The organism is Seinonella peptonophila (genome assembly GCF_900129355.1).
GTDB classification, from domain to species: domain Bacteria; phylum Bacillota; class Bacilli; order Thermoactinomycetales; family Thermoactinomycetaceae; genus Seinonella; species Seinonella peptonophila.
This window is the reverse complement of record NZ_FQVL01000009.1, coordinates 1-57671: the sequence shown is the minus strand read 5'-3', so window position 1 is coordinate 57671 and position 57671 is coordinate 1. Positions and strand designations below refer to the sequence as shown.

The following is a 57671-nucleotide window of genomic DNA, read 5'->3' as shown; positions in this document are numbered from 1 at the left end:
AGACAGGCTCTTGATAGCCTGTCGGTAAAGCAAATAAGCCTCCAAATCCGCCCAACTCACCCAGAACCCCTGGTCGTCTGGTACGTGCTACATGTGCTTTCATACGCTCTACGGCTTCATTACCAGCATCAATATCAACACCTGCCGCTCTGTATGCATCGCTCATTTTTGTTCCTCCACAACTAATTGATCCTCCAACAAGGTTGGATATTCACCCGTAAAACAGGCTAGACAATGTCCTTGTTTTCCATCATCACTTTGCTGACCAATCGACGAAACGAGTCCTTCTGTACTGATAAATGTAAGCGTGTCCGCACCAATCTCTTTGCGAATCTCTTCCACTGACATATAGGCGCCGATTAGATGATCACGCGTTGGCGTATCAATGCCATAGAAACAGGGATTTTTTACTGGTGGCGAACTAATCCTAACATGAACTTCTGTTGCACCCGCTTCACGTAATAGCGTAACGATCCGACGACTCGTAGTTCCTCTAACAATAGAATCATCTACCATCACAACACGCTTTCCTTCTACCACTTTCCGCACTGCACTTAGCTTCATCTTCACACCTTGTTCACGCAATGCTTGGCTTGGTTGAATAAAAGTACGCCCTACATAACGATTTTTAATTAAACCAAGCTCATATGGAATACCTGTCGCTTCGGCAAATCCAATTGCCGCTGAAATGCTGGAATCAGGCACTCCTGTTACAACATCCGCCTCAATTGGAGCCTCTTTAGCTAAGCGTCGTCCCATCCGCTTGCGAGCCGCATGTATATTTACACCACCTAGATTGCTATCAGGTCGTGCAAAATAAACATACTCAAACGAACAGACTGCTTTTTCAGCAGGTGCAGCAAAGCGAGTCTGTTTAAAACCTTTTGTATCAAGGACAAGCAGCTCACCAGGATCAATTTCTCGTAAAAACTCAGCACCCACTACGTCAAAAGCACACGTTTCAGAGGAGAAAATATATGCATCTCCTAAAAGCGCCATCGAAAGAGGACGTAGCCCATGCGGATCTTGAGCAACAATCAACTGATCATTGGTCATGATCAATAGTGCATAAGCACCCACTAGCTGTGGTAGCACTTCTTTTACTGCCTCTTCTAAGGAATCAGTCTCTGAACGAGCGATCAGATGGGCGATTACTTCTGTATCCGTAGTAGTCTGAAAGATGGAACCTTTCTTCTCTAATTTTTCTCGAATCAACCCTGCATTGACTAAATTGCCATTTGTCGCAATGGCAAGCTCGCCGCCAGCATAGTTAAAAACAAGGGGTTGTGCATTATGCAGACCTGTTCCACCTGTGGTTGAGTAGCGAACATGACCAATTGCAAATGGACCTGTTAATTCCGTTAAAGATTTCACGTTGAAGACATCGGTAACAAGCCCTTCACCCTTATGAACATGAAAGTTTCCATCGGAAACAACAATTCCTGCACTCTCTTGCCCACGATGCTGCAAGGCATGTAGACCATAGTAAGTTAAGAGGGCGGCCTCTGGATGACCAAAAACCCCAAACACACCACATTCCTCTTTTAATTCGTCAAAGATGCTTTCATCTTGCATGGAATGGCACCCTCCCATAGTTGTTTGATATCAGGAATCGAACGACCTATTACTTCTTCCCCATTCACTTCAATTAATAACTTTTCTTGCTCAATCACTTCACCGATTCGAGTACATGGAATCTGATATTTCGCAGCTAGTTGCTCTAATTTTTCCATATCTGATTTTTTGACTGACACAAGTACACGCGATTGACTTTCACTAAAGAGAGCAGTCACATGTGAATGAGGTGACGACAAGGTAATCTCGGCACCTAGACCGCTGTCCATACACGATTCAGCCAAAGCGAGTGCTATCCCACCTTCAGCTAAATCATGTGCGGCAGTCACAATTCCTTGGCGAATCATCGCCAACAATCCTGTCTGTAAACTTTTTTCTTTTTCTAAGTCTAAAACAGGAGGTTGACCGCTCACTTGACCTGTCACCACATACTGTAATTCACTACCACCTAGCTCAGCTAGGGTTTCACCTAGCAGATAAATCTGCTCCCCTGCTCCCTTCCATGTTTGCGTTGTAATATGTGCACGCTGTTCAATTAGACCAACCATGCCAACAACAGGAGTCGGATAGATCGCTTGATCGCCACTCTCGTTATATAAACTTACATTTCCACCTACAATTGGTGTTTTCAGCGTGTGACAAGCAGCACTCATACCATCAATCGCTTTTGATAATTGCCAGTAAATATCAGGATTTTCAGGACTTCCAAAGTTTAGACAGTCTGTTACACCCAACGGCTCTGCACCAGCGCAAACCACATTGCGGGCAGCCTCAGCTACTGCAATCCTCCCCCCTTGTTCAGGGTTAAGATAGACATATCGACTATTGCCATCCGTACTCATTGCCAACGCTTTATCTGTGCCACGAACCACTACCACCGCTGCATCTGATCCAGGTAAAACAGCTGTACTGGTTCCTACCATATGATCATACTGTTGATAAACCCAGCGCTTACTTGCTAGATTAGGAGATTGGATTAATTGTTCAAAAAGCGACTCTGGATTATGCCCTTCCAGTTGATCAGTATCATTGATCTCTTTCATTTCTGTATAATAAGCAGGGATCTTCTCTTCACGATGATAGATTGGTGCATCATCAACTAAGGTCATCACAGGGATATCTGCAACACATTCCCCTTTTTGATAGACTTGGTACCGATCACCTTTGGTTACTTGTCCGATCACTGCTGATTGTAAGCCCCATTTTTTACAAATTGCTTCAATACGTGCGAGATTTTGCTCTTCGATCACTAATAACATCCGTTCCTGGGACTCAGATAACATTATCTCATAAGGGGACATGTTTGTTTCTCGCTGTGGAACACGGTCTAGATTTAATTCCATACCACAAGTCCCTTTAGCTGCCATCTCTGCGCTTGAACAGGTTAACCCAGCAGCTCCCATATCCTGAATTCCAACTAGTAACTCCTGCTCAACCATTTCCATACATGCTTCTAATAATAGCTTTTCCATAAATGGGTCGCCAACTTGAACAGCAGAGCGTTTCTCTTCAGATTCCTCACTCAATTCAACGGAAGCAAATGTAGCTCCATGTATTCCATCGCGACCAGTGCTTGCTCCCACATATACCACTAAATTGCCCACACCACTTGCGATCCCTTTTTGCAATTGGTCATGTGACAGAAGTCCCACACACATAGCGTTAACTAAAGGATTTCCTTCGTAAGACTGATCAAAAACAACTTCTCCACCTACTGTTGGAATGCCGATACAATTGCCATAATGAGCGATTCCAGCAACGACATGCTCAAATAAATATTTCACACGATTATTGTCCAAACTTCCAAAACGCAATGAATTAAGTAGTGCAACTGGACGCGCACCCATCGAAAAGACATCGCGAATAATTCCACCAACTCCTGTCGCAGCACCTTGAAACGGTTCGACAGCAGAAGGATGATTATGACTTTCTATCTTAAATACAACTGCTTGTCCATCCCCAATATCGATCACGCCTGCACCTTCGCCAGGACCTTGCAAGACACGAGGTCCTTCTGTAGGAAACTTACGAAGAAGCGGCTTGGAATTCTTATAACTACAATGTTCAGACCACATGACACTATAAACGCCGACTTCAGTCCAATTCGGCAAGCGCCCTAGATGACCGATGATCTGCTCATACTCATCGTCCGCCAATCCCATCTCCCGGTATAGAGATTGTTCACGAACTTGCTCTGGACTTGGTTCTGTTGGCAACGAATAGACCATTTATCTTTCCTCCCAATTTCGAAGCATCGATGTAAAAATCTTGGCACCATCAGCTGAACCCATCCAATCGACAATCGCTCGCTCTGGGTGAGGCATCATCCCTAATACATTGCCTGCTCGATTAATGATTCCAGCAATCCCTGCTGTTGAACCGTTCGGATTTTCACTGTTATATCGAAAGAGAATTTGCCTATTCTCTTCTAATTCTTGCAAAGTTTGTTCATCACAATAATAGTTTCCTTCACCATGAGCAATTGGAATTTGAATCTGTTCTCCTGACTGATAATCCTGTGTAAAAGGCGTATCTGCATTTTCAACAACGAGCTCTGGTGTTGCGCAACGGAATTGCAGATGGTCGTTCGCCATTAACGCACCAGGTAATAGTCCAACCTCACAAAGAATCTGAAAACCATTACAAATCCCTATCACCAGCTTACCCTGCTTGGCAGCCGCCACTACACTCTCCATAACTGGAGAAAATCGGGCCAATGCCCCTGTTCGTAGATAATCCCCATAGGAAAAACCGCCAGGCAATATAATCGCATCAAATTCATCCAAGTCTGTCTGTTGATGCCAAACAGTCGAAACGGGGGCGCCTAATACATCTTCAACTGCATGAACACAATCCAGATCACAGTTGGAACCAGGAAATGTAGCAACAGCAAAACGCATTAGTTCATCTCCTCCAATTGATAACGGTAATTTTCGATGACAGGATTTGCTAATAATTTTTGACAAAATTCTTCTGTCTGTTGCTGTGCTTGCTCCCGTTCTGCCGTATCAATGGTAACCTCAAGTTGTTTCCCAATTCGTACATCCTGAACAGTTGTAAAACCAAGTGAATGAAGGGAGCCTTTTACCGCTACTCCTTGTGGATCTAGCACACTCTCTTTTAAAGTTACTGTAATGATCGCTTTATACATCCGCTCTTCCTCCCAAACGTGTCAATATTTCTTCATATGCCTCAATCACTCGCCCTAAATCCCGTCGAAAACGATCTTTATCCATCTTTTCTCCACTTGCTTTATCCCAGAATCGACAAGTATCTGGTGATATCTCATCGGCTAGTAACAACTTTTGATCTGCATCTATTCCAAACTCCAACTTAAAATCTACCAATGTAATCCCACGCTCATCCATCCATTGAATTAATAGCTGATTGACACGTAGGCTGATTTGTCTCATTTCGATCAACTGCTCTGGAGTCGCAATATCTAGCAACTGTATATGATCTTCGGTTACGAGGGGATCACCTAACTCATCATCTTTGTAATAAAACTCTACAATCGGTTGGCTAAATGGAGTCCCTTCTGTAAGACCTAATCGATTTGCTAATGAACCGGCTGCCCAATTGCGAACAACGACTTCTAATGGAATAATTTCTACACGCTTTACAAGTTGTTCAGTTGCTGATAGCCGTTTTACAAAATGATTCTCTACCCCGTGTTCGCGTAAGTACTCAAAGAAGAGCGAAGTAATGCGATTATTTAGTTCACCTTTGCCAGACAATGTCGCTTTTTTTTCTCCATTAAAAGCAGTCGCTGAATCCTTATATTGTACACGAAGGAGCTGTGGGTCATCTGTGGCAAAAAGCTGTTTCGCTTTTCCTTCGTAAAGTGGTTTCATCAGTTATCCTCCAATCCCAATCGAGCAAAGATCGTATCTACTTGTGATAAATGGTAACGATAATCAAAACAATCAGCGATTTCTTCCATAGTGAGGTATTGTTGAATTTGTGGGTTTTTTTCCACTAATGAACGAAATGGTACTTGTTCTTCCCATGCTTGCATCGCCAAGGGTTGCACAGTATCATATGCTGTTTCCCTGGTCAGTCCTTTATCAATCAAACTGAGTAACACACGTTGGGAATAGATCAGACCAAATGTACGATCCATATTTCGCAGCATGTTTTCTTTAAAGACTGTTAACTCTTTGACAATGCCAGCAAAACGTCGCAGTAAGTAATTTAATAGAATGGTTGCATCAGGTAAAATGACGCGCTCGACTGATGAATGAGAAATATCCCGTTCGTGCCAGAGCGGAACATTTTCATATGCTGAAACCATGTGACCGCGCAAGACACGGGCCAAGCCACTAATATTTTCGCAGCCAATTGGATTTCGTTTATGGGGCATTGCAGATGAACCCTTTTGTCCTTTCTTAAATGCTTCCTCCACTTCACGCGTTTCACTCTTCTGCAATCCACGAATCTCCGTTGCAAACTTATCAAGTGATGTAGCAATTAAGGCTAGTGTCGCCATATATTCAGCATGACGATCCCTTTGCAGAGTTTGCGTCGAAATCGGCGCCGCTGCTAATCCTAACTTTTCACATACATATTGCTCTACAAATGGATCAATATTGGCATATGTTCCGACCGCACCAGATAACTTGCCAACACGCACCTCATCCATTGCACGAACGAAGCGATCACGATTGCGCTTCATCTCCATATACCAAAGCGCCATCTTCATGCCAAATGTAGTCGGTTCAGCATGAACACCATGCGTTCGACCCATCATTACTGTATATTTATGCTCCATTGCCTTCTCACGAATGACCTCGATTAAATGGTCAATATCTTTTAATAATATTTCATTTGCTTGCCGCAATAGATAGGAGAGTGCAGTATCAACAACATCTGTGGATGTTAGACCATAATGCACCCACTTAGACTCTGCACCAAGAGACTCAGAAACAGCTCTCGTAAAAGCAACAACATCATGACGTGTCTCTTGCTCAATCTCATCGATGCGTTTGATATCAAAACGAGCTTTTTTACGAATTTCTATGACATCTTCGCGCGGAATGACACCCAATTCAGACCATGCTTCACAAGCCAAAATCTCTACCTCTAGCCAAGCCTGAAAACGATTTTCATCAGTCCATATTTGCTTCATTTCTGGTCTTGAATAACGTTCAATCATAACTTAAATCCCTCTTCCTCAAGATATGGCTGTTTCAGTAAACAAAATCGATCTCTCTTCTTCAGTTAGATTAGACCAAATTCCTAGCTCCTCAACACGTTGCATCACCTGCTGCGTTGAATCACCTAATATTGTGAGATGTCCCATCTTCCGCCCCACTTTTGCTGTGGTTTTTCCATACCAGTGAATCTGCACGTCCGTTGGGAATTGATAAAATTTCTGTTCAAATGCAGCATGATGTTCACCTAAGAGATTCACCATTGCAACAGGCTGTCTTAATTTCGCCTCATGAAGCGGTAAACCTAAAACTGCACGTAAAAATTGGGCAAATTGTGATGTGCTGCAAGCATCAAATGTATAATGTCCAGAATTATGCGGTCGTGGTGCTAACTCATTTACAAGCAAATCTCCATTAGGTAGAAGAAACATCTCAACAGCTAATAGCCCCACCATTTGTAAGTGTTCTGCCGTTTGTTTCGCTAGCTGTTGAGCTCGGCTCAATAGTTCCGGCGATAATGGTGCGGGTGCAAGCGAGAGATGTAAGATGTGATTGCGATGGAGATTCACTGTTGGGGGAAATGCCTTGATATCCCCTTGCTTATTTCTTGCTACAACGACTGAAATCTCTTTGCAAAAAGGCACAAGCTGTTCTAAAACAAATTCTTGTCCATTCTCAAAAAGATCATCTGGTAAGGTATGCAAATCTTTTTCTGTTCGAATCATCCATTGACCTTTTCCGTCATATCCACCTGTAGCCGTTTTTAGGACCACAGGTAAACCTAGCTCTTGCCATGCGCGGCTAAACTGCGTTCGTGTCTCTACAGATCGATATTCAGCCACCGGTACGCCTGCTGCTGAAACCATCTGTTTCTCATGCAAACGATGACCAGTCACTCTTAATAACTCGCTTCCCTGTGGCACAGTTGTTAAGGTTTCAATGCGCTTGACAACCGATGGATCAATATTTTCAAATTCATAGATTACCATGTCACTTCGCTTCGCTAATTCTTCCGCAGCCCGTAAGTCATCATATGCAGCGACAATATGGTCATCCGCCACTTGCGAACCAGGGCAATCTTCAGCAGGATCAAGGGTGATAAAGCGAAAACCCAGCTTTCGTCCTTCTAACATCACCATTCTCCCAAGCTGACCGCCACCTAATACTCCTATTGTCATACCTGGTAACAACGATACTTCCTTACTCATCGAAATCATACCCTCCTGCTACTTCTTGCCGTGTTGTTTCTCTACGTGCTTCCAATCGACTACGTAATGTACGATCAGAAATTGCTAAAATTTGAGCTGCTAACAAACCTGCATTTGTAGCTCCGGCAGCGCCAATCGCAACTGTTGCAACGGGAACACCACCAGGCATTTGGACGATTGATAACAATGAATCGAGTCCGTTTAAAGTAGAACTTTTAATCGGAACTCCTATTACTGGCAAGACAGTTTTTGCAGCTACCATACCAGGTAAATGAGCTGCTCCGCCTGCACCAGCAATGATTACTTCGATTCCTTTATTTGCCGCCTGTTCAGCAAAGCGAAACATTTCATCTGGTGTACGATGAGCTGAAACAACCTGTTTTAGATACGCTACTTCAAGTAGTTCTAACTGTTTACATGCTAGCTTCATCGTCTCCCAGTCAGAGATACTTCCCATAATCACGGCGACTTTAGGCTGTTCTTTCATCCGATATCATGCAACCTTTCACCTTGATTCATATTCATGAAAAAAAGCCTAAGCAGCAGACTCCAGCTGTCAGCAGGAAAATCCGCCGATTAGGCAATCGACTTACGGACCCAAAAGGCGACTTTTCTCATAGACAGGAAATTTAAGTTTCCCATTCCTGAGTATATATGAGAAAGATCACTCGCTTTTTAGTGTAACAAGTGGCACAGTTGAAGTCAATAAAAAACGAACATTTACCATATAACAATTGATGTTCGTTCGCTTTTCACTTGACTTATCCATCAATTGATGTTTGCTAACACTCATTTGTAGACAAAGTCAGCTCTTTTAACTGGTCATCGTATTTGATGAGTTCCTATTCTTCTGGTCTTTACATAATCAAAAGCCAAGCAGCTACTCGGTCAACGAGTAGCTGCTTTGGCATAATATAATGGCTATGCTCCATATGTTTTAAATTTTTCAACGAGCCGATCCATCTCATTATCGGGAATGATGACTGGATCACCGATTGATCTCGCCCGAACAAAAATCTCTGCACAATATTCGATCTCCTCAGCAATATGAAAGGCACGGTGTATATTGCCTGCACCTGCTAGTAGCCCATGATTGGCTAGTAAAACTGCATAGCGATTTTTCATACCTGCGTATGCCTTTTCAGCCAGCTCCTTTGTCCCAAACGTAGCATATTCGGAGCAACGCACATTCTTCCCTGCATAGGCAGTCAAATAAGAAGCAGCTGGCAAGTCTATTTGCAAAGCAGAGATTGTAGAGGCAAAAGGAGAGTGGGTATGAACAATTGCATGAATATCTGTACGCTTTAGATAAAAGATACGATGCATTTCAAATTCACTGGAGGGTTGATGGTTACCTTCAACTACGTGCCCGTCCAAACTCAAAATCACCACGTCTTCTAGGCGAGTCTCTAAATAATCAATTCCACTTGGACTGATCGCCATCAATTGTTGTTCCCGGTTATAGATACTTAGATTTCCGCCTGTCCCTTTGGTCAAGCCATTTTGAATCATTTTTTGTCCATATAATACAATTTGTTCACGCTCGTCTTTCAATAGCATTTTCTAAACTCCTATCTCATCGATATGAAGATATCTAATCATCGCTACTGATCATGACCTCGATTCCATCAGTTCGAAAGTTTTCAATGAGTTGCTGTTGCTCCTGGGTGAATGGGACAAGCTGATCTGTAATGATCACATCTATCTTCTCACGGTCAATAACATGGAAAAATGAGAGATTATCCAGCTTTGTATGGTCAACAAGGACATAGACTCGATTCGATTTCTCAACCATTGCCTTCTTAGCCTCTCCCTCTTCAACCGTGATATCAGTTAAACCTTCTGTATAATGAAGTGCCCGACTTGAAATAAATGTTTTATCAATATAGAATGCGCCTAATGATTGCTCAACCATAGCACCTACCAAAGAAAGCGAACTTCCACGAACAAAACCACCCAACAAAACAGTCTGAATATCGACAGCAGTTGAAAGCTCAATCGCTATGCTAATATTATTTGTAATCACCGTCAGATTTTTACGATCTTTGATCAATTTACTTACTTCAAGCGCTGTCGTACTCCCGTCTAAAGCAATCACATCACCATCGAAAATCTGCGCCGCAGCTTGCTTGGCGATTACTTGCTTCTCTTTATGATTTGTTTTTAATCTTTCTTGTATCGATGCCTCATACCCACGATCATTTCGTAATTTTGCTCCACCATAAACGCGTACTACCTCTCCTGCTCTCTCCAAGTATTCAATATCTCGACGGATCGTCATCTCAGAAACATTAAAGTACTGACCGAAATAGGTGAAATCCACAAAATCATGCTGTTCCAAGATATCTATGATTTTATTTCTCCTTTGGTCAGGTGTTAGGTTCATTTCACATCACGATCCTTGACTATGGTCTCTTCATCACCTTTACCAGATTCTCTTGGTAATTTGGTTTCACAATCCCTCTTTCTGTCACGATTGCCGTAATATTTTCATGTGGTGTTACATCAAAGGAAGGATTATAGACCTGTACATTTTCTGGAGCTGTAGCGATACCAAATCGATGAGTAACTTCTGATGTTTCCCGTTCTTCAATCGGGATTTCAGCACCTGTTGGTGTCTCTAGATCAATCGTTGGTGTGGGAGCAGCCACATAAAAAGGAATTCCGTAGTGTTTTGCTAAGATAGAAACACCTAATGTTCCAATTTTATTTGCAGTATCACCATTTGCCGCCACACGATCACAGCCCACGATTACAGCGTTAATCTTACCTTGAGACATGACAACTGCTGCCATATTATCAGTGATCACTGTCACATCAAGGCCTGCTTGTTGTAATTCAAAAGCTGTTAACATCGATCCCTGAAGTCGTGGACGAGTCTCATCGGAAAAAATTTTCAAATTCCAACCGCGCTCATGAGCAAGATACATTGGCGCAGTCGCAGTACCATACTTGGTGGTCGCTAAAGCACCAGCATTACAATGTGTCAAAATTCCCATTCCATCTTGGAGAAGCGTTAGTAGGTTTTCTCCAATATTGCGATTGATCTCCTCATCTTCATGATGAATAGTAATCGCTTCTTCTAAAAGTAACTGCTTGATCTCAGAAATAGGTAAATGTTTGTTCTGCTCTGCTGTTTGTTTCAGCCTGTTAATTGCCCAAAAAAGATTGACAGCAGTAGGACGAGATGATGCCAAATAAGCTGCTTTGATTGTTAATTCTTCATAGAAAGAAGGAAAATCTCTCTCAGTTGCATTGCGAATTCCAAGGTACAAACCATATGCCGCCGATACACCTATAGCTGGAGCACCACGCACTTTCATCACCTGTATGGCATCCCAAACCCCTTCGATTGTTTCAAACTCTTCATAAACTACTTCATTAGGCAGAAGAGTTTGATCTAATAAAATAAGTATATCATTTTTCCATTGAATAGGTAGAATGGTCTTCACTGTGACACCCTTCCTTTAAATACAGATAGAAAATCAATTCCTGAGCGAATTGTTGCACGTTCTTTTATCAATCGTTTGGCCGCTATTAAACAGATACGTTCCGCATTGATTCGCTGCTCTACATCCTCAATTGAGGTAATATCTTTTACTTTCGCTAACCCAACAATCCGTCTAATCATTTCAAGTCCAGTTACTGCCGCTGTATCTTCTATTACTTGCGAAAGATACCAAGTGGCAAAACCTGATTCCTTAGCCATTACGTCTGTTGCGTTTTCTTGCCATGATTTTAGAAATTTCTCTTTAAATTGATCAATCACCTCAACCACAGTCTGCTCAATCCACGCGAGAAAGCCTGGTTGTTGACGTGATTCATCAATTGCATTTGCATGTGCCCAAGCGAACAAAAGATTGGCTATCACATTTCCGATGTCATAACCCATCGGACCGTAAAAGGCAAACTCAGGATCGATCACTTTTGTATCATCAAGTCGAATAAAAACAGAACCTGTATGCAAATCTCCATGAATCAACGCTTGTGCATGATTCATAAATTGAAACTTACACTTTGCTGCTTCTAGATGTAATTCTGTGTCTCCATAAATCTCGCGCTCGATCCATTCACGATTAGGTGAGAACAATTCATTTCGTCCGCGAACATCTTGATAAGGCTCTGTGTAAACAAGGTCTTCCGTAATCTCACAGAGCTCTGGGTTGATATATTTCTTAACCATTTGTTTCTTTTGTTTATGTTCAAGAACAACATCCGAAGTTAACAGCAAAGTATTCACTAAAAACGTCGTAATATGATCTGCAAATAACGGAAATTGCTGCTGTTCGATTAATGCTTGCCGGAGGATCACATAATCTGATAAATCTTCCATCGCACAGCAATTCATAACGCCATCGTAGAAATATACATCAGGAACTCTTCCTGGTGCTAATTTCCCTTCAAGTTGTAACACTTCTGATTCGATCTTAATTCGTTCGGTCGAGAGTTTGAAATCATCGGAAATCCGTGCTGTATCTCCTGCTTGCTTGATAATCACAGACGTATCTGTCTTGGGATCACGAACGCGGAAAACATAATTTAAGTTGCCATCACCAATTTCAGCACATTCGAGCTTTGCATCTGTCGCAAATAAGTCTAATTTCTCCTTGGCATATTCGACTACATCGGCTGAACTCATTAAGAAATAGGTTTCGAATTTCGACATCCTATAACATCTCCCTCTAAAACATTGCATCACACAACAGCTTGTTTATGATTTTTTGTAATAAGTAGAGGCTAGAGCAATCGCTAATACTGCGCCCTTAATAATGTTAAGCGAGTAGTAGGGTACGGACAACATAACAAGACCATTCTCTAAAACACCTACCAATATCGCTCCCACAAAAGTTCCAATGGCATTTGGTTTACCAAGTCCTCGGAAAGATGAGCCAATAAAAGCAGCAGCCACAGCGGGCATAAGATAACCTGCGCCAGAATTAATTTGTGCAGAACCAACTTTTGCTGCTAATAGCAAGCCACCAATTGCAGCAAGTAGTGTTGAGAGAAAGTAAGCGATTGTCCGATATTTATTGACCGGAATGCCTGAGTAACGTGCCGCTTCCTGATTTCCACCAATCGCATAGAAATAACGACCATACTTTGTATAAGTGAGGATCACATGCGCCAAAATCACCACAACTACCATAATGATGATAATGGTAGGAGCTTGTCCCATACTTGTAAAAGTCTCACTCAATTTACCGTTGGTTGGGGTTCCATCTAATCTCGGCATTCCTTCACTAATTGAGCCACCACCGGTATAGGTCATGGCAACCCCTTCAAAAATAAACATCGTTGAAAGCGTAGCAAATAGATCTGGTATCTTTACTTTTACAATTAAAAAAGCGTTGATCGCTGCGATCAGCAAAGTAATCACTAAGGCAGCAACAATAGAAACAGCCGTTGGCATGCTATACCATACAAACATCGATACAACTAAAGAGCTAGCAAGCGTGGCTGTTGAACCAACGGAAAGATCAAAGCCATCTGTTGATAGTGAAAAAGTTAACCCAATTGCAATTACCGTTACAATTGAGATACTCTGTAGGATACTAACGAGATTAGAAGTAGAAAGAAATTGTGGCATTAAAGCAGTAAATACCCCGATCAATAAGATGATGGCAATCACAATGCCCCATCGATTGACATAATCAACAGAAGTGGCAAAAAGGTTCGAACGCTGTTTGATCTCCTCCTGCATTGATTAATTCCCCCCTGTTGAATAATAAAGAATTTCTTCTTCATTTGTTTCCTTTGTAACCAGTTCTTTTACAATCATTCCATCATACATCACATAGATTCTGTCAGATACTGCAAGAATTTCTGCAAGTTCGCTTGTTGCATAGATAATCCCTTTGCCCATTTTTGCTAATCGTGAAATCAAATGAAAAATATCGCTTTTCGCCCCAACATCGACACCTTTAGTCGGTTCATCAAAGAGAAAGAGTTCAGCATCTGTCATCAACCATTTTCCAATCGCCACTTTTTGTTGATTACCGCCGGATAGGAGCCCAACTTTTTGATTTTCACTCGGTGTCTTAATGTCAAGATCTGTGATCATTTTTCTAGCAGCTTCTCGTTCATTTCCTTGTTTTAAAAAGCCAAATCGACAAAACTTGGATAAATTTGCTGCCGAGAGGTTGCTATAAACTTCTTCATCAATCAATATTCCTTCTTTTCGGCGTTCTTCTGGAACGAGCGCAAGACCTTCTGCTACGCCATCAGCCGGTGAATGGATATCTAATGTGTTTCCATGTAATAACATCTGCCCGGATTGAATGGGCAAAACGCCAAAGATTGTTTTACACAGTTCCGTTTTCCCAGCACCTACTAATCCAGCAATCCCTACAATCTCTCCGCTATGAACTGTCATATTGATCTGTTTGACCAAGTGATCCTTTTGTGTAAGTTGCTTTGTCTCAAATATCTGTTTGCCAATTGAAGCGGGCTGTTTCCACTCTGCTTCCTCCATTGAACGTCCTAGCATCTGTTCCACGACTTGTTTAGGCGTGATCTGGTCAATTTTCTCCCGCGAAACGACTTCTCCGTTTCGCATAACTGTGATCTCATCACAAATCTCAAATAACTCTGGAAGTCGATGTGAAATAAAGATAATGCCTACGAGATGTTTGGCAGCTAATTCTTTTACAATTCGGAAGAGTTCACTTGTCTCTTTTTGACTGAGCGGAGCAGTCGGTTCATCCAAAATTAAAAAGCGCGGTTCATCTACTAAAGCACGAGCGATCAATACCATTTGTTTTTGCGCTAACGTGAGTTCAGAAACTTTCTTTTTGGTATCAATCTTGGTTCCCAATCTCTCCAATATCTTACGAGCATCCTCATGAAGACGAGACCAATTTACCCATGCTTTTCCTTTTGAATTATTGACAACGGAATCTAACATGATGTTTTCAGCGACATCAAAATAAGGAATTAAAGCAGAGTCTACCTCTTGCTGAACTATATCAATTCCTAATTTTTTTGCATCACGCGGTGTACGAATTTCTACCACTTCATGATTCATATAAATCTGTCCCGTATAATGGTCATGAGCACCAGATAATACTTTCATCAAGGTTGATTTGCCTGCACCATTTGCACCGATTAAGGCATGAATTTGACCTGTCTCTAATTCAAATGTTGCATTAGACAATGCTTTAACACCTGGGAACTCGATTGAAATGTCTTCCATCTTTAACTTGATCTGTTGTTGAGCCACCTTTTTCACCTCATATGATCACGATGAAGGAAGAGAGGAGAATCACTTCTCCTCACAGCTTGTAGACAACTTAATGGTTCCGTCAATATTTCACGCTTCGCCTCCAGTTCAGGCTACGGAGATGTCTTCAAGTCGCCACGGCTGCTCGCTCAGGGCGGTATCATCGGCTATCGCCTCAGACGTACTACTGCCTATTCTTCGCTACACTGTCGTGGCTGGTAACGCCTGAAAGTCCCTACGCACGCGAAATATTGACTCCATAATTTCTACTTCTTCTACCAAATTGTATTAACCGCTTCTTTTCATCAATAGTTTTTTATCAGTCAGAGAGGAGAATCACTTTTCCTCATTGTCTACTTATTTCTTTCCATATTGGTCACGTAGTTTTTGCATCCAAGCCTCATCAAACTCTTTTGACTCGCCCCAACCCTGTATCACTTTATTTAGATTCACCATGTTACTCTCTGGCGTAAGTTGATCTTTTTTAATTAAATTAGCTTTAATTTCAAAGCTAGCGGGTACTTGTTCACCTGCTAGTTTTTTCGCCAACAATCTCATATCTAAAGTACCAATTAATTTTGGATCAACAGCAGCCGTAGAAAGCCATGTACTTCCTTTTTCGCGCATTAGATTAATATCTTGATTTGAAATATCAATCGAAATCATCTTCATGTCATTTCGTTTGTTCTCTTTCATTGCTTTATAGGCACCTTTAGCCAATTCATCCCAGGAGGCCCAAACAGCATCAACAGTTCCTGCTGGATATTTGGAAAGAATAGAGCTTACTTTCGCATTAATATCCCCTTGTACATCCTGCATGTTAGTCGGTCCAATGGTTTCTAGTGTTTTAATCTTATTTTCTTTTTCAAACTTTTGATATATGGTGTCGCGTTTGTCAAGTGGAGGCAATCCACCAAACCAAAGTTTGATTACGTTAACTGGCTTCCCATTTTTTGAAAGTGCTGCGATTTCTGTTAGCGACATCTCAGCCAATTTTTTATCATCTTGGAAAGTGGTCGTCACATCTTTCAGGGTTTTTCCATTAGAATCAATGATCGTATCAAAGGTAACGACTTTAATCCCTTTATCAACTGCAGGCTTGATCATTTGATAAGAGTATGGTTTTTTACCATGCGAAATAATAAGACCATCGTAATTCCCTTGAATCGCTTGGTTGACGAGTTCTTGGAAACGAGCATCGTCACCATTGGATATAAAAGTATCCACTTTAAACCCAAAAGCTTGTCCTTCAGTGCGTGCTCCATCTAAAAACTGTTTGGTATGGTCATCTGAGGTTAAATTACGAATTACTGCAATTCGCTTTCCACCCTGGACACCATCAGGAACCCCGCTGATCTTCTTCTGAGCATTTGGGGAATTACCACAAGCTGCAAGTGCAAGTAGAGAAATAATAGCTAGAACAGATATCACAATTTTTTTCATCTTCATCCCCCTTGAGATGTGATTCTATGTTACTTCATGTAAATCTGTAACATTTCATATTCAAATAATACCATTCATGAAAACGCTGTCAACCATCCATTTAATAACAATTAACATCCTTTTTATGTTTATTTATAAAATCAAATCGACTGTAAAAATTAAAAAACAATTTTATTGACTTTACCGTAATGATTCATATAGACTGAAAAACAAAATAAATCGTAATCATAATGATTTAAGGTGGTTTTGCATGCGAACCCAACTACGAAAATACTCGATTGAACTTTCCATTATTGTTGTTTTTGGCTTATTTATTCTCCTATTAAATTCCGGCATTAATTGGTTGCTTCAATTTAATGCTTGGTTTACAGAAATTCGCCCTGAAGTAGCGCCAAAATTCCAAAATGGTATCACTATTTTTCTCAGTATTTTTATCGAAGGCGTTCCTTTTATTTTGATAGGTGTTTTGGTTTCAAGTCTCATACATATCTTCGTACAAGAAGAACATATCTGGCGATACATTCCTCGACAGCCCATACTTTCGATTCCGATCGCTTCCGTACTTGGACTGGTTCTGCCAATCTGCGAATGTGGGATTGTCCCAATTGTTCGCCGTTTAATTCAAAAGGGGTTACCTCCTTATGTAGCCATTACTTTTTTATTAGCAGCTCCAATCGTTAATCCTGTCACCATCTTATCTACATATCTAGCCTTTGCTGATTTAGGTATGCACACGGCTCTTGCACGTACTCTGCTAGGTGCCATGATCGCAATCCTGATGGGTTTTATCTTTTGCTTTGTTTTTATGAACCGTTCCGTTTTACGTATTGATCAAAATCAATCATCCTGTGATGTCCATTGTGATCATGATCACCAACAAGCTGAAAACACGAATCATTTACATCACGATCCATCACACGATCATGGCGAAGTTTCACATCATGAACATACTCATCATCCATCTTCTATGTTTTATCGAATGAAGCATGCGCTATATCATGCTGTTTTTGAATGGATGAATATGGGCAAGTTTTTTGTCTTTGGTGTTGCAATCGCTGCAATCTTCCAAACCACTATTGGCTTATCGGTGTTGAGGCAAACCATTTCTTCAGAGTGGTGGGCAGTCTTTCTATTGATGTTTCTCGCTTATGTCCTATCGATTTGTTCTTCTGCTGATGCATTTGTTGCCGCTTCCTTCCGAACATTTGTGGATCAATCTGCACTACTCGCTTTTCTCGTCTTTGGACCCATGATGGATATTAAAAATGTCATGATGCTTTTATCCGCTTTCCGTCTACCTGTTGTTTTGTTTTTATTGATCGGATGTATGATATTGACATATACAACTGTCATACTTTTATTTTGAATATATATTAGGAGGCATTTCACTTGACTGCCTGGATTCGAATGTTGATCTGCTTTGGAATGGCTATCATGCTAATCTCACTCATTCTCCTTGACCAATTACCCCTATTGCTTCACCCCCGCTTTCATATCTGGACATATATAAGCATCATCCTCTTTATTATTTTAGGATGGATTCAAGCAATTCATTTAAGAGAAAAAGAATTGCATCCTGTTGGTTTTTGGGGTTATCTATTTGTACTGCTACCGCTTGTTACTTATCTATTCATTCCTCCCAAAGCCTTAGATGCGTCAATGGCAAATCAAAAGGGTACACTCGTAACAAAAACTAGCCAACAACAAAAAAAGCAGCCAATTCCTTCTATAGAAACAAATAAACCTTCTGAACTAGGTGATCCAAATGATCCCAATGTTCAGAACTTAATTGCCATGCTAAAACAAAAAGAACCGATCAAGTTAACAGAAAGTAACTTTGCTAATTATCTAAGTGCAATGGAAATGTTTGCAGAAAAGGTAAAAGGAAAACAAGTCCACCTAAAAGGTATGGCCTATCAGCAAGATGAGCATATGATTTTGGGTCGTTTTGTCCTCTCCTGTTGTACAGCAGATGCCAGTATGATAGGTTTTGTGATAGAAAATAAAAATAACCTCCCTATACATAACAACCGCTGGTATGAAGTGACAGGGAGATTATCGACCATTAAAGTATTTGATTTTCCAAGTCCCTTATTACTAATAGAAAAAGCTACTCCTACTCAAGCACCAAAAGACCCATATGTTTATTTTAATTATTAATCAATATTCATATCAAACAAACCAAAGCCCAGAGCACTTACCCAAGGCTTTGGTTTGTTTATTTATGCTGAGGTTTTCTGTTCTTTTACACTTTCAGCTTCCAAATGACTATGTTTACGCCCATATGCAAAATAAATCACGAACCCAATGAAGACCCAGATCGCAAATCCAATCCAAGTGATCCCAGAAAGTTGCATAATTAAATAACTACAAAAAAGAACCGATAAAATCGGAATAACTGGTACTAAGGGTACTTTAAAAGCACGCTTGAGATCCGGCTGAGAGCGACGAAGAACCAAAATGCCAACTGAGACCATGATAAAAGCGGACAATGTCCCAATATTGGTCAGTTCGGCTAACTTGGCAAGCGGTATAAATCCAGTGAATATGGCAACAATTGCTGCTGTGATCCAAGTATTAACTAATGGAATTTTCTTTTTCTGATTGATGCGTGAAAAGATAGTTGGCAACAGGCCATCTCGACTAATCGCATATAAAAGTCTTGTCTGTCCATACATCATTACGAGTAGAACAGTTGTAATCCCTAAAATTGCACCTACCGAAATAAAACCAGCTACCCAATCTTGATGAATCGATTGGATGGCAAAAGCAACTGGATTTTTAACATTCAGTTTTTGATAAGGGATAATACCCGTTAACACAGCACTTACGACTACATAAAGCAAAGTACAAATTCCTAACGAACTAATAATGCCAATTGGGAGATCACGCTGTGGTTTTTTCACTTCTTCAGCAGCTGTCGAAACAGCATCAAAACCTATATATGCAAAAAAAACTGTAGCTGCGCCTGTTGCTACTCCTGTAAATTGGTTAGGCATAAAGGGGGTCCAGTTTTCAGGTTTTACATAATTGACACCGACTGCTAAAAACAGGAGAACCACAGCAACTTTGATCATTACCAGCACATTATTAAATCTAGTGGAATTCCGCACTCCATTCGATAAGAGAAAAGCAATTAAAAAAACGATGATCATTGCCGGTACATCAACATATGTCCCATTTGCAGGATTGTATGCACTTGAAATCGGCTTTGGAATATGGAGACCAAAGCCTGAAATTAGACCTTGAAAATAACCTGACCATCCGCTAGCAACAGAAGATGAAGCTAATCCATATTCTAAGATTAAATTCCATCCAATCACCCAAGCGATAAACTCACCAAATGTCGCATAGCTATAAGTGTAAGCGCTCCCAGAAACCGGTACTGAAGAGGCAAACTCTGCATAGCAAAGAGCAGCGAAAACACAGGTGAACCCAGAAATAATAAAAGAAAGAATAATCGCCGGTCCGGCATGTTCAGCCGCTACCACTCCAGTTAACACAAAAATCCCTGTACCAATAATCGCTCCCATTCCTAACATTGTTAGGTCAAAAGCTCCAAGTTCTTTTTTTAATGATGAATTTTTGCTCTTTGCTACATCTAATAATTCAGCAATCGACTTTTTGCGAAATAAGCTTCTCATTATACACCTCCAATAGATTGTAAGATTAGAAATATTTACTACCCGATCTATTGAAAAATTTTGTTCATATATATGAATGGGATCAGATTCTATATCTACCTATTATTATAATTCAGATAATTATGTATATGCAACGAAATACTGTATACTGGAAATAGTTTATGAGACACATAAAAAAAAAGAAAATCATCGGAAGAACCGATAATTTTGAACAAATATGGTCATCAAAAATCGGACACAAACAACTCTAGAATGAATTCCACGAGCTTTAACCGTTTAAAATGTTACCTCTTTGCATGATTATTTAGTCGATGATACACAATTCCACCTACAAGAAGTAACACAATCCCGATCATCAAATAGATTGGATTTGCACTCGCTGTTTTCGGAAGCGGTCCACCAGCTGGAGGTTTTGTAGCATCGTTTTGTTGATCCTGATCATTTTGACCTGAACCTTGAGTCTGCTCAATTTGTACAGTGAATACAGTTTTTCCAACTGATTGCTGACCATCCACCTGCCCACTAAATTCTACTACAACAGCAAAAGTGTCTTTTGGTAACGCTTCTTTTTGAATCATCCATTCACTTTTTTGATTACCATTTCTAAATTCTTTTGTCATCCCATCCTTGATCGTCCATTTCCAAGTTCCTAACACTAATTTCGCTTGAATCTCTCCAATTAAACTTAATTGATCATGATTCCAAGTTGATGAGACATTGATTGGAACGGTTTTCAAATTATTTGAATCGACCTTTAGCTTATTTTCTGCTGAACCTTTCTTTTCCTCTCCGTTCACTTTTCCTTGATAAGAAACTTTGAATGTCCACTCACCAGCGGAAAGTTCCTCTTTCTTATAATGAACTTGAAATACAGAGGATTGTTGCTTTCCTTCACGTAACAATCCTTTTACTTCCTCGCCATTAGGATTGATCGGTTGAACAACCCAATCCCATTTACTCTGTTGCCCAGGATTAGGCTCCAGATGCGCTTTTATGTCATAGCCATCTGTGGTTGGCACCGATTCAACTTTTAAAATAGACGTCTGATCGTCCTTGGGTGGATTATTGTTCTGATCTTTTCCTCCATCGGAGCCAGGTGGATTATTGTTCTGGTCTTTTCCTCCATCGGAGCCAGGTGGATTATTGTTCTGGTCTTTTTCTCCATCGGTGCCAGATGGATTATTGTTCTGGTCTTTTCCTCCATCGGTGCCAGGTGGATTATTGTTCTGGTCTTTTTCTCCATCGGTGCCAGGTGGATTATTATTCTGATCTTTTCCTCCATCGGTGCCAGGTGGATTTTCAGGTGGTGAATTATTTTCTATCGTTGCATCTTTTTTACTAGTAAATACACGCACTTTAGATAAAGAGAGGTCATCATTTTTTATTCCAAAATATTCGACATATATTGGTGATTGACCTGAAGGCAGCTCATTTTTTGCAAAAATAATACTTACTGCACCTTTTTTATTCACTTCTGTCTTTACTTTATCTTTTATCGTGACTTTCCACGTCCCAGTTAGATCTTGTCCATCTTTTAAAGAGAGATCCACTTTTAAGCTTCCATTCTCTTGAAACTGATGGTGCTCTTCAATCTGTTTGGAATCGTCTTTTTCAACAGCTAAATCTTGCAAAATCAATAATGGGGAGTTATTGTCAGTTCCAACAAATTCGTATCGAAACTTCTTCACTGAATGAAAATAGTTGAAAAGTAAATGTGGCCATAAGGAATCAATTGGTTTTCCTGGTGTTTCATCAAAACTGTAGAATTTCTGATCATTCATATAGACATTCCATTTACCATTTCGTTTCTGGTTGTAGCCCACAACACCTTTTAGCTGAAGCGAATTTTCATCCGTTAAAGCGATGAAAGAGACTGGTTTTGTGGTGATCGTCATTGCCTGTTCAAATGCTTTCCCATTTACTTCACCTGTAAATTTTACAATTACTGAACCTGGCATAATCAAATTAGCCTCTATACTAGACTTATCTCTATTCGCGCCTACTACATCTACATGTCCAGAGCCGTCTGGATAATCAAGAGACCAATATCCATTTACAGATTGTGCATTTTTTATACTAATAGTTGCCGATTTCCGATCATTGGAGAATTGATAGGATAATGTAGGATTCCCAGCTGGTACTTGTTCATCTTGTGAATTTTTCTGCTCCGCAGTTACAATTCCTGGCAACAAAGAAAAACAAAGCAATATCCATAATAAAAACGCTGAAAACCTTTTCATGATCATCCCTCCTCATGCGTGGGAAAATCAACATATACATTCTTTTTTCGATAAATTTATTATAACATTCTATATAGAGGTAAAAGAACCTATATTCATTTAATATATATTAATTCCTTATTCATGCAGCAGAGTGTATCTCTTATATCCATAATAATGATCAATCTTACCTTTATGGCTACTAGCTCATTCACCTGTTTTGTATTATCGAAAAAAATTCCTTGAATTATCTTGCTTAATGCGTTCAACAATGTACTTGATATTGCGTGGCTGATGAAATGTAGAGTTACTCACTTGTTGAGTTTTTAACTTACTCTTTAATTCAAGTTTCTTAGAAACTGATGACTTAAAATTTTCCTTCATAAGGCTTACTAATGTTTCACTTTTCAAGTCAGACTGAATGCTATTCTCCCAATTAATCTGTTTTTTATTTCCTGGGGCTATTTTGTTATATGACGGATTTATATAAAAAAGGTAGTTATTTGCAATGATATTTTTGGCAATAAATTTTTGTGTATCTTGCCAACTCTTTGTTAATACAACTGAACCATCAGGAGCAATAATAAAGATTTCCTGATCTTGCTCTGGATTACGTACGTTATCTTGTTCCGTTCCATGATTAATTACAGCTCCACCAGTATAACCAGCCTCGATAACTGCTGTATTTAATCGATTCACCATATCTTGTTGCCATTTTGTTAAATTACTTCTATCTTCATTTTCTTTTCTAATAAAGCCATATTGATACATCAACTCTAGATAATTATTATTCTTTTCGATGATTCCTTCTCTTTCAGCAACTCGTTCCTCCCAAACCTTCCTTGGAATTTGCGCTTTTGCCATTTGAATATCTGGTGCTAAAGCAAATAAATCATAATCAGCCGTAAGTGGTTTTGGGGTTCGATCAAACATCCTACCCAATATTTCGATCGGTTTCCACGAAAAGGTTTCTCCTAAGCATGTTTGTCGACCTAATCTAGTTCTATATTCTACAATCCTAGTATTATGATCTACCCGAAACTGATAAGTCTCATTTTTTACAAACAGGTTTGAATAGACACAACCAGACTCTTCGTATATGGGTCCAAGCTTTAAAACATCTTTTATTTCCAGCTCTCTCTGTCGATCTATATCCAATTCTAGGTATAGCTTCACAACGGATGGATTTCCATATTCATCCTTCTGCTCTATCGTTCGCTTGTTTTCCCTATTTCCCCAATCCACCTCTACTTTTGATCCATGTAGCTTCGATAAATCTTGGTCATAAGGAATATAGCCTGCCATTGGACCCCAGTCAGAACTTTTACCGTGAATACTCTTCTCTTTTGTCGCTGCACCCTTCGCAATCAAACTTGTTGCTAATCGATTAACAGGACGAAACATAATATAAGTATAGGTTTCAATCGCAATTTCTTTTAACTTCTCCACATGTGCGGGAACCAATCCCGAATTTGCAATGGCTGTTCGGTCTGTCTCTGCTCGGATTCCCTCTAAATCTACTAAATTTATTTGGTATTCCAATAATTCTGCTGCCAACTCAAGATATGAATGCCCATCTTTCTGTCGCACAGTACGTCCTTTGATATGATGAGAAGTTCCTCTCCTGATCAATCCATAATATAAACCTTGATTCTCTGCAAAAGCGATTGGCTCACCGGCCGGAATATTCACTCGTAAAACGATAGAGGGAGTATCAAGTTGATCAATGGTGAGATGACCGACAAAATAACCTTTCTCTGTTAATATATCTTTTGACATTTTCAACTGATTAGGATCAAGATTTATATATAACGTTAAATCGTCAGATAAAACTGGTGCTTTTTCAATGATTGAATCCATCGTTTGAATTAAAAAATAATATTTATCTTTCTCTTGTACCGCTCTATTGATGGCATTCATCGAACGTTTCATCATACCTTGTAGTACCACTCTATCTGTTATATCTAAATTGTTTAGTAAAAGTTGATTTAACTTCATTGCTAAATCTATTTGATCATGATTCGATTTATTTTGGATTTCTTCATTGACCATACCACCTCACCTCCTATATATTTATTTTTCTCTATGCATAACAACTCTCTCTAAATGCATCCTGAAAGTGTTACATATAAAAGGAATGCAAAATCTTGACAATAAAGAATTTGCATTCCTTATTCTAGCTTAATGAAAACGTTGTGTTGAATTATGATTTCGAAGCTGAGGTAACTTCCCATCCTGAGCCATCTTCATTTTAATCATTTCTACCAAGTAAACCCCCATCATCTGTACAACCTCATCTTCATTCATCTGTTCTATTAACTGCATGACATTTTCCCTTGTCTGATCCTCTAAAATATTTAAAACAATTGCCACCGCGTCATCTTCATCATCTTTCAATTGATCTCGATATAATTGATAAACCTCGTCAACAAAACTCATTTATATTTCCGCTCCCTATCTCAATGATGAGTTTATTCATTTTGCATTTCTTTTTGTACGAAGGTAGAATAGAAAAGACTTAATCATGCAATTTAAAATTGAGGAAGTGCAAGAAATATGTCGAATCATAACAATCACAACACAAGTTGGACATCCACCCGAGGGATCACGATCATAGCTTGTATTGCAGCGCTCTATGTTGTTCTTACCCTAAATCCGCCTCTGTATATACTCTCGTACTCTGCTATACAGATTCGATTTTCTGAGGTATTAACTGTTTTACCATTTCTTACACCGTTAGCGATCCCAGCACTATTTATCGGTACTTTTATTGCAAATCTTTTTGGTACAAATGGTTTAATCGATGCAATTATAGGTAGTCTAGCTACTTTACTAGCTGCATGGTTAACAAGTAAAATGCCAAATCGTTGGCTAGCACCATTGCCTCCTGTGATTGTGAATGCGGTAATCATTGGTGCCATGTTGGGATACTTGTCCCACAGTTGGCAACAAGCTCCGCTCTTCATGGTACAGATTGGCATTAGCCAGTTGTTAGTATGTTATTTGCTAGGTCTTCCATTTTTACGCTTCATGCTACGATACCAAGAGCATCTCTATCAGAAAAAATAACTTACCTAAATCGTAACACTTCTGCTCTCTTTCTTGCATCTTTTTTACTCAAATGATCATAAAGTAAATCGCGTAATACCTCTGGCATAAAAATTTTTTCCACTTTACCTACTGCCAAATCTACATAACCTACACCAAAAGTAAACATATCTATGGTAGCGACAAGATATTCTTGATCATCCACTAAACATTGTCCATCTGCTTCAATTCGTGTCACGAACTGCCCATCCAGATGGACAACAAACCCTGATACAGCTATCCTGCCCAATTTCTCACCACGGAACCCATATCCGCGAATTTCTTGTTGCTGAAACTCTGGATACAGCGATTGTTCGATTGTTTGGCGAATTACCTGCCCTTTTAATGTTAAAAGTACTGGATTGATCGGGTGAGGACAAACACGATGTAAATCTTGACGGGTTACATCTCCTTGAGGTAGTGATTCAAGAAGTTGCCCATTATTTACAAGTGCTAACCCTGCACCTGTCCAATCGGCAAGGCTATCTGCTAGTAGGTTCGCAAAAGTCGATTCTTGATACCAATCTATTAATAATGGTTCACAAAGATTTACTACAGTTTCTGAAAGTTGCTGTTCAGCGTTTGTTGTTGCATGAGTAAGCATCTTGTGAATGGTCGGTTCTACCAGGTCATGCTCTACTTCAATACATTTAGCCGAGCTACTTTGCACTTTCATCTGATCATCTAATTCAATTGTTACTTGCCCTAAGAATTGACCAAACTTTCCAGCAGCAACGATTAAAGTATCCCCGCATTGTTCTCCTTTTGGAAGAAGATGATGAGTATGTCCTCCAACAATGATATCAATTCCTTTTACTTCCATTGCCAATTGCCGATCAAATGCTAATCCTAAATGAGAGAGAACAATGATCAAGTCAACTTTTGAGCGCAAAAGACTTACTTCATGTGCGACCGTCTCCAATGGGGAATCTAAACGCCAACCCATTTGCTCATAGTAATCATCAAAGGGTACAGTTACACCCAAACAACCAATTGTTACTTGCTGTCTTTTAAAAATCTCCCATCGTCTGCACCAACTGGGTTGTTCCTGTCGCTGTGTATCGATCAAATTGCTCCCCAGTATGGTAAATGGAGCAGCTTGATATAAATTGTTTAATTGGTCTTTATCAAACGTAAGCAACTCATTATTTCCAAGTGTAATCGCATCATAGGCAAATTGCTCTAACAAGAGACGATTGATTTGTCCATCTGTACCCTCGGTCTCAAAACGCGCTCGATCCATATGATCACCTGCATCAACTAACAAATAAGGATCACCTTGCTCAGACCATTGGTTTCGAAATTCTGTTATTTTGGAATAAAGTGAAGCAACTCGCTCAAAATGACTATGCAAATCATTTGTGTGCAGAAGATGGAAACGAACCATCACATTCCCCCATTTCTCATCTATATCAGATCAAATGTAGTCCTTTTAGTAACATTCGGATGGCAACAATCATAAACGAAATACGAAGGATTAACAGCAGTTTCTGACTTGGAAGTCTGGAAGCAATCCATGCACCAGAATGACCGCCGATCCACGAACCCGGTGCAAGACATAAAACTGCAAACCAATCTACATTTCCTTGTACTACATGAGCAGCACTTCCAAAAATCGATGTTAGAAAAATGGTAAACATCGAAGTTGCTGTAGCGACATGTGGTGGAAATCCATAGAGCATTACCATGATTGGCACAAGCAATGAACCGCCGCCAATTCCAAATAAGCCTGAACAAAAGCCTACAAACAATGCTAATCCTAATGCACTCAATCGGTGATAACCATATTCCACAACTTTACCATCAATTATTTTGCTACGATGCACATCCCAACGGAGACGTTTCGTAGGTGGACGCTTTTTTAAACCCAATAAAAAAGCAACTAGCAACATCAAGAGAGAAAAAGCAATATAAAAGCGATCAACAGGAAAAAAACGCGTGCAATAAGCACCAATAAGCGCCCCGGGGCCACAGGCGATAAAAAATAACCATCCGACTGTAAAGTCAATTTTCCCCTGTTTGGCATATGACAAAGATGAGGAACAAGCCGTCAATATGATCAGCAACATAGATGTACCAACTGCAATAGCAGGTGTAATATGTGCAAACTGTGGGTGAATCGTTGCAGAGAAAAGCAACATTGGAACAATAATCACTCCACCACCCAAACCAACAAGACTACCAAAAGTACCTGCAATCCATCCCACTATCAACCAAAGCAATGCAATCCAGATCAAATCATGAATCATTCAAATAACCCCAATTGCCTAGGGGAAAGCCCCTTCATTTCAAGACCCAAAAGCTCAACCATCAACTTTGCACTACCAACAGCATCGCCTTGTGAATTGTTATTAAATAACAGGGTCATCTGCTTACATTCTTGCTTTAATCGTTTAATCTCATCTGCACATTCTGATAATTCTTCCTTATTATAGCGATAGGCATAGCGTACATCTCGCCAATTCGGTTTTCCAGTGTTATTCCAACCTTGAACATTTCTACCATGAAATCGAATCAGCACCTGATTAGGATTGGTCACTGCCATTACACGAGGGATCGAGCCATCACCAGCTTGGGGCTCATCACATATTACATGGATAAATGCTTCAGATTTTAGAAAATCAAGTGTATGCTCTTTCCGCTCATCTAAAAACCAACTCTGATTTCGAAATTCAATCGCGACAGGATCATTTGGAAAAGCTTGACGAATACGCCGTAAATAACGAACGTGTTTTTGCGAACAATCATACCAAGGCGGAAATTGAAACAATAACATTTGACACTTTCCTTGTTCTTTCATTGGCAATATCGCTTCCCGATACTCATCTATCAACTGATCCCAGCTTCGCTCAGGCGCACCTTTTGGTCGCCCATGTCCCGTTAATTCACGATAAGCTTTTATAACAAAGCGAAACGATTCTGGTGTCCGGCTCGCCCACTGCTCCATCCGCTCAGGAGCTGGGATTGCATGATAAATACTATCTAATTCAACAACTGGAAACGACTGTGCGTATATGGGGAGTTTTTCTGTCGATGCTGTGCCTTTTGGATAGAGGTCGTGATCTCCCCATCCACAGACACCCACTTGTATTGTGTTCATCTGTATACGCCTTTCATTGGACTCTTATAAAGAACATGATATTTTTTCCATTCTATCATATTGTTGAACAGAGCCTCAAATAACGAAAAATATTCATCTAAAAAAGTCTGGATTGGGGTAAAATCGTAATGGAAGTGCTTCATCACTCAAACACAGAAAGAGGAGCTATCAATGATTTCCGCCCTACATACTGACAAATATCAGATCACAATGACTTATGCACATTGGAAAAATGGAACGGCAAACCACCGGCGAATCTTTGATCTCTATTTTCGTAAATTACCATTTGGCAATGGTTTTGCTGTCTTTGCTGGTCTTGAGCGTGCCATCGATTACTTAGAAAACCTTCGTTTTTCAGATGAAGATATAAACTTTCTACGCTCTTTAAACGATGAATTTGATGAGGAATTTTTCGATTTTCTTCGTCAATTTCGCTTTCAAGGAAATGTTGATGCCATTCCTGAAGGCTCGCTTATTTTCCCAAACGAACCACTACTTCGCTTAGAGGGTAATGTCGTTGAATTACAACTAGTAGAGACAGCACTGCTAAACTTTATTGGTTTTCAAACATTGATCGCTACAAAAGCAGCGAGAATTCGTCACCTGACAGATGGAGAGCTTTTGCTGGAATTTGGCACTCGACGCGCTCAAGAAATGGATGCTGCCATCTGGGGAGCACGAGCCACCTATATTGGAGGATTTGATGCAACATCAAATCTCCTAGCAGGAAAACAGTTTGGTATTCCTACCAGCGGGACACATTCCCATGCTTGGGTACAAGATTTCCACAGTGAATTAGAAGCATTTCGCGCATATGCTAAAGCATTTCCAGACTCTTGTACACTACTGGTAGATACTTACGATACATTGCGTAGCGGTGTCCCCAATGCGATTAAAGTAGCCAAAGAGCTACAAGCAATTGGAAAGAATTTATCAGGTATCCGGTTAGATAGCGGCGATCTCGCTTATTTTTCTAAACAGTCGAGACAGATGCTTGATCAGGCAGGATTAACCCAAACCAAAATCATTGCTTCTAGCGATTTGGATGAAAATACAATTCTCAACTTAAAAGCACAAGGAGCGCAAATCGATGGCTGGGGCATTGGTACCAAGCTGATTACTTCATATAACCAACCAGCGCTTGGTGCAGTCTACAAAATGGTTGCGCGTTTTGAGCAAGGAAATTGGAAACCGACCATCAAGCTCTCCTCCAACCCGGAAAAGATTACGACTCCTGGAAAAAAAACAGTCTATCGAATTATTGACCAACAAACACAAAAAGCTCATGCAGACCTCATTACTGAAAGTGATGAAACAATTGATGAGAAAAAAGCGCTCACACTATTTCATCCTATCCAAACCTTTAAGCGGAAACGGGTCCAAAATTTTTCTGCTGTCCCATTACTTGTCCCGATTTTTAAGCAAGGAAAACGAATCTATTCTCTGCCTACTTTACAAGAGATACGGCAATTTCACGATCAACAATTAACTCATTTTTGGGATGAGTATCTGCGTACCTTAAACCCAGAGGAATACCCTATTGACCTTTCGCAGAAACTTTGGGATACCAAACATCAGATGCTAGAATCGATCCATCGTGAGGTTAAGGATCGTGAGTAATCTTATGTCCAGATATAATTGCATTAATTTGAGCGCCAAGAATTAAAACAAGTGCGGAAAGATAGAACCACCCTAGTAAAATCATCATCGTTCCTAAGTTTCCGTAAATTGTCGTATATGGTTGAAAACTAACATAATAAGCAAAACCAAGGGAAGAGATTTGCCAACCAAAAGTAGCAAAGATAGCTCCTGGTACTGCCTGCTTGATGCGAAGAGGGATATTGGGTCCCCACAGATATACAAATAAGAAAAGTACAAACAACAATAAACTTGTTAACAGCCAACGAATCCAAAACCAAGAAACTTGGAAAATTTCCCCCAACCCAAACATTTTTAAAATATGTGTTTCAATCCAAGAACCAAAGACAGGAAGTAATAGTGATACTAATAAAGCTAATAACAGACCAAACATGGTCACAAATCCAAGTAAAAACTCTTTCCAGACGGGTCGATTCTGCTGAATCTCATATGCATCATTAATAGAGCGTATGACAGAACGAAAAGCAAGTGATGCAATATAAAATGTTGTAAGTAGACTAATAGATAAAAGACCACCTTGGGGATGATCAAGAATATGAACTAAATTTGTCTTGATCATCCCATATGTATCTGATGGGGCAAACGGGCGGATCATATTTAAGATATCAGTCGTTTTCACAGGCAAATATGCAAATAATGTAAAAGTGAGTAGTAAGAATGGAAAAAACGAAAGTAAAAAATAGTATGCCATCTGTGCAGCTATATCAAAAACGCCATCTTTCATGATTCTTCTTTTCATTTCATTAATAAAATCCACTAATATCATATCCTCTTCTCTATTAAATGATGTAATTATTATTCCACTAATCTATTTTTTCAATCTCCAAATCCAATTTTAGTTATTTATCTCAATTTTTACTTTTATGAAAATAAAAAAATCTGAAATACGCTAAATTTATAAAAAAATAGATTCCCAATTTTTATAAAAACGTGTAATATATTAGTACTATTCAGATTTTAATATCAGAGGTGAACGTAATGAAACAGCTTGCTTTACATGAAATGGGTGAAATCATCCGTAAAGTTCGTAAAGATCGGGGACTGCGGCTAGAAGATCTTGCTGATGAAAATATTTCCCCTGCTACTGTCTCTAATATTGAGCGCGGTGTAGCACATGTAAGCCCTGAGAAAATTGCTTATCTATTGAACAAGTTAAATCTTCCACAACATCGTCTACCTGAGATGTTAATAGAAGAAAAAAATGATCTACAAAAAATCAAATTTAAATTCCTTTTAATCTCTTCATTACATGCTATCGGTTTAAGTGATGATGCTTTAGATGAATTAGAAAATCTCAACTTAGAGGATACTCATCCATATATTGCTCAAGCATACTACTATAAGGGTCAATGCTTTTACCAACGTGAAAAATGGAAACAAGCGGAACGTGCTTTCTACAATGCGTTGCGTGCTTCACAACAACATCCATATAAAGAAAGCAATATGGAAGCGGCAAGTTATCTCATGCTTAGCCTTGTCAGCAGTCAACAAAATCAATTTGAACAAGCACTTGAGTATATCAATCTTGGAATCGAAACATTCCTTGAAGATGGCGAAAATAAATTTGTAAAATTCTCCCTATATTGTAACAAAGTCCACCTGCTAAAAAAAGCAAAACGTATTACAGAAGGCATGCAGATTATACAAAGTATATGGTCGTCTATCCCTTTAATACAGGACTTAGAAATTGCTCTTAGCTTCTATACACTTCGCGCAGAATTTTCCCATCGATCAGGCATGAACGATGAAGCGATCTACTATGCAACTGAAGGAATCCGAATTGCCAAAAGAAATAATCATCACCAAGCATTGCTTGAACTTTGGACCACTTTAGGTGTGATTTACATAGGGCTAAAAGAGACTGATTTAGCGCATACTTGCTTTGAAATGGCTCATAAATTAGAACATAAACTAACAAATGATGGACGAATTATTGTTCCCTACTTGCACCAAGGTATCCTCTATATGAAACAAGATCGTTTAGAGCGAGCCCATCAGACCTTCCACACTGGTTTAAATTACGCGGAGAAACTTGGAAATATAGAACAAACTGCCAACATACTTTACCAGCTAGGACAATGCTCTCTGCTGATGCAACGTGTCGAGGATGCAATTGGTTACTTTCGACGTGGAGTTGAGTTTGTTAAAAAACTAGAAAATCATGATTTAGAATATCAGTACTGGCATGGACTCGCCCAGTGCTGGGATGGACGCGATGAAGAAACATTTCAGCAATGTATGCGCCATGTCTTCCGACTTCATCATTTAGTAGATGCAGATTCCATGCTTGTAACAGCAAAATAAGGCTATATCATAAGCCATCCTTTGGGATGGTTTTATAAATTAAACGCCCCCAGGAAGCTTCTACTTCTCTGGGGGGCGCTTGGGCAGACTGGTCAGTCTACCCTCTAAGAAGGAAGCTAGGACAAGCAAAAAAACGACCAGCGATCAAAAAATCCAAAGACAAAGAATCCCGTTGGATGAAAGATCAAAACCATAATATCAGTCGTCAAATCGTCAATCATGCAATCTCTAACGGTGTTGGAGTGATTCGCATGGAAGATTTGACGGATATTCGCAATACTGCCAAGTCAAAGAAAACGGATCCAGGCAGAAATCTACATTTATGGTCATTCTACCAACTCAAAGAGTTTATTCAGTACAAGGCTGAGATGGTGGGGATTCGTTTTGAGTTAGTGAATCCAAAGTATACGAGTCAAACTTGTAAAAATGGACATCAAGCCAAAGTAAATCGAAATGGTCTCAAGTTTCGATGTAAAGAGTGTGGGCACACCTGCCATGCTGATCTCAACGGAGCCATTAATATACTCGGGTTTAGCAGCCTAGCGTACTGGTAATTGGTGCGCCACCCATGCGGGTACATTCTAACTGCATGGGATGGGTGATGGCACACCCCTGAACTTGAGCGTTGTCCAAAACGGAAATGGATTGCGGACGCTAACGACTCAAGAATCCCACGCTTTCATGCGTGTGGAGTGTCAAACTTTTATTTTCTACCTCTTAATCTTATGTTGTCAGTCCCGATATTGAAACGCTTTTAAGGTTATGAAATCCTCATATGGATCAATCCGTCAATATGTTATACTCGTGTAGATAATGAATGAAGAAGGGATTGTATATTCTATGGCAACTTATGATGCTAATAAAATTATTGAATTTATTGCAACAAGCGAAAAAAAGACTCCTGTAAAAATTTATTTAAAAGGTGAGCTTTCCGCAATTGACTTTGGTGAAAATATTAAAACTTTTATCAATGGCGATGTGGGTACAGTATTTGGTGATTGGGGTGAGCTGGAAGGGATTTTACTACGACATCAGAACAAAATCTCCGACTTAGTTGTTGAAAATGATCGACGAAATTCTGGTGTCCCACTACTTGATCTAAAAAAGATTGAAGCACGGATCGAACCAGGTGCCATTATCCGTGAGCATGTGGCGATTGGTAAAAATACGGTGATTATGATGGGTGCGGTAATCAATATTGGCGCAGAGGTCGGCGAGGGCACAATGATCGATATGAATGTTGTTGTGGGCGGCCGCGGGATAATCGGCAAAAATTGTCATATTGGAGCGGGCGCCGTCATCGCTGGGGTCATTGAACCTCCTTCTGCAACGCCTGTCATAATTGAAGATGACGTAATGGTTGGTGCCAATGCAGTGATTCTTGAAGGTGTACGTGTTGGAAAAGGTTCAGTCGTGGCAGCAGGTGCAGTCGTGATCGATGATGTACCAGCCAATACAGTTGTTGCAGGTACACCAGCACGTGTCATAAAAGAGATCGATGAACAAACACGTTCAAAAACAGAACTGGTTGAAGAATTACGTAAATTATAAAGAGGTGTCAACTGATGACCGATTGGCAGCAGCTCGATCAACAATATTTGATGAATACTTATCAGCGTTATCCATTGATGATCAAACGTGCAGAAGGGAATTATATTTACGATGAACATGATCAAGCCTACCTTGACCTATTTACTGGCTTAGCTGTTAATACACTTGGTCATAGACATCCACGACTCTTGCAAGCGATTCAACAACAATTAGAGCTTTATCTACACATTTCTAATAACTTTTTAAATCCACCTGCCATTAAACTAGCGCAGAGGTTAGTAAAACATACCTTAGGAACAGGGAAGGTCTTTTTTACAAATTCAGGCGCAGAATCAAGTGAAGCACTCATCAAGTTAATTCATAAATGGACACAGTTTCATCAAGTTGATCGAGAAGGCATTGTTGTGATAAAAAATAGCTTTCATGGGCGGACGCTGGGAGCCCTTCGTCTCACCAGGCAGAACAGTGTTTATCAAGATTTCCCCGCTCCCGACTTCCCTATCTTTGAAGTAGAGGCGGAAGACCAGGCTGAGCTAGCAGCATTATGTGAACAATCTCGTCCTGCTGCGATCTTGGTCGAACCAATCATGGGTTCCGGTGGAGTTATTTCGCTTTCAAAGGAATACTTACTTTTCATCCAATCAATCGCTCAAAAACATAAGATGTTATTCTGTATAGATGAGATACAGACAGGAATGGGTCGCACTGGAACTTTATTTGCATATCAAGCAGATCAATTAGATCCAGATTGTATCCTGTTTGCAAAAGGGATTGGTGGAGGACTTCCACTAGGCGGGGTTATTGCCAAAGATCATGTGGCCAATGCTTTCAAGCCCGGGGATCATGGTACTACCTTCGCTCCCAGTCCATTAAGTGCTGCTTTAGGAAATGCAGTCTTTGATGTGTTACTCGATGATGGATTATTAGAAGAGAGTCAGCGCTCTGTTCATGCACTTTGGTCGGCATTAACTGATCTACAGGAAGAGTTTCAAGTGATTTCGCGGATCGATGGACGGGGAATGATGATCGGCATTCACACCCAACTTTCGACCACACAAGTAAAAGAGATTCAAAAGAGATTGCTTAACAATGGATTTTTAGTAAATGTAACAGCTCAGACAGTGATTCGTCTATTGCCACCACTTACGCTAACAATTGAGGAGATCAACCTATTTATCAAGGCTTTGACAAATGAATTGAAGCAACTAAAACATTTGCAATCGAGTAAATGAAAGGGTTGATCGAAGTGGATCGTTTTATTGAATTACGTCGTCAATTGCATCAAATTCCAGAGCTTGGTTTCCAAGAATATAAAACGCAACAATTACTACTCGATTATATCCAATCATTACCTCAAGACCGGCTCGAATTGGAGACATGGCGTACAGGTATCCTGGTAAAAGTTCCAGGGTACCGCTCTCGTCAATGTATTGGTTATCGAACAGATATTGATGGTCTGCCAATCGAGGAACAGACTGATTATGAATTCCGCTCCCAACATCCTGGCCATATGCATGCATGTGGTCATGATATGCACATGGCGATCGCCTTAGGTCTGCTCACACATTTTGTTCATCATCCCATTCAGGATGATCTACTCTTTATCTTCCAACCGGCAGAAGAAGGCCCAGGCGGTGCATTGCCTATGCTCACTAGCCAGCCATTTATTCGATGGAAACCTGATCAAATTTTTGCCTTGCATGTAGCTCCAGAATATCCAGTGGGCACGATTTCAACTCGTCCTGGTATCCTGTTCGCCAATACTTCAGAGCTGAATATTCATTTAACAGGAAAAAGTGGTCATGGTGCTTACCCACATCAAGGAAATGATATGGTTGTGGCCTTAACACAGTTAGTGACTCAACTTCACTCGATTGTTTCACGAAATGTTGACCCAATGGATTCTGTGGTACTGAGCATTGGAAAAATTGAAGCAGGTGAAAAAGAAAATATTATTGCTGGACATGCTTCCTTGAATGGCACTATTCGTACACTGTCATTACCAGGGATGGAGAAAGTAAAAAATAGGGTTAGTCAGATTCTCCAAGGAATTCAAACAAGCTTTCAGTGTGAAGCTACACTCGACTGGGGCTCAAATTACTTACAAGTAAAAAATGATTCCTTAATTACTGAAGCATTTTTAGATTGGGCTAGAAAAGAGACCCAGCTTCAAGTCTTTGAGTGTAATCAAGCAATGGTTGGTGAAGATTTTGGCTATTTCCTCGAAGAGATTCCTGGCATGATGTTCTGGCTAGGCGTTGACACTCCGTATGGTCTCCACCATCCCAAGCTGCAACCAAATGAAGCCGCCATTCCAGTTGCGATTCAATTGCTAAGTCAGTATTTTACCCAGCTATCAAAATAATGATAGCTTATTGATGACAACACTACCCATGAACACAAGAATCCCAATCGCTAAAATCACAAGTAGAATAAAATAAAAGTTCTTACCAATCCAATCAATCATGTTCAACCCTCGTTTCCTATTTTCATCATACCGGATTCTTACAGGATGATTATATCATTACGAGTGAGAAATCCTCTAACTTTAACGCAAAAACCAACCTGAACGCGGTTGGTTTTTTGATCTTTATTTCTCCAATTATTATGATGCCTCTTGATTTGCCTGTCTAGACGCCAATCGATTAGCTATTGCTGTGATGATAAAAGCGGATAATAATCCCCCTAGCATAGCGATCACAAAGCCCCAAGGATGATTGGATAGAAACGGTGCCGTAAAGGATGGAACATAAGCCGTTCCACGCACATCAAATAATCCAACTAACATCCCCGCAAAGCCTGCAGAGAAAATAGCGCCAGCAAAGACTATGCGATTGGAAAACATAAATGGATAGGCAGCTTCGACAAAGGTTCCAAAGCCCATATTAATTAAAAAGCCAGGTGAGGCAGCTGCAACATCACTCTTTTTCTTTGGAACAATGATATTGGCTAGTGTAATTCCCGCAGACACCATTACGAGTCCTGTCATGTCCACAGCACCTAAAAAACTATGGCCTGTCTTTTCCATTTCTAAAAGTACAATCGGTAAGATGGCTGCATGATATACACCACCTAATATCGCTGGCCAAATGAGCAGCCCAGCAACTGCACCCGCTGCAACTGGACTAAAATGAATCAGTATCTCAATGGTTGAACGAATAAGTTTCCCAATCTCCAATGCAGCAGGAGCGATTAAAAACTTACCAAGCAATCCTGCCAATAGACCAGCAAATGAACCTGCAATAATATTGACAGTGGTTGCTGGGAAGTTCCAGCGAACAGTTAACTGAAATAGATAGGTGAGTAATAACCCTGCCACAATTCCACCAATCATACCTCCAATAATCCCACCATCAACTGATAATACCCCAGCTAAAATTCCAGCAACTGTGGCAATTTCATCCAATCCTGAAATTTGCCGGGCTGCAATCGCAGCTAACATGATTGGCAAGGCTTTGATTAACAAATCAAAAATTGGTGCCAATGCTTGTAAACCAGGTATTTTACTGAGAGCTAAAATAAGTGCTAAAGCGATAAATCCTGGTAAAGCAGCCATCATCATTCCTTGTAGACGAATTCGTTGCCAAGGCAGTTGACTTTGATTCATTTCATTTTTTGCTGTAGTGCCGATTACCGGGCGATACTTTAGCTGCCAATGTTTACTAAGCGAGCTAATAAAAGAAATGGCACGTGTTCGATTAGTCGTTCCAGTTGTCCCAGACGTTGCAATCACATTGGCGCCTGCTGCGGTGACGAGGGACATAGAGGTTCCACCTGTCCCAACAATAGGAATCTGCTTCCCTGCTGCTGCCTGAACGGTCTTTTGATTTACTCCTCTGGGGTCGGCACTCATCATAATGAGACCATCAATTTCACCAGCATCAATCAATTCTGCTATTTTCTGATCCATAGTTCTGGCTTGCTGATTTACCTCTTTTAATGTGCCATGTACCATTTCGATCACATTTTGCTGAATTGAATCAAAACGATATAGTCTCCCTGACGTGGTCTCCTTGACTTGATCCATGGATGCAGTCGCAGCAATAAATTGTACTTCTTTAATTTCTAATTCAGCAGCCTGACATTGTTTTAACATTTCATTAAGTAATTGTTCGGGAAGGTTACCTCCTGATTGAAATAAATTTCCTCCACTGCTACCTATGATGCCGATACGTTTCTTCAGATGCGACTCACCTCTCAATTTATTCTAAAATACAATTATAATATCTAATATATATATAAAAACATACCAATTGCTGGCTTATATTTTAACGAAACGCATAGACAGTCTGATCAATGAATCATTGTGATATATCATTCAAATAGTTCAATTTAATTTGAGATCGTGGTATGTATGAATAAATTTCCCAAACTACTTAATAAAGGAGAAATGATGATGGAAAATACAGAGAAAACTTGCGTTCCTGGTGGAGCCGCTCTCAAGAATACTGGTTTTGGCTACACATTATCGTTAATCGATGGAAAATACAAAATGATTATCATATATTGGTTAGCTGAAAATAATGTGATGCGCCATAATGAATTGAAGCGAAGCATTGGTACAATTTCATTTAAAACATTAAGCGTTATGTTAAAAGAGCTTGTAGCAGATGGTTTGATTATTCGAAAAGAATACCCCCAAATCCCTCCCAAGGTTGAGTATTCACTCTCTGAGCGTGGACGCTCTCTTATCCCATTGCTTAATATGATGTGCGACTGGGGAGAAAAAAACCACCCTTCCATTGCTTTAAACAAAGAATAAAAATATCCAGCATCTAGGATATTTTTATTCTTTACATCATCATATTTGATCAATGAATGCTATATAGTCACGAGCGCTTTGTTCTAATTCTTGTGCTTCTAGACGGTAGTTTTCTTCTTCATTTCCACCGGGTCTTTTTTCTTTGCCATAATGAGCAAAATAAAAGCGATAATTGGCCTCACAGTAACGAAATGTTGTTTCAAATGGCACTAACAGCTGATCAAGCGTATAAAGATATTTTCCTTCTTGATGATACTCCGCTTTTCGAATACCTGCTGTTACTGCTAAAGCTACTTTACGATCTTTTAATTGATTCCCTCTTGAACCATATGCCCAACCATACGTAAAAACATCATCCAACCATTTTTTTAGTAAAGGTGGGCAATTAAACCATTGAATCGGAAATTGTAAAATTAGCTTCCCATGTGATTCAATTCGTTGTTGTTCCTTTTCTATATCTATCTTCTCATCTGGATACTCCTGATATAATTCATGTACAGTGTATTTTTCTGGGTATTTTCTTAACTCTTTAATCCACCTATTGTTGACAATTGAAGCTTCTATATTTGGATGCGCGGCGATAATAAGGGTTTTCAATTTCCTAGGCCTCCTACAAATAAATTTATATTTATAAGTATAGAGACCACAATAAAATGATGTAAGTACGCACTTTTATGCCATCTACTTACCTAAAGGTGAGTATTGATCACTGATCCAATTAAGACAAGTTGGAATCCTGGTTAGAGAAGGTATCATGATGTTCTTTAGAATCGATTACGATCTCTATCAACATTTGGTGTTATGATGTCAATAGAACTTCCCCAACGGTCACTCTGAAAAAACGACCGAGCACGTAATTGTTGTTTTTCTCCTACAAATCGGCTTACATGATTATAAATATTGATCCATCGATCCGCTTCCCTTGGATGAGTTTCAATCCACTCTGCTAATTGAGGTAAATAACTTTTCCGTATATCAAAATCTAGATTTCGACGATGAGTTCTCTCAAATGGAGCAAAAGAATGTTCTGATAACCTACTATTTTTGGATCTAAATTCCGTTCCTAGCTTTCTTATCCGATGAACTTCGTAGTCGGAGTGCTGAAATTCTGCTAATTTATCTTGTTCAATTTGTGAATGAATCTTCTTCATTATTCCATGAACAAACTCGATCTCTTCTAATTGAAATCTCCCGTTCAACTTAAAACCACTCAATAGCTCTGTACGTGGATGACGATTTTCTTGTAGATATTTCTGTATGAGTGGGCCTCTCTCAGGATCTTGTAAAACCGTCTTCTCAAGATATGCATAGATCTTTTCAAATTTCGGTTCTAATTGAATTTGTTGGGAGGTTTCCACCACTTGTATAAGCTTTAAATTTTCCAATACAGATAGAGCTCCAGACATTTCATATTGATCTGTTTTTAAAAATTTACGAAACGATTTTTCTTCAACAATATTAGAACCCGATTCTCTTGCGATCTCATATAAGCTTATCATCGACTCTATTTCCTCTATTGAGAAACGAAGTGGACTCCCTAACAAAACAGGTTGACTGCGAAGCCAATCCTTCTTATATTTCGGGTTTTCCCTATTAATCAATCCTTGCAACTCTTTGGCAAAGACTTGATAAATGCTCTGTAAATTTTCATTCCTACTTAATATAAAATCATTTTCCTTGTTTGTGTTCATAATTTTCGAAAATAAATGATGCCTGTGTTCCATTTCAAATGGGATTTTCTCTACATCCAATTTCGCTTCTCTTCGAGCTTGAACTCTCTCCAGTATCTCCAATATTCCCCTTTCCTCTTCTTGATCACTCAAACGGTCTGGATGCAGTTCCAAGCGTTGTCCCATTATTTTTTGATGCCAACCTTCTACAAAAGACCCGATTCTCTCTAATTCATCTAATTTTATATACGCTAGATAGCTTGAATCACCCTTATAAATGGAATCAAAATAATAACTCGTAAAATCATTCTCTATATACTCATAATGCTCATCAATTGCTTGGCTCAGTTCAGGGTTTTGTTTTAAAATCCCTTGAATCCTTTGATGCTCCTGGGCACATTTCCATGTAGGGGTAACTTTTGAGACGAAATCATAATCATCTCGATGAAAAACAAGTAAATCTTGATCTTCTAGTTTTTCGCCTACTTTTTCTCCATCCTTCCAAAATTCACCAAGTATTTTATGATAAGAAATTGTGGAGCTTTCTTCTTGTTCCATTATTTTCCCAATTCTTAAAAACATTTCTATTTCTTCTACTGAACGACCAAATAATTCTTTAAAGTTGGTGGCTTCCATATTCACACCTCTTTTATTTATTCTAGTAATATTCTTTATTTTTAGCATACCATTTAATTATTCATAATCTATACCTTCAAGAATCTTGCCCAACTAATCTAAGTCTAAATACTTAACATGAATAAGTACGCAAAAAAGCACTGGACAGAGCCAGTACTTTCAAATTATTGAAAAACGAATCTTCAATAAAAAATAAGTTGAATTCTAATAAAAGAACCCGATTCCCACACTTTGTGTGGTGAAAAATCGGGTTCTTCGTTTATCTGAATCCTCAGCGTATAGAAATGGCGCTTTTCTGTTGGAACTCCTATTAGCCGATTGAACCTTCCATTTCAAATTGAATCAAGCGGTTCATTTCAACTGCATATTCCATTGGAAGTTCTTTGGTGAAGGGTTCGATAAAGCCCATGATAATCATTTGTGTTGCTTCATCTTCAGAGAGTCCGCGGCTCATTAGATAGAAAAGTTGGGCTTCGCTAACCTTGGAAACGGTCGCTTCATGTTCTAAAGTAATATTATCCGTCTTGATTTCATTGTATGGAATCGTATCAGAAGTGGACTCATTATCAAGGATTAATGTATCACATTTCACATTTGCTTTGGAGCCTTCTGCTTTCCGTCCAAAGCTGGTCAAACCACGATAGGTAACTTTCCCACCTTGTTTACTAATCGACTTTGAGATGATAGTAGCCGTACAATTTGGAGCTAAAGCGGTCACCTTTGCACCTGCATCTTGATGTTGCCCTTTGCCTGCTACAGCAATGGAGAGAACATCAGCTTTTGCTCCTTCGCCTTTCATCACGACTGCTGGATATTTCATTGTCAATTTACTACCGATATTGCCATCCACCCACTCCATATGAGCACCTTTCTCCGCAACTGCACGTTTTGTCACTAAGTTATAAACATTAGGAGCCCAGTTTTGAATGGTGGTGTAACGACAGCGCGCATGGTCTTTCACAATAATCTCAACAACAGCGCTATGAAGGGAATCCGTGCTATAGATTGGTGCTGTACACCCTTCTACATAATGAACAAAGCTGCCTTCATCAGCGATAATTAATGTGCGCTCAAATTGTCCCATGTTTTGTGAATTAATTCGGAAGTAGGCTTGCAGCGGAACTTCACATTTTACACCTTTTGGTACATAGATAAAGCTTCCACCACTCCATACTGCACTATTTAAAGCAGCAAACTTATTATCAGATGGGGGTACGACTGTGCCAAAGTACTCTCTTAGCAACTCTGGATATTCACGTACAGCCGTATCTGTATCACAGAAGATCACACCCTGATCTTCTAATTCTTTTTGCATGTTATGATAGACAACTTCTGATTCGTATTGAGCGGAAACTCCTGCAAGAAACTTCTGTTCAGCTTCTGGAATTCCTAATTTATCAAAGGTTTGTTTGATCTCATCAGGAACCTCTTCCCAAGAGCGACCTTGTTTTTCAGACGGTTTCACATAGTAGGTAATATCATCAAAATCCAGTGAATTTAATTCACCAGGCAGAATAGAAAACCAACGACTATTTGTTGAATCTGGCATCGGCATTTTAAAGAATTGTTCTAATGATTTTAGCCGAAACTCAAGCATCCACTCTGGTTCATTTTTCATTCGTGAAATCTCTTCTACAATTTGCCGGGATAGACCTCGTTTTGATCGATAGACAGAAACATCACGATCATGAAAGCCATACTGGTATTCTGATAGCTCTGGAACTTTAGCCATGGGTCTTTCCTCCTTTTATTCTCTTGCAATCTATATAAAGAAAAGGGCTGATCTAAAGCAATCTCTTGTGAATACCCTGTTTAATGCTTTTGGGCCAAGCCCTTTTCCATTGCTTTCCACGCGAGCGTAGCACACTTAATCCTCGCTGGGAATTTCGCTACACCTGTCAATGCTTCAATATCCTCTAATGGAAATTGATCGGAATCTACCTCTTGTCCCTGCATCATTGAAGAAAAAAGGGTGACCAATTGTAAGGCTTGATCTGTCTTTAGTCCTTTGATTGCTTCTGTCATCATGGAAGCAGATGCTAAACTGATTGAGCATCCTTCTCCTTCAAATTTGGCTTCTTTGATTTGATCATCTTGAACACGCATCTGCAAAGCAATACGATCTCCACATGTTGGGTTATTTAACTCAACGGTAATCGCATCATTATCCATTGTGCCCCGATTTCGCGGATGTTGATAATGATCCATGATCACGCGTCGATACAGATCATCCAATTGCATTTCCAAAGAACTCCTTTGTTTTTTCTAGACCGCTTGCTAATGCTTCTATATCTTGTTCATCATTATAGATATGGAAGCTAGCACGTGCCGTAGCTGTCTCTTCAAGCCATTTCATCAACGGTTGACAACAATGATGTCCAGCGCGAATCGCGATCCCTTCTGTATCCAATACGGTAGCTACATCATGCGGATGAATGGAGCCAAGATTAAAGGTGACGACGCCGATTCGGCTCTCTTGAGGGCCATAAAGTTTGACTCCATCGATTTGCGAAAGGCGCTGATAAGCATAGGCTGTTAACTGACGATCATGTTGTTCAACCTGATCCATACCTACTTGTTGAAGATAGTCAATCGCAGCCCCTAGTCCAACTGCCCCAGCGATAATAGGCGTCCCACCTTCAAATTTCCATGGCAGCTCCTTCCAACTCGCTTCATGCAAACCGACAAAATCAATCATCTCGCCCCCAAATTCGATTGGTTCCATCTGCTCTAATAAAGCTTCTTTACCATATAATACACCAATTCCTGTCGGTCCTAACATCTTATGCCCTGAAAAAGCGAAGAAATCGACATCAAGCTGTTGGACATCAATCGATAGATGTGGGATACTTTGTGCGCCATCGACAACAATGATACCACCCTGTTGATGGATTAGCTTAGCCAAATCAGCAATTGGCTGAATTACACCCAGTACATTTGAGACGTGATGAATCGCTAAAATCTTCGCCCGTGGTCCTAGCTGCCCCTTGACTTGCTCAAGATCAAGGCTGCCATCAGCCTGTAGCTCTAAATAACACAATTTTGCTCCAGTCGCTTTTGCCACTTGCTGCCAAGGAATCAGATTACTGTGGTGTTCTGCCGCTGTGATCCAAATCTCATCACCAGCCGACAATTTTGAACGTCCGTAACTGCTCGCTACTAAATTAAGGGCAGTTGTGGTTCCTCGTGTAAAGATCACTTCTTTTGAAGAAGATGCCTGAATAAATTGAGCCACTTTCTCACGCGCTGCCTCATACGCCTCTGTCGCTCGACTACCCAATGTATGGACACCACGATGAACATTTGAGTTATCTTTTTTATAATATTGCTCGATGGATTCAATCACAGACATAGGTTTTTGAGAAGTAGCGGCACTATCTAAGTAAACCAGTCGATGATCATTAATTTTCTGCTGAAGTATAGGAAAGTCGGATTTATTTACCCTCATTGATCAAATTTCCTTTCAACAATCTGTCTCAAATGATTTTGCAAGGATTCTGAAGGGATTTCACGAATAACTGCATCTAAGAAACCAAATACAATCAATTTCTCTGCTTCTGCTCGACTTATTCCCCGTGACATCAGGTAATAGAGCTGTAAAGGGTCCACTCGCCCTACACTAGCCGCATGACCAGCCGTTACATCATTTTCATCAATCAATAGAATTGGATTTGCATCGCCTCGGGCTTCTGAATCAAGCATCAGCACTTTTCCTGATTGTTGCCCATCAGACTGGCTCGCACCTTTTTCAATCTTTGTAATACTATTTAAGATATTCGTCGCCTCATCTTTCACGACTGACCTTGCCTGGATATCACTTGTTGTATGCCGTGCAAAATGGCTAATGGAGGAAGTGATATTGGAGCGAAGTGAGCCTGCACCCAAAGCTAAAGATTTCACGCCCACATGCGCGCCTTCACCTCGTAGATATGTGGTTTGGTCTGAGAGTAGACGCCCGCTGCTAAAATCTCCAATCACCCATTCTAAATGTCCATCTCGCTCAACAATCGCACGTCGATAAATCGTATCAACCACCGATGAGCTGGTATGGTTCACGGTTGTAACCTGAACATGTGCTGAAGGTTTTACATAGACTTCAATCACACTATTTAAGACAGTAGGACGCCCTTCATAATCAAAGTAGTTAGCGATCACTTCAACTTTACTACCTGTCTCTGCTACGACCAATAGATGTGGGAAAGCGGCTGTCCGATTTCCAGCTAAAGCAAAAATAGCTTGCTGAGGCACTTTTACTTCAACATTGCGTGGCACATAGAGAAAAGCACCTGATAATAATGCTCCATGAAGCGCTGCAACTTGGTGTTCGTTATTTTGGAATGCTTGCAGTAAATACTTTTCAACCAATTCACCATGTTCTTGAATCGCCTGTTCAAGTGATGTAAAAATAACACCTTGTTTTTGCAACTCGGGGTCAACTTGCTCAAAGATAGACTCTTGATTTTTTTGAACATAAAGTCCTGTCCCTACATCACCTGCTGCAATTGAATCACGAATAGAGGCAGGCAACTGCTGAAGTGTTTGAACCGACTGTTCAGAAGGAACAGGAACAAAATCCGTAAAACCCCATGATTTCACATTTGTTTTCTCTAGCTTTGGGAGGTCAAGCTCAGCAACCAAGGCGAGTGAAGCTAACCTTTTCTGCCGTAACCATTCTGGCTCTTGTCGTTTTGATGAAAATTCTCGTATATTTTCTTGATAGACTTCTACACTCACTTCTATCACCTCCCTTAGACCTGGGCATGCCCAACAGTTTCGTCTTCAATCCCCAGTTCTTCTTTAACCCAATCGTATCCTTCAGCTTCTAGTCGCTCAGCTAACTCCGGCCCACCAGATTTTACAACCTTACCTTGCATAAAGACATGGACAAAATCAGGTTTAATATAGTTAAGCAACCGTTGATAGTGAGTAATGATAATCACACCTAATTCTGGGCTTCGCTTTTCATTTACTCCTTTTGCTACCACTTTGAGCGCATCAATATCAAGTCCAGAATCGATCTCATCGAGAATGGCAATCCGCGGATCAAGCATCATCATCTGCAAAATCTCGTTTCGCTTCTTCTCTCCACCAGAAAAACCTTCATTCAGATATCTTTGTGAAAATGAGGAGTCGATCTCTAATAGATCCATTTTTTTATCCAATTCACGAATAAATTTCATCAGGGAAATTTCGTTCCCCTCTTCTCTTTTTGCATTGATTGCGCTACGCAGAAAATCAGCATTTGTTACACCACTAATTTCACTTGGATATTGCATAGCTAGAAAAAGTCCTGCTTTTGCTCGTTCGTCTACTTCCATTTCCAAGACATCTTGACCATCAAGCTGAACTTCACCTGCTGTTACTTCATAGGTTGGGTGCCCCATAAGTACAGACGCCAATGTACTTTTTCCCGTTCCATTCGGCCCCATGATCGCATGAATTTCTCCACCATTTACTTCTAGATTCACACCTTTTAATATATCCTTATCTTCTACTTTTGCCTTTAAATCACGAATCACAAGCTGTGGTCTATTTGACATAGATCATTCCTCCAAAAATATCGCTCATCTATTTAATCATGACGAATTGCTTCACTAAGAGATTGAGAATCGCTTTATTATTATCAATGCATTCTCAATTTAGCATGATTATCATCTGATTCTCATTACATTCTATAGAAGTTACCATCATGAATCAAGTATTATCTTTTGCAAGCAGAAATCAAAGTATCACGATTATAGCATTTTTAAGCGAAAATAACCCATTTTCACATACAAAAAAGCCAAGCCATTTTACAGCTTGGTTTAGATTGTAGACAAAGTAAAGGTTCCGTCAATATTTCACGCTTCGCCTCCATTTCAGGATGCGTTGATGTCTTCAAGGCGCCACAATTGCTCCCTCTTCTACCAAATTGTACGAACCTCTTCCTTATCAATTGGGTTTTTCATCATTCTGATCAAGCCATTTTACGGCTTGGTTTACTGGAGTGACTCTACATATTTCACCAATGCATGAAGCTCTTGCTTATTTAAATCTCCCACTTTCCCATGAAGTCCCAGGGGATTTTTCTTTGTTAATACATCTTGAATCGTTTTCGCTGAACCATCGTGCAGATAAGGTGCTGTCGTAAAGATCCCTCGAAGCGTAGGAACATCAAAATGTATGGTATCTCGTGGATTTTTCATTCCTGCTCGTGGATCACCTGAACTTGGCTGATCAAGCGGATTGGTTGTCCCTACGTTATATAAATACTCACTTGTAAGAGCTGTTAACTGACCCTGCTGATCAACAGCTTTTGCACTATCTGTCATTTGGGTGCCAGCATGACAAGAAATACAATTAGCTTTTCCTTCAAATAGTGCTTTCCCTTGTTTTTGTTCAGCAGTTAATTTTCCTCTTTGATCATGAGTCGGATTTTGGGGCACAGGGATTGTTGCTAAGTAAGCCGCTAAAGCTTGATATATTTTTTTAACATCCTTTGGTAATGGCTTACTTGGATCAAAACGTAACATACCACCCATCTCAGTCTGCACTGTTAACAAATAATCTTCAAAATCATCACGACTGCCATCCCAGAGAAAGCGTCCTGTTTTCATTGCTAAAACATTACTCGGTACATTTCTTGGGCCTTTTGTGGTCATGAGCGTTAAGCCATCGGTCTCCCCACCAGCATGACAAGAAGCACAGCTCATCCAATTGTCCTGAGTCAGATCAGCAGCGTTTTCATCGCTATTGGCACTGTAAAAGAGCTTTTTTCCCTCTCGTACAAGCGGAGAAAGGGAATCCTTTTTGATTAAGCGCAAAGGTTTCTCCTCTTTTACCTGTGTTTCTCCATACTCCTCACCTTTACCCGTCTCAATCTGGACCAGATCATGACTCATTCCATTGTGAACATTCAGGACTTTACCATCTTTAGAAAGTGACATACCGATTGGAAAATCACCAGGAATTCTTCGAATGATTTCTGTCGCATTTCCACCGAGCGTTAGATCAAACACGACCAGATCTTCACTACCTGTCATCAATACATATGCTTTTGTTTTCTCTGTATTGAACTGGATATCCGAAGGATTCGATACGATCATCGTTTTATTTTGCGTATCTTTTATATCAATACCTTTAAACAATTCTTTCCTCTCAGCGAGTAATTCTACATCTTTTTGGATATCAATTTTACTAATCGCAGGAAAGATCGTTTCATCAAAGTGAATCGGTGTATCCACATTTGTTAGCAAATGGGTAACCCAAGCTGTTTTTCCATCTGGTGTGATTTCGATTTGTTCTAGTGTATTGGGGATTCCCTGACTCTTTTTTCGGTCACTCTGATCTGGAGAATTCGCTAACTTTATTTGTTTCTTCACTTGTTGATGAGTTAAATCAACAATACTGATCTTTCCATTCAAATAGTGTAGTACATATAGTTTTTTACCATCGCGGGTCATGGCCATCGCTCTTGGCTTTTCATCGAGCTGAATTTGCTTCGTCACTTTTCCTTCATCGCGATCAATGATCGATAGCGTATGGGAACGAAAGTTACTTACATATAGCCATTCCCCATCAGGGCTAGTCAGAACAGCATACGGTTCTATTCCGGTCTTAATTTGTTGTACAACCTGTTGCTGATCTAAATCGATCACGTCGATGCGGTTATCACCTGTACAGGCCACATATAGTTCTTTCTGATCTGAGCTTAAAGTTAATGTAGATGGGTTTTTACCAACTGGGATTTCCCGCAACACTTTATTCTTTGTCGTATCCACCAAAGTAACGGTAGGCACGTCTAAATTTGCAATATAAGTAACGGTTCCTGCTTGATTGGTGATGATATTTTTACTCGACACGGCCTGGTCACGCTTTTCGTTTGTAAACCAACCTGTGTTACATCCAGCGGTGATGATTACAAGGACAATGATCACGCCCACCCATCGCGAATAACTGAGGTTCATACTCCATTCATCCTTATTTTTCACGATTCAACTTTACTTCTACAGGTAATAGAATTGGAGAAATACCATATTTACCATGACCTTTTTGAATTTGCGGTACATGATCTTTATCTGTATTTCCTGATTGATCTTTTTCATAGTAGAGATCACCAGTATCCCAAAATTCACTTGCTTGCATCCCCTCTGTCAACGATGGCCCATCTATCACATGGTCATAAAAATCCTGATAACGCTCTTTTAGTATTTTTCGTTGCAGAGCTTTTGGTTTCGTTGAATCGCTTGTCGTATTCATAAGCGAGGTTAATCCTAAGCGGAGTACTGCTGACACACCACCAGCTATTGTTGGATCATAGATCGCTTGATTGCCTTCTGTACGGAAAGTTTTTAATTGTGGGTCCCAGAAATATTGATCCATCGCAACATAAATTTTCCGTGCTGCATCTCGGTATTTGCTATCCTTAGTTGCTAAGTAAGCAGCGGTTAAACCACGAATCGCCCCGATTTGGGCAAGCAATTTTGGCTGACCGCCCACTTTCCCGTTCCCAATCTCATATCCATTCGCCACTAGACCATTTTTCTCGATCAATTTAGCTAGAATAAAGTCTGCTTGCTTTTGAATCATTGCAAGTGCTTGTTTTCCTTCTTCTGTCTTTAAACCTTCTGCGTCTTCACCACTGGCATATCCTACTGGCAGCCCATCATAAGCCCGTTGGAATATTCGTAGTGACTCCACCGTATAACCTGCTTGAAAAGGATCAAACACTTTTCCTTGTGTTTTTCCATCATGCTTAGTTACAAAGATTCCTTCCTGTTCATTCCAGTGCATGGTTTGGAGGTTTCGGAATTGTTGTAAAAGCAAACCCCGATTTAATGAATATGGATCTGTGCTATCAATATCATTATCTGTGTCCTGATCAAGATTTTCTTTAGGAGCAGAAGGAAAGGGCTTTCCATCAGTTAAAGCGCGAAACGCTGGGTTGATATTCTTATTTTCGTCCCTTTGATCCATCACGCCAAAATACTCACTTGCCGGCCATAGCATCATCCATTGGTCCTGTAAATCACTACTTGGGTTCTTCACGGTCAACTTCTCAGCATTAGCACCTAAATCATCTACTTTTTCATCGACAACAACTTCATGAGGTAAATACTGTAATCCTTTACTGGGGTCATATTTACTGCCTTGTGCTTTCTCTAATTGTCCTGTTTGAGGATTGTAAAAAAGATTTTCATGAATAAAGGCAAGTTTATTCCAAATTTCCTCAGCTAAGATCATTCCTTGCATACCATCTGCTGAGCTAACGCCTAAACCAATATTGGGATCTTTATCGTCAGAAGAACTAGTTGCCTCCTTTTCTTCATCCTTATCTTTGGTATGAACACCACCTAAAAAATCCCCTGCCCACAAAGCTTGTTTGAGAAAGGTACTACCATATGCCGATGGGATAAGTGTTTTCTCCATTTTTTTACGATCCCAGCGGAGCGAAGCAAAGTCAACCTGATAATTAGGCGTATAGGCACCTTTTTCTCCATCAGCAAATTTGCCCGTATCCACTTTTTGAGTATAATGTGGATCGCCGCCACTATATTCAATCACTGTAGGGTACATATTCTGTTGAATTTGTTCAATTGGATAACCTACTTGTTCTGCTAATTCTTTTATTCTTTCACCTAATAATTCACGATTATTTTTACCTGCTGCTGAAGCTAATTGCTGGATCATTGGACCATTCACAAGGTGAATACCTAATCCAGATTTTTCAACCACTTCATACATAGCTTCTTCAGAGTATTCGTACGACTCTATCCCTGCTGTATAGTCAAATCGCGATGGTTTATCGACTGCTTCTGGTTTTAATAAATCTAGGTTAAGCCCAAGGCTTTCAACCATTGGCTCCCCGGAAAGTTCAAATTCACTATAGGCAAACATATTACCTGCTGTATCAAAACGATAGCTTGTAACTGGAACATTCAGTTTCTTTTTTTGCTTTGATCCTTGCATGCTCGGCGCACACGAAGTAGTAATCATAGCCATACTAAGTAAGCCGGTCAATACAAACCCGCTAACCTTTCGGCGTTTTCTATGCGTACTCATCATACACCACCTAAATGAATTGATAAAGATTCTCGTTTTCGTTTTCTATTGAGAATTATAATCATATTCATTCTCATGAACAAGAGTTTTTTACGCAATCCCAACAAATCCATAAATAAAAAAAGACTTTCTCAAAAGGGATAGTCAAAAAGTCGAAAAAAATGTATAATCGAACATATGAACGGTTTTCTTCTTATGTACGAACCTTTCTTTATTCAAAGGTTTACGAATCCTCTCGCAAGTAGGATCATGTTTTGGTATAATTCAAACAAGTTGAATGCAATTATAACTATTGGACCTACTGAAAATACTTGATCGTTATTTTTTTGATACATCTAGGGGGCTAAACTGTGAAGAAAATCATTTCTTATATCAAAAATGGAAGCAACCAAGCCTTTTCTGAACAGCATCGAATCCTTCCGCCAACAAAACTTTCCAAGCATATACATCCTTTTCACATCTTCGACAAAAGTTATTCATCGTACGGGAAAGTCAATCAAGAAACAGATCATACTTATCTACAAAGTTTTATGAAGCAAAGAATGTTAACCATCTGGAAAGGACAGCGTCAATTGTTGAACGTCGCTCCGATGTTTCCAGAACCTTTAGAATCGATTATCTACAAAAACGTCTATGAGCGAATCAAGCCGCTTCTGATGGGAGCTTATCATGAGGATTTCCACCAAAGCGAAGATGAATTTAGCTTTGAGAGCTGGCTTCAATCATTACAACAAACTGCCTACCATCTAAGTCGCCCTACTGATGCCATTTGCTGGGATGAAATCGCTCTCTTTATGAAAAAATATGCCGAAAAGCCACGGACAGCTCATGATTAGAAAAACCATACTAAACTCTATACAAATCTACATAATCTTGTTAACAAATGCCATTCTTTGTGAATGGCATTTGTTATACTTTTCCTTGCATATCTTCAACGATCTGTAGATACTCCTCCTGAAAATATTTAATCACTTTCTCCATTAATACTTTCCTAGTTAAAATACCTACAAATTGATTTCTTTCATCAATAATGGGAATATAAGAGCGATTCACCAAAATTTCGAATGCAAAAGAAAAGATGGAGTTTGCCATGATTCCTTGGTGATTTAAGTTCATCGCTTCTCGAACCCTGTGATTACTCAAACCAGAAAAATCAAAATGATTATCGTTTCTGCCAATATGCAGCATAAAATCTAATATATCAGTCTTACTAATCAGCCCTTCTACTTGCCCTGAAGGATGGATAACAGGCACAGAAGTTGTTTGTTTTCGAGTTAATATGAGCAATGCCCTTTCAAGGGACCAATCAGGGTCAACCGTGACCACTTTCTCCTTGGGAATGATCAAATCAGCTATCTCTCTGACGAATAAGTAATTGGCTTTCTTTTGATCAAGCATTAACAAAACTCCCTGTTCATAAACTATTAAACAAAACGAGTAACACCACTCTCCATTCCTTCCAATCATTGTGATCGCATGAGTATGCTGTGATTGATCAGTTCAGCATAGATGATGAACCATGACCAGTCTATTTCTCTATTTCTTTTATTCTCATGTGATTTTAGAGGGTGCTAGATTAAAAAAATTTGACAAATATAGGAGTTTTTCTTCCTTCATCATGGTACTGTTGTCAGCCTTCGCTGTCAATCATTTTCCGCTCTTATCTCTACTCTGTCTATACCCTTATCATGGAGAGTAAAAACCAGTTTCAACTGAATTGACAAAGGTAATAGATTCCTGAAAACGTCAGTTTAACAACTGCTGATTTTCAATCTCCTATTTTTGAAGACAGATATGATTCTAACAAAAATGGTTATGCTAAGCACTAAAACATTCTTAAATGAGTTCTCAATACCTTACTTCTCCTCGCGCGTTTGATCAATCTCAAATATAAGGTCAATCACCTTCAATTTGATTGACTAGCTACTGTTCCGAAAGAAATTCTTGTTTGATACGCAACAAAATAATTATAATTTACGAATAATATGAAATTGCATGATTCCTATTATATAATATAATCAATCCAAGCTATTCCTTAGTTAAGATATAGACACTCGATTTCCCAAACCAACAGAAAGAAGGGAGCATAATCTATCTAATTAAGGATCAATTGTTCGTCAGTTGATGCAATTGAGGGAGATGTTAAAAGAAGAGAACTTTTTCAAAGTCTGTGGACTATTTTGTTAGGAACTTGACATGTTGGACGATGATGATGGAAGAGCCAGGTGTTCTATACACCATACTGAGGTCTGCATGACCTGCAATGCTTGTCCAGATTGTGAGGAAGTTTGTCAAGAACACAAGGGGTGTCAATGCCCTGCTTGTGGTAGGTGCAACAAATAGTTAGAAACAGCAACAGCGCAAGTTAGGGAGTTTCATGCATCCCAGCATGTGCTGTTGTTGTCATGTCGAACCCCCCTTTTCGTTATGGAATTGATTCTCATTCATATTGCCCGAAAAATGAACAATTATTATCTACTTCTTTCGGTGCCACTTATACGGAATGACAGCTGTAGCAGTATTTTCCTTTCGGGCAAACTGATTTGGAAAACATAAAGAGGAATGCTGTTTGGAAAGATTGATGGATGATTGTTAGATCAGAAATTGATATAATATTTTTATCATATGACTTATATTTAATTTAATCAAATGAAGGGGTATGTAATTTAAATGGATCAACAAAAGAAACAACTCATTGGAATCATCTTGCAAATGCTAAAAGATATTTACTATACAACAAGTCAGCTAGAACAACTCTTTCAAAGTCATAATATACACATTTTAAAACGGAATTTTGATCCGTTTCAGGATATGTTAATGGCACTCGGTTTATCCGATGAAAAAGGTGATCAGATTATTCAACTGATCAAACTTTATGTAGAAGAATCTATGACATTGGAAGAAGTATTAGTCGAAACTGAAGATATCATTAGAAAAGAGACTGGCGCTCTAAATTAAGAGCGCCTAACTTTTCTCCATCAATTTTGCAACTCGGTATGAATACGAGCTACTTCTTCAGAAAAAGCATGCTCATCTAAAACTGGAGATGCTTTTTTTCCCAATACTTTTGTAGGAAGTTCAATCCAAGACTTGCACCCTAAGTATTCGTCTTTTATTTCAACTGGGATTGGCTGCTCTAATTGATAAACTCTTACTAGGAATAGATGTAAGGGCAACTTTTTCTTCCATTTTAATCTCTCTGAGGCAAATTCTCTTGTCCAAATATGATGTGCATCGACCCGTTGCAACATCTCATCATCGAGGATCTCAATATCTTCGACTAATTCCGCATAGTATTGGAGAGTTACCATCGAATCTTCAGCAGACCAATCAGCTAAAGTCTCTTGTAACTCTCCCTGTTTCTCCTCTTTTAAAAGATGTGCCTTTTGATGCTCATAGGTAGGATAGAGTAAAAATTTATTACTCTGAACTTCAAAATGTCGTGTCTCTTCACGGATCCCACCTTTTCTCATCAGCAATATTTGTTCCCCATTTCCTAAGGCACGAATTGCGACTGCCCACTCTTTCAGCGCTATATTTGTCTCAACCTTCATCATCTCACCCCATCTTCCTGTTTTACTTAGCCATTATACATGGACATCTATCGTAGTAACAGGTTCAAAAAGTGAAAAAAGATGATCTTTTGCACCGAAAAACCTGGAATTGGCTTATTTGTTTGGCTATAATGGATATAGTTACCACATTGATGCTATGGAGTGATGTTGAGAATTTTTTATCATCGATTTGTGAATTTTTATTGTATTTTTTCTTCATATCGACTCCAAAGGTAGCTTCTATCTCGAAAAATTAATGGAAGCCTTTTTTACACTTCACATTGCTCTCCACCAATTTAAGTGGTATAATGAAAGGAATCGAACACACGTTCTAAAGACCCTCTCACTAGACGAATGTAGGGGTTGATCCTATGAAAAATGAATTATTATTTGAGCTTTGTAAACTTCTTCTACCTGAAGATCCTTCTTTGGAGGCAGAAGTTCGAAATTGTTTAATCGAGCCTAAGACATCATCTACCATTATCATGAATGAGCTAGGTGATTGGTTTCGCGGCGTTGATATCACTCGTTCACTTCCTTGGTATCAACTAATCTATAGCTTATATCAACGTGACTTAATGTTTGAGCTAAGTGCCCGTACAGTTGCGGAAGGTATGGATTATTATACAAATCAGCTACTACGAGAGCTTAGCGGTGCTGATCCTTCAACACACTCTGAGTCAACTTCTAGTCATAATGACGCTGTGCAATTAATTCATTCATTCTTAGAAATTACAGGCGAACATCTTTTAGCAGCCGATTTTCGATTAGGTGAGTTTCGCTTAGACTCAGGCATTTCTACGATTACTTTGATTCCAGCTCACACAGCCACTCAATGTGTATCATTAGCTGCTGAGTCAGGATATGGAGAAATCATTCTTCATCCTCTCTCAACCGAGAATATTAAAAAAGTTTGTTTACCTTTACTACAATCATTTTACACTCCCAATGTGGAAACCGAATGTTTATTAGATTCAATTCCAGATCATAGAACGATTTCATCATCTCGTACTTATTCATCTTAATTTTTATCATCTCACATAAAATGAAGCCCCGTATCTGTCAGGATACGGGGCTTCATCTATTTCACTTTCTTGATCTGGGTCAATTGTTCTTTGATGCGCGAGTAGGGCACATGCCACCCCCACAGCCCTGTAAAAGCCCCCAGAGCGACTGCGACTGCTACAAAGCCATTAACCGGAACCAACTTGGCCAACGACATATAGAGCCATGTTGTCACCCCTGTAGCTGTAAGTCCGAGCAGGGTGACCCGCACTTGCCTCCACTTGAGCTCAGCAATTCCGAGGAATGCTTGCTCATAGTAACAAGTTTGGGGGAGGTGCCACCAGTATAGCAGTCCTGTGATCGTGATAACCGAAAACTGAATCATCACATTTGCATTTGTATGAAGAACCAGAAGTTGAAACAGGATATAGCAGACAAAAAGCATGAGCACGCCTACGACCATACTCTTCCGCTCCCGAATCATCTTCCGAATTCCCACCTCGACCACGTACTGGTCTAGAATTTGTTGGTAGGCATTGATTCGAGCTGTGCGTTCTTCCAGTTTTGGATACACACCAGGGACTTTGGAGATATCCTTCTGGGCAATCCGTCCTGCTGCCAGCCCAAGCGGATTGATCAGTAGGCTCCGCAGCTGAATCCACAGCCCATAGCCAGCATAGGTAATCACCCCTCCTAGCGATAGTACAATGCTGTTAAAGCATAGCTGCCCCCCGTAGTCCAGCGTCCAGCGAAAAGAGATCGGTACAGCGTGCTTCAACAATGCCGTAGCATCTCGAAGCTCGCAGATCCATCTTCTCTTCCAGGCATGTTCGCTCGACTTACGTCCGTGTTGAAGCTGCGAGGAAGTGCTGTATTGCTTAACAACGAATCCCATGAGTACAAATATCATTGCCAAGCGCACTACAACACTGGAAAGCGCGAGCGAGACCAAGTTCCAGTCTCCCACAGCTAGCCAAATGACGTTTGCAGCAAAGACGAGCAGGAGAGTGGCTACTGAGGTTTGTTTCAAAATCTGAGTTTGATCTTTTTCCACGAGAGCTACTGACAGGATATCCCGCATTCCATACAGAATTCCCCAGCTTCCTCCTACCCAGTTAAGATAGAGAGTAGCCTCATGTTGTTGGTTCCCACTCATAAAGAACCCTGTGAGCCAACTTGAGGAACGAATCACTACGCATAGAGTGATGATCCCAATGATCAGATTTAGCCTCATGGCAGTCCATAGAAGCGCACGAGCCCTTGCTACCCCCTCAAGTTTATTTTTCTGTGGTAGCAGCGTTCCGAGCGCACTGCTCAAGCCCAAGTTCAGAATGCCAATCACACTCATAATGGCAACAGTCTGTCCGACCACGACGACTCCAGCTTCGCCAATAGCGAATAGAGCGAGATTGGTTTCAGTAAAAGAGCGAAGTTTTTCCGCAACCTTCTCTGAAATCAGATTGCTCAGCCTATTTTGCTGATTGGACATGACTTCCTCTCAAATAAGCTCGGTTTCCAATAATTTAGATCTTGTAAGGGAACAAGTCGCCTCATCCCCTGATGGATGAGATCAAACGAATAGACGTTTGACGATGATTGCTACACCCCATCTATTCAAACATGATTCGCTAAATTGGATCAACAATAAAAATAAAAAGCTCGCTATCTAAGTAGCGAGCTCGTTTCTTTAATAACAGAAGGGTGAACACGGACCTGAGAGTTCGTTCAAAATTGTACCAGACAGTATAGTCTGAGGTACTCCATAGAAAGGAGGTGATCCATCCCCACCTTCCGGTAGGGATACCTTGTTACGACTTCACCCCAGTCATCTACCCCACCTT

The 57671-nt window shown here is 39.9% G+C and carries 49 protein-coding genes, 1 rRNA gene and 1 pseudogene (1 of these 51 running past the window's edge); 13 read left to right on the top strand and 38 right to left on the bottom strand.

What is annotated here, in order from left to right; all coding sequences use genetic code 11:
* The 16 genes from purM to BUB71_RS13715 form a co-directional block, all read right to left on the bottom strand.
* Positions 1-166, bottom strand: partial view of a phosphoribosylformylglycinamidine cyclo-ligase gene (gene purM / locus BUB71_RS13790; RefSeq protein WP_073155651.1) — the start only. 872 nt of this gene lie to the left of the window's left edge; the window shows 166 of its 1038 coding nt (coding positions 1-166); it begins with the start codon at positions 164-166; its stop codon lies off the left edge, out of view.
* Complete coding sequence (purF, locus tag BUB71_RS13785) at positions 163-1575, bottom strand: amidophosphoribosyltransferase (RefSeq protein WP_073155648.1); 1413 nt, start codon at positions 1573-1575, stop codon at positions 163-165. The genes purM and purF overlap by 4 nt, the downstream gene beginning before the upstream one ends.
* Entirely contained in the window at positions 1545-3803 is a 2259-nt protein-coding gene (purL, locus tag BUB71_RS13780; protein ID WP_073155645.1) for a phosphoribosylformylglycinamidine synthase subunit PurL, read from the bottom strand. The genes purF and purL overlap by 31 nt, the downstream gene beginning before the upstream one ends.
* The gene (gene purQ, locus BUB71_RS13775) at positions 3804-4475 is read right to left on the bottom strand and encodes a phosphoribosylformylglycinamidine synthase subunit PurQ (protein WP_073155642.1); all 672 of its coding nucleotides are present in this window, start codon (positions 4473-4475) and stop codon (positions 3804-3806) included.
* A complete protein-coding gene (purS, locus tag BUB71_RS13770; protein ID WP_073155639.1) occupies positions 4475-4726 on the bottom strand; it encodes a phosphoribosylformylglycinamidine synthase subunit PurS in 252 nt (83 codons plus the stop codon). Before purS ends, purQ begins: the two co-directional genes overlap by 1 nt.
* Positions 4719-5429, bottom strand: a complete 711-nt coding sequence (gene purC, locus BUB71_RS13765; protein ID WP_073155636.1) for a phosphoribosylaminoimidazolesuccinocarboxamide synthase — start codon at positions 5427-5429, stop codon at positions 4719-4721. Before purC ends, purS begins: the two co-directional genes overlap by 8 nt.
* On the bottom strand, positions 5429-6730 hold the full coding sequence (purB, locus tag BUB71_RS13760) for an adenylosuccinate lyase (RefSeq protein ID WP_073155633.1): 1302 nt from the start codon (positions 6728-6730) through the stop codon (positions 5429-5431). Before purB ends, purC begins: the two co-directional genes overlap by 1 nt.
* An 18-nt stretch (positions 6731-6748) precedes the next feature.
* Complete coding sequence (purK, locus tag BUB71_RS13755; protein ID WP_073155630.1) at positions 6749-7936, bottom strand: 5-(carboxyamino)imidazole ribonucleotide synthase; 1188 nt, start codon at positions 7934-7936, stop codon at positions 6749-6751.
* The gene (gene purE, locus BUB71_RS13750) at positions 7929-8423 is read right to left on the bottom strand and encodes a 5-(carboxyamino)imidazole ribonucleotide mutase (protein WP_073155627.1); all 495 of its coding nucleotides are present in this window, start codon (positions 8421-8423) and stop codon (positions 7929-7931) included. Before purE ends, purK begins: the two co-directional genes overlap by 8 nt.
* Positions 8424-8857: 434 nt before the next feature.
* Positions 8858-9496, bottom strand: a complete 639-nt coding sequence (locus BUB71_RS13745; protein WP_073155623.1) for an L-fuculose-phosphate aldolase — start codon at positions 9494-9496, stop codon at positions 8858-8860.
* A 34-nt stretch (positions 9497-9530) separates the two neighbouring features.
* Complete coding sequence (locus BUB71_RS13740; RefSeq protein WP_073155620.1) at positions 9531-10322, bottom strand: DeoR/GlpR family DNA-binding transcription regulator; 792 nt, start codon at positions 10320-10322, stop codon at positions 9531-9533.
* A 19-nt stretch (positions 10323-10341) separates the two neighbouring features.
* Positions 10342-11388, bottom strand: coding sequence for an S-methyl-5-thioribose-1-phosphate isomerase (mtnA, locus tag BUB71_RS13735; RefSeq protein ID WP_073155616.1), 1047 nt, complete (start codon positions 11386-11388; stop codon positions 10342-10344).
* Positions 11385-12602 carry an S-methyl-5-thioribose kinase gene (mtnK, locus tag BUB71_RS13730; protein WP_073155613.1) on the bottom strand — a complete coding sequence of 406 codons (1218 nt, stop codon included), beginning with the start codon at positions 12600-12602 and terminating at the stop codon, positions 11385-11387. The genes mtnA and mtnK overlap by 4 nt, the downstream gene beginning before the upstream one ends.
* 45 nt (positions 12603-12647) lie before the next feature.
* Positions 12648-13637, bottom strand: a complete 990-nt coding sequence (locus BUB71_RS13725) for an ABC transporter permease (RefSeq protein ID WP_073155610.1) — start codon at positions 13635-13637, stop codon at positions 12648-12650.
* Positions 13638-13640: 3 nt separating this feature from the next.
* Positions 13641-15155, bottom strand: coding sequence for a sugar ABC transporter ATP-binding protein (locus BUB71_RS13720; protein ID WP_340148303.1), 1515 nt, complete (start codon positions 15153-15155; stop codon positions 13641-13643).
* A gap of 357 nt (positions 15156-15512) precedes the next feature.
* A complete protein-coding gene (locus BUB71_RS13715) occupies positions 15513-16598 on the bottom strand; it encodes a sugar ABC transporter substrate-binding protein (protein ID WP_073155607.1) in 1086 nt (361 codons plus the stop codon).
* Positions 16599-16848: 250 nt separating this feature from the next.
* Between BUB71_RS13715 and BUB71_RS13710 the strand changes: the two genes are divergently transcribed.
* Both BUB71_RS13710 and BUB71_RS13705 read left to right on the top strand, forming a co-directional pair.
* Complete coding sequence (locus tag BUB71_RS13710; protein ID WP_073155603.1) at positions 16849-17964, top strand: permease; 1116 nt, start codon at positions 16849-16851, stop codon at positions 17962-17964.
* Between the two features lie 23 nt (positions 17965-17987).
* Positions 17988-18758: a TIGR03943 family putative permease subunit gene (locus tag BUB71_RS13705; protein WP_073155601.1), complete on the top strand. Its 771-nt coding sequence runs from the start codon at positions 17988-17990 to the stop codon at positions 18756-18758.
* A gap of 62 nt (positions 18759-18820) precedes the next feature.
* On the opposite strand, the gene BUB71_RS13700 is transcribed toward BUB71_RS13705, so the two are convergent.
* From BUB71_RS13700 to BUB71_RS13685, 4 genes are all read right to left on the bottom strand, one after another.
* Positions 18821-20242 (bottom strand): branched-chain amino acid transporter BcaP, encoded by a 1422-nt coding sequence (locus BUB71_RS13700; RefSeq protein WP_073155598.1) that lies wholly within the window; start codon positions 20240-20242, stop codon positions 18821-18823.
* A 284-nt stretch (positions 20243-20526) separates the two neighbouring features.
* Positions 20527-22482, bottom strand: a complete 1956-nt coding sequence (locus BUB71_RS13695; RefSeq protein ID WP_073155595.1) for an LPXTG cell wall anchor domain-containing protein — start codon at positions 22480-22482, stop codon at positions 20527-20529.
* A gap of 204 nt (positions 22483-22686) precedes the next feature.
* Positions 22687-24513, bottom strand: a complete 1827-nt coding sequence (locus BUB71_RS13690) for an anthrax toxin-like adenylyl cyclase domain-containing protein (RefSeq protein ID WP_073155592.1) — start codon at positions 24511-24513, stop codon at positions 22687-22689.
* 129 nt (positions 24514-24642) lie between these two features.
* Complete coding sequence (locus BUB71_RS13685) at positions 24643-24900, bottom strand: DUF6154 family protein (RefSeq protein WP_073155586.1); 258 nt, start codon at positions 24898-24900, stop codon at positions 24643-24645.
* Positions 24901-25017: 117 nt separating this feature from the next.
* On the opposite strand from BUB71_RS13685, the gene BUB71_RS13680 reads away from it, so the two are divergent.
* Complete coding sequence (locus tag BUB71_RS13680) at positions 25018-25530, top strand: QueT transporter family protein (protein WP_073155582.1); 513 nt, start codon at positions 25018-25020, stop codon at positions 25528-25530.
* A 1-nt stretch (position 25531) separates the two neighbouring features.
* Here BUB71_RS13680 and BUB71_RS13675 read toward each other — a convergent pair whose 3' ends face one another.
* The 3 genes from BUB71_RS13675 to BUB71_RS13665 are packed head-to-tail and all read right to left on the bottom strand — an operon-like array spanning position 25532 to position 28648.
* Positions 25532-26935 (bottom strand): bifunctional metallophosphatase/5'-nucleotidase, encoded by a 1404-nt coding sequence (locus BUB71_RS13675; RefSeq protein WP_073155579.1) that lies wholly within the window; start codon positions 26933-26935, stop codon positions 25532-25534.
* A gap of 25 nt (positions 26936-26960) precedes the next feature.
* Entirely contained in the window at positions 26961-27797 is an 837-nt protein-coding gene (locus BUB71_RS13670) for a sulfite exporter TauE/SafE family protein (RefSeq protein ID WP_073155576.1), read from the bottom strand.
* Complete coding sequence (locus BUB71_RS13665; protein WP_073155573.1) at positions 27794-28648, bottom strand: DUF72 domain-containing protein; 855 nt, start codon at positions 28646-28648, stop codon at positions 27794-27796. Before BUB71_RS13665 ends, BUB71_RS13670 begins: the two co-directional genes overlap by 4 nt.
* A 171-nt stretch (positions 28649-28819) precedes the next feature.
* On the opposite strand from BUB71_RS13665, the gene BUB71_RS13660 reads away from it, so the two are divergent.
* Complete coding sequence (locus tag BUB71_RS13660) at positions 28820-30268, top strand: nicotinate phosphoribosyltransferase (protein ID WP_073155571.1); 1449 nt, start codon at positions 28820-28822, stop codon at positions 30266-30268.
* On the opposite strand, the gene BUB71_RS13655 is transcribed toward BUB71_RS13660, so the two are convergent.
* Positions 30252-31064: a YihY/virulence factor BrkB family protein gene (locus tag BUB71_RS13655; RefSeq protein WP_175552371.1), complete on the bottom strand. Its 813-nt coding sequence runs from the start codon at positions 31062-31064 to the stop codon at positions 30252-30254. The two genes, BUB71_RS13660 and BUB71_RS13655, sit on opposite strands and share 17 nt — an antisense overlap.
* A 221-nt stretch (positions 31065-31285) precedes the next feature.
* On the opposite strand from BUB71_RS13655, the gene BUB71_RS13650 reads away from it, so the two are divergent.
* The 5 genes and pseudogenes from BUB71_RS13650 (at position 31286) to BUB71_RS13630 (ending at position 36527) form a co-directional block, all read left to right on the top strand.
* Complete coding sequence (locus BUB71_RS13650; protein WP_073155565.1) at positions 31286-32611, top strand: helix-turn-helix transcriptional regulator; 1326 nt, start codon at positions 31286-31288, stop codon at positions 32609-32611.
* A 104-nt stretch (positions 32612-32715) separates the two neighbouring features.
* A pseudogene (locus BUB71_RS13645) lies at positions 32716-33165 on the top strand (RNA-guided endonuclease TnpB family protein); the annotation flags it as partial.
* Positions 33166-33451: 286 nt separating this feature from the next.
* The gene (gene dapD, locus BUB71_RS13640; RefSeq protein ID WP_073155562.1) at positions 33452-34162 is read left to right on the top strand and encodes a 2,3,4,5-tetrahydropyridine-2,6-dicarboxylate N-acetyltransferase; all 711 of its coding nucleotides are present in this window, start codon (positions 33452-33454) and stop codon (positions 34160-34162) included.
* A gap of 14 nt (positions 34163-34176) precedes the next feature.
* Entirely contained in the window at positions 34177-35394 is a 1218-nt protein-coding gene (locus BUB71_RS13635; RefSeq protein WP_073155557.1) for an aspartate aminotransferase family protein, read from the top strand.
* An 8-nt stretch (positions 35395-35402) separates the two neighbouring features.
* Positions 35403-36527 carry an N-acetyldiaminopimelate deacetylase gene (locus BUB71_RS13630; protein WP_422785149.1) on the top strand — a complete coding sequence of 375 codons (1125 nt, stop codon included), beginning with the start codon at positions 35403-35405 and terminating at the stop codon, positions 36525-36527.
* Between the two features lie 240 nt (positions 36528-36767).
* On the opposite strand, the gene BUB71_RS13625 is transcribed toward BUB71_RS13630, so the two are convergent.
* The gene (locus BUB71_RS13625; protein WP_245815636.1) at positions 36768-38363 is read right to left on the bottom strand and encodes a PTS sugar transporter; all 1596 of its coding nucleotides are present in this window, start codon (positions 38361-38363) and stop codon (positions 36768-36770) included.
* 195 nt (positions 38364-38558) lie between these two features.
* Here BUB71_RS13625 and BUB71_RS13620 point away from each other — a divergent pair, with 195 nt between their 5' ends.
* Positions 38559-38924, top strand: a complete 366-nt coding sequence (locus BUB71_RS13620; RefSeq protein WP_422785148.1) for a winged helix-turn-helix transcriptional regulator — start codon at positions 38559-38561, stop codon at positions 38922-38924.
* Between the two features lie 39 nt (positions 38925-38963).
* Here the strand turns inward: BUB71_RS13620 and BUB71_RS13615 are convergent, their stop codons facing one another.
* From BUB71_RS13615 to BUB71_RS13575, 9 genes are all read right to left on the bottom strand, one after another.
* Entirely contained in the window at positions 38964-39521 is a 558-nt protein-coding gene (locus tag BUB71_RS13615; protein WP_073155545.1) for an NAD(P)H-dependent oxidoreductase, read from the bottom strand.
* 167 nt (positions 39522-39688) lie between these two features.
* Positions 39689-41230, bottom strand: coding sequence for a hypothetical protein (locus BUB71_RS13610; RefSeq protein WP_073155541.1), 1542 nt, complete (start codon positions 41228-41230; stop codon positions 39689-39691).
* Between the two features lie 310 nt (positions 41231-41540).
* The gene (sufB, locus tag BUB71_RS13605; protein WP_073155537.1) at positions 41541-42962 is read right to left on the bottom strand and encodes a Fe-S cluster assembly protein SufB; all 1422 of its coding nucleotides are present in this window, start codon (positions 42960-42962) and stop codon (positions 41541-41543) included.
* An 80-nt stretch (positions 42963-43042) separates the two neighbouring features.
* Positions 43043-43471: a Fe-S cluster assembly sulfur transfer protein SufU gene (gene sufU, locus BUB71_RS13600; protein ID WP_073155533.1), complete on the bottom strand. Its 429-nt coding sequence runs from the start codon at positions 43469-43471 to the stop codon at positions 43043-43045.
* Complete coding sequence (locus BUB71_RS13595) at positions 43458-44678, bottom strand: cysteine desulfurase (protein ID WP_073155529.1); 1221 nt, start codon at positions 44676-44678, stop codon at positions 43458-43460. The genes sufU and BUB71_RS13595 overlap by 14 nt, the downstream gene beginning before the upstream one ends.
* Complete coding sequence (gene sufD / locus BUB71_RS13590) at positions 44675-45964, bottom strand: Fe-S cluster assembly protein SufD (RefSeq protein ID WP_175552370.1); 1290 nt, start codon at positions 45962-45964, stop codon at positions 44675-44677. Before sufD ends, BUB71_RS13595 begins: the two co-directional genes overlap by 4 nt.
* Before the next feature lie 14 nt (positions 45965-45978).
* Positions 45979-46770, bottom strand: coding sequence for a Fe-S cluster assembly ATPase SufC (sufC, locus tag BUB71_RS13585; RefSeq protein ID WP_073155522.1), 792 nt, complete (start codon positions 46768-46770; stop codon positions 45979-45981).
* A 438-nt stretch (positions 46771-47208) separates the two neighbouring features.
* Positions 47209-49176: a YVTN family beta-propeller repeat protein gene (locus BUB71_RS13580; RefSeq protein WP_073155519.1), complete on the bottom strand. Its 1968-nt coding sequence runs from the start codon at positions 49174-49176 to the stop codon at positions 47209-47211.
* Between the two features lie 13 nt (positions 49177-49189).
* Complete coding sequence (locus BUB71_RS13575) at positions 49190-51211, bottom strand: hypothetical protein (RefSeq protein ID WP_139279115.1); 2022 nt, start codon at positions 51209-51211, stop codon at positions 49190-49192.
* Between the two features lie 410 nt (positions 51212-51621).
* Here BUB71_RS13575 and BUB71_RS13570 point away from each other — a divergent pair, with 410 nt between their 5' ends.
* Positions 51622-52107, top strand: coding sequence for a hypothetical protein (locus BUB71_RS13570; RefSeq protein ID WP_073155512.1), 486 nt, complete (start codon positions 51622-51624; stop codon positions 52105-52107).
* 73 nt (positions 52108-52180) lie between these two features.
* On the opposite strand, the gene BUB71_RS13565 is transcribed toward BUB71_RS13570, so the two are convergent.
* Entirely contained in the window at positions 52181-52669 is a 489-nt protein-coding gene (locus BUB71_RS13565; protein WP_073155509.1) for a CBS domain-containing protein, read from the bottom strand.
* A gap of 1272 nt (positions 52670-53941) precedes the next feature.
* Here BUB71_RS13565 and BUB71_RS13560 point away from each other — a divergent pair.
* A complete protein-coding gene (locus BUB71_RS13560; RefSeq protein WP_073155505.1) occupies positions 53942-54229 on the top strand; it encodes a hypothetical protein in 288 nt (95 codons plus the stop codon).
* A gap of 20 nt (positions 54230-54249) precedes the next feature.
* Here BUB71_RS13560 and BUB71_RS13555 read toward each other — a convergent pair whose 3' ends face one another.
* A complete protein-coding gene (locus BUB71_RS13555) occupies positions 54250-54828 on the bottom strand; it encodes a DUF1802 family protein (protein WP_073155502.1) in 579 nt (192 codons plus the stop codon).
* Positions 54829-55196: 368 nt separating this feature from the next.
* On the opposite strand from BUB71_RS13555, the gene BUB71_RS13550 reads away from it, so the two are divergent.
* A complete protein-coding gene (locus BUB71_RS13550; protein ID WP_073155499.1) occupies positions 55197-55850 on the top strand; it encodes a DUF6630 family protein in 654 nt (217 codons plus the stop codon).
* Between the two features lie 56 nt (positions 55851-55906).
* Here BUB71_RS13550 and BUB71_RS13545 read toward each other — a convergent pair whose 3' ends face one another.
* Together BUB71_RS13545 and BUB71_RS13540 are read right to left on the bottom strand one after the other, a co-directional pair.
* Positions 55907-57202: a hypothetical protein gene (locus tag BUB71_RS13545; protein ID WP_139279110.1), complete on the bottom strand. Its 1296-nt coding sequence runs from the start codon at positions 57200-57202 to the stop codon at positions 55907-55909.
* 394 nt (positions 57203-57596) lie between these two features.
* Positions 57597-57671 (bottom strand): 16S ribosomal RNA (locus tag BUB71_RS13540); the annotation flags it as partial.

What these genes read in the sequence shown, in the direction of transcription:
- purF (WP_073155648.1), bottom strand. Translation starts at nt 1,575, where the DNA reads ATGCAAGATGAAAGCATCTTTGACGAATTAAAAGAGGAATGTGGTGTG.
- purL (WP_073155645.1), bottom strand. Translation starts at nt 3,803, where the DNA reads ATGGTCTATTCGTTGCCAACAGAACCAAGTCCAGAGCAAGTTCGTGAA.
- purQ (WP_073155642.1), bottom strand. Translation starts at nt 4,475, where the DNA reads ATGCGTTTTGCTGTTGCTACATTTCCTGGTTCCAACTGTGATCTGGAT.
- purS (WP_073155639.1), bottom strand. Translation starts at nt 4,726, where the DNA reads ATGTATAAAGCGATCATTACAGTAACTTTAAAAGAGAGTGTGCTAGAT.
- purC (WP_073155636.1), bottom strand. Translation starts at nt 5,429, where the DNA reads ATGAAACCACTTTACGAAGGAAAAGCGAAACAGCTTTTTGCCACAGAT.
- purB (WP_073155633.1), bottom strand. Translation starts at nt 6,730, where the DNA reads ATGATTGAACGTTATTCAAGACCAGAAATGAAGCAAATATGGACTGAT.
- purK (WP_073155630.1), bottom strand. Translation starts at nt 7,936, where the DNA reads ATGAGTAAGGAAGTATCGTTGTTACCAGGTATGACAATAGGAGTATTA.
- purE (WP_073155627.1), bottom strand. Translation starts at nt 8,423, where the DNA reads ATGAAAGAACAGCCTAAAGTCGCCGTGATTATGGGAAGTATCTCTGAC.
- BUB71_RS13745 (WP_073155623.1), bottom strand. Translation starts at nt 9,496, where the DNA reads ATGCTATTGAAAGACGAGCGTGAACAAATTGTATTATATGGACAAAAA.
- BUB71_RS13740 (WP_073155620.1), bottom strand. Translation starts at nt 10,322, where the DNA reads ATGAACCTAACACCTGACCAAAGGAGAAATAAAATCATAGATATCTTG.
- mtnK (WP_073155613.1), bottom strand. Translation starts at nt 12,602, where the DNA reads ATGTCGAAATTCGAAACCTATTTCTTAATGAGTTCAGCCGATGTAGTC.
- BUB71_RS13725 (WP_073155610.1), bottom strand. Translation starts at nt 13,637, where the DNA reads ATGCAGGAGGAGATCAAACAGCGTTCGAACCTTTTTGCCACTTCTGTT.
- BUB71_RS13715 (WP_073155607.1), bottom strand. Translation starts at nt 16,598, where the DNA reads ATGAAAAAAATTGTGATATCTGTTCTAGCTATTATTTCTCTACTTGCA.
- BUB71_RS13710 (WP_073155603.1), top strand. Translation starts at nt 16,849, where the DNA reads ATGCGAACCCAACTACGAAAATACTCGATTGAACTTTCCATTATTGTT.
- BUB71_RS13700 (WP_073155598.1), bottom strand. Translation starts at nt 20,242, where the DNA reads ATGAGAAGCTTATTTCGCAAAAAGTCGATTGCTGAATTATTAGATGTA.
- BUB71_RS13695 (WP_073155595.1), bottom strand. Translation starts at nt 22,482, where the DNA reads ATGAAAAGGTTTTCAGCGTTTTTATTATGGATATTGCTTTGTTTTTCT.
- BUB71_RS13690 (WP_073155592.1), bottom strand. Translation starts at nt 24,513, where the DNA reads ATGGTCAATGAAGAAATCCAAAATAAATCGAATCATGATCAAATAGAT.
- BUB71_RS13685 (WP_073155586.1), bottom strand. Translation starts at nt 24,900, where the DNA reads ATGAGTTTTGTTGACGAGGTTTATCAATTATATCGAGATCAATTGAAA.
- BUB71_RS13680 (WP_073155582.1), top strand. Translation starts at nt 25,018, where the DNA reads ATGTCGAATCATAACAATCACAACACAAGTTGGACATCCACCCGAGGG.
- BUB71_RS13675 (WP_073155579.1), bottom strand. Translation starts at nt 26,935, where the DNA reads ATGGTTCGTTTCCATCTTCTGCACACAAATGATTTGCATAGTCATTTT.
- BUB71_RS13670 (WP_073155576.1), bottom strand. Translation starts at nt 27,797, where the DNA reads ATGATTCATGATTTGATCTGGATTGCATTGCTTTGGTTGATAGTGGGA.
- BUB71_RS13665 (WP_073155573.1), bottom strand. Translation starts at nt 28,648, where the DNA reads ATGAACACAATACAAGTGGGTGTCTGTGGATGGGGAGATCACGACCTC.
- BUB71_RS13660 (WP_073155571.1), top strand. Translation starts at nt 28,820, where the DNA reads ATGATTTCCGCCCTACATACTGACAAATATCAGATCACAATGACTTAT.
- BUB71_RS13650 (WP_073155565.1), top strand. Translation starts at nt 31,286, where the DNA reads ATGAAACAGCTTGCTTTACATGAAATGGGTGAAATCATCCGTAAAGTT.
- dapD (WP_073155562.1), top strand. Translation starts at nt 33,452, where the DNA reads ATGGCAACTTATGATGCTAATAAAATTATTGAATTTATTGCAACAAGC.
- BUB71_RS13635 (WP_073155557.1), top strand. Translation starts at nt 34,177, where the DNA reads ATGACCGATTGGCAGCAGCTCGATCAACAATATTTGATGAATACTTAT.
- BUB71_RS13620 (WP_422785148.1), top strand. Translation starts at nt 38,559, where the DNA reads ATGGAAAATACAGAGAAAACTTGCGTTCCTGGTGGAGCCGCTCTCAAG.
- BUB71_RS13610 (WP_073155541.1), bottom strand. Translation starts at nt 41,230, where the DNA reads ATGGAAGCCACCAACTTTAAAGAATTATTTGGTCGTTCAGTAGAAGAA.
- sufB (WP_073155537.1), bottom strand. Translation starts at nt 42,962, where the DNA reads ATGGCTAAAGTTCCAGAGCTATCAGAATACCAGTATGGCTTTCATGAT.
- sufU (WP_073155533.1), bottom strand. Translation starts at nt 43,471, where the DNA reads ATGCAATTGGATGATCTGTATCGACGCGTGATCATGGATCATTATCAA.
- BUB71_RS13595 (WP_073155529.1), bottom strand. Translation starts at nt 44,678, where the DNA reads ATGAGGGTAAATAAATCCGACTTTCCTATACTTCAGCAGAAAATTAAT.
- sufC (WP_073155522.1), bottom strand. Translation starts at nt 46,770, where the DNA reads ATGTCAAATAGACCACAGCTTGTGATTCGTGATTTAAAGGCAAAAGTA.
- BUB71_RS13580 (WP_073155519.1), bottom strand. Translation starts at nt 49,176, where the DNA reads ATGAACCTCAGTTATTCGCGATGGGTGGGCGTGATCATTGTCCTTGTA.
- BUB71_RS13575 (WP_139279115.1), bottom strand. Translation starts at nt 51,211, where the DNA reads ATGGCTATGATTACTACTTCGTGTGCGCCGAGCATGCAAGGATCAAAG.
- BUB71_RS13565 (WP_073155509.1), bottom strand. Translation starts at nt 52,669, where the DNA reads ATGCTTGATCAAAAGAAAGCCAATTACTTATTCGTCAGAGAGATAGCT.
- BUB71_RS13560 (WP_073155505.1), top strand. Translation starts at nt 53,942, where the DNA reads ATGGATCAACAAAAGAAACAACTCATTGGAATCATCTTGCAAATGCTA.
- BUB71_RS13555 (WP_073155502.1), bottom strand. Translation starts at nt 54,828, where the DNA reads ATGATGAAGGTTGAGACAAATATAGCGCTGAAAGAGTGGGCAGTCGCA.
- BUB71_RS13550 (WP_073155499.1), top strand. Translation starts at nt 55,197, where the DNA reads ATGAAAAATGAATTATTATTTGAGCTTTGTAAACTTCTTCTACCTGAA.